The organism is Exiguobacterium sp. s194 (genome assembly GCF_018618275.1).
GTDB classification, from domain to species: domain Bacteria; phylum Bacillota; class Bacilli; order Exiguobacteriales; family Exiguobacteriaceae; genus Exiguobacterium; species Exiguobacterium chiriqhucha.
In genome coordinates this window covers 1-53,695 of the sequence record NZ_JACSLT010000013.1, presented here as the reverse complement: position 1 = coordinate 53,695, position 53,695 = coordinate 1, and the positions used below count along the sequence as shown (strand labels likewise).

Annotated in this window: 68 protein-coding genes, 2 rRNA genes and 2 other annotated features; all 70 genes read right to left on the bottom strand. The window is 49.3% G+C overall.

Annotation, left to right across the window (positions count from 1 at the left end; all coding sequences use genetic code 11):
- A 16S ribosomal RNA gene (locus KNP85_RS14665) occupies positions 1-76 on the bottom strand; the annotation flags it as partial.
- A gap of 350 nt (positions 77-426) precedes the next feature.
- Positions 427-1,047 (bottom strand): KinB-signaling pathway activation protein, encoded by a 621-nt coding sequence (locus KNP85_RS14660; protein ID WP_021066633.1) that lies wholly within the window; start codon positions 1,045-1,047, stop codon positions 427-429.
- 34 nt (positions 1,048-1,081) lie between these two features.
- A complete protein-coding gene (locus KNP85_RS14655; RefSeq protein WP_021066632.1) occupies positions 1,082-2,113 on the bottom strand; it encodes an Mrp/NBP35 family ATP-binding protein in 1,032 nt (343 codons plus the stop codon).
- Between the two features lie 143 nt (positions 2,114-2,256).
- Positions 2,257-2,649, bottom strand: coding sequence for a 30S ribosomal protein S9 (gene rpsI, locus KNP85_RS14650; protein WP_021066631.1), 393 nt, complete (start codon positions 2,647-2,649; stop codon positions 2,257-2,259).
- A 25-nt stretch (positions 2,650-2,674) separates the two neighbouring features.
- Positions 2,675-3,112: a 50S ribosomal protein L13 gene (rplM, locus tag KNP85_RS14645; RefSeq protein ID WP_021066630.1), complete on the bottom strand. Its 438-nt coding sequence runs from the start codon at positions 3,110-3,112 to the stop codon at positions 2,675-2,677.
- Positions 3,113-3,266: 154 nt separating this feature from the next.
- Positions 3,267-4,007 (bottom strand): tRNA pseudouridine(38-40) synthase TruA, encoded by a 741-nt coding sequence (gene truA / locus KNP85_RS14640; protein ID WP_214803777.1) that lies wholly within the window; start codon positions 4,005-4,007, stop codon positions 3,267-3,269.
- Positions 4,004-4,795, bottom strand: a complete 792-nt coding sequence (locus tag KNP85_RS14635) for an energy-coupling factor transporter transmembrane component T family protein (RefSeq protein WP_214803775.1) — start codon at positions 4,793-4,795, stop codon at positions 4,004-4,006. The genes truA and KNP85_RS14635 overlap by 4 nt, the downstream gene beginning before the upstream one ends.
- Entirely contained in the window at positions 4,792-5,670 is an 879-nt protein-coding gene (locus KNP85_RS14630; RefSeq protein WP_214716274.1) for an energy-coupling factor transporter ATPase, read from the bottom strand. The genes KNP85_RS14635 and KNP85_RS14630 overlap by 4 nt, the downstream gene beginning before the upstream one ends.
- Positions 5,646-6,482: an energy-coupling factor transporter ATPase gene (locus tag KNP85_RS14625; RefSeq protein WP_021066626.1), complete on the bottom strand. Its 837-nt coding sequence runs from the start codon at positions 6,480-6,482 to the stop codon at positions 5,646-5,648. The genes KNP85_RS14630 and KNP85_RS14625 overlap by 25 nt, the downstream gene beginning before the upstream one ends.
- A 69-nt stretch (positions 6,483-6,551) precedes the next feature.
- Complete coding sequence (gene rplQ / locus KNP85_RS14620; RefSeq protein WP_012727650.1) at positions 6,552-6,905, bottom strand: 50S ribosomal protein L17; 354 nt, start codon at positions 6,903-6,905, stop codon at positions 6,552-6,554.
- Positions 6,906-6,929: 24 nt separating this feature from the next.
- A complete protein-coding gene (locus tag KNP85_RS14615; RefSeq protein ID WP_021066625.1) occupies positions 6,930-7,874 on the bottom strand; it encodes a DNA-directed RNA polymerase subunit alpha in 945 nt (314 codons plus the stop codon).
- Between the two features lie 92 nt (positions 7,875-7,966).
- Positions 7,967-8,362 carry a 30S ribosomal protein S11 gene (gene rpsK / locus KNP85_RS14610; protein WP_021066624.1) on the bottom strand — a complete coding sequence of 132 codons (396 nt, stop codon included), beginning with the start codon at positions 8,360-8,362 and terminating at the stop codon, positions 7,967-7,969.
- Positions 8,363-8,378: 16 nt separating this feature from the next.
- A complete protein-coding gene (gene rpsM / locus KNP85_RS14605) occupies positions 8,379-8,744 on the bottom strand; it encodes a 30S ribosomal protein S13 (protein WP_021066623.1) in 366 nt (121 codons plus the stop codon).
- Between the two features lie 19 nt (positions 8,745-8,763).
- A complete protein-coding gene (gene rpmJ / locus KNP85_RS14600) occupies positions 8,764-8,877 on the bottom strand; it encodes a 50S ribosomal protein L36 (protein WP_003156543.1) in 114 nt (37 codons plus the stop codon).
- A gap of 30 nt (positions 8,878-8,907) precedes the next feature.
- Entirely contained in the window at positions 8,908-9,126 is a 219-nt protein-coding gene (gene infA, locus KNP85_RS14595) for a translation initiation factor IF-1 (protein WP_021066622.1), read from the bottom strand.
- A gap of 105 nt (positions 9,127-9,231) precedes the next feature.
- Positions 9,232-9,990: a type I methionyl aminopeptidase gene (map, locus tag KNP85_RS14590; RefSeq protein WP_021066621.1), complete on the bottom strand. Its 759-nt coding sequence runs from the start codon at positions 9,988-9,990 to the stop codon at positions 9,232-9,234.
- Positions 9,987-10,637, bottom strand: a complete 651-nt coding sequence (locus KNP85_RS14585) for an adenylate kinase (RefSeq protein WP_029594431.1) — start codon at positions 10,635-10,637, stop codon at positions 9,987-9,989. The genes map and KNP85_RS14585 overlap by 4 nt, the downstream gene beginning before the upstream one ends.
- A gap of 78 nt (positions 10,638-10,715) precedes the next feature.
- Positions 10,716-12,005: a preprotein translocase subunit SecY gene (gene secY, locus KNP85_RS14580; RefSeq protein ID WP_021066619.1), complete on the bottom strand. Its 1,290-nt coding sequence runs from the start codon at positions 12,003-12,005 to the stop codon at positions 10,716-10,718.
- Positions 12,005-12,445, bottom strand: coding sequence for a 50S ribosomal protein L15 (gene rplO / locus KNP85_RS14575; RefSeq protein WP_021066618.1), 441 nt, complete (start codon positions 12,443-12,445; stop codon positions 12,005-12,007). The genes secY and rplO overlap by 1 nt, the downstream gene beginning before the upstream one ends.
- 31 nt (positions 12,446-12,476) lie before the next feature.
- The gene (rpmD, locus tag KNP85_RS14570) at positions 12,477-12,662 is read right to left on the bottom strand and encodes a 50S ribosomal protein L30 (protein ID WP_021066617.1); all 186 of its coding nucleotides are present in this window, start codon (positions 12,660-12,662) and stop codon (positions 12,477-12,479) included.
- 15 nt (positions 12,663-12,677) lie between these two features.
- On the bottom strand, positions 12,678-13,178 hold the full coding sequence (gene rpsE, locus KNP85_RS14565) for a 30S ribosomal protein S5 (RefSeq protein WP_021066616.1): 501 nt from the start codon (positions 13,176-13,178) through the stop codon (positions 12,678-12,680).
- Positions 13,179-13,198: 20 nt separating this feature from the next.
- Entirely contained in the window at positions 13,199-13,561 is a 363-nt protein-coding gene (rplR, locus tag KNP85_RS14560) for a 50S ribosomal protein L18 (RefSeq protein WP_012727661.1), read from the bottom strand.
- Positions 13,562-13,595: 34 nt separating this feature from the next.
- Complete coding sequence (rplF, locus tag KNP85_RS14555; protein WP_021066615.1) at positions 13,596-14,135, bottom strand: 50S ribosomal protein L6; 540 nt, start codon at positions 14,133-14,135, stop codon at positions 13,596-13,598.
- A 33-nt stretch (positions 14,136-14,168) separates the two neighbouring features.
- Positions 14,169-14,567 carry a 30S ribosomal protein S8 gene (gene rpsH, locus KNP85_RS14550; protein ID WP_021066614.1) on the bottom strand — a complete coding sequence of 133 codons (399 nt, stop codon included), beginning with the start codon at positions 14,565-14,567 and terminating at the stop codon, positions 14,169-14,171.
- Positions 14,568-14,598: 31 nt separating this feature from the next.
- Positions 14,599-14,868 carry a 30S ribosomal protein S14 gene (gene rpsN, locus KNP85_RS14545; RefSeq protein WP_021066613.1) on the bottom strand — a complete coding sequence of 90 codons (270 nt, stop codon included), beginning with the start codon at positions 14,866-14,868 and terminating at the stop codon, positions 14,599-14,601.
- A gap of 20 nt (positions 14,869-14,888) precedes the next feature.
- The gene (rplE, locus tag KNP85_RS14540) at positions 14,889-15,428 is read right to left on the bottom strand and encodes a 50S ribosomal protein L5 (protein ID WP_016508927.1); all 540 of its coding nucleotides are present in this window, start codon (positions 15,426-15,428) and stop codon (positions 14,889-14,891) included.
- Positions 15,429-15,460: 32 nt separating this feature from the next.
- Positions 15,461-15,769 carry a 50S ribosomal protein L24 gene (gene rplX, locus KNP85_RS14535; RefSeq protein WP_021066612.1) on the bottom strand — a complete coding sequence of 103 codons (309 nt, stop codon included), beginning with the start codon at positions 15,767-15,769 and terminating at the stop codon, positions 15,461-15,463.
- Positions 15,770-15,806: 37 nt separating this feature from the next.
- A complete protein-coding gene (rplN, locus tag KNP85_RS14530; protein ID WP_012727667.1) occupies positions 15,807-16,175 on the bottom strand; it encodes a 50S ribosomal protein L14 in 369 nt (122 codons plus the stop codon).
- Between the two features lie 43 nt (positions 16,176-16,218).
- Positions 16,219-16,479: a 30S ribosomal protein S17 gene (gene rpsQ, locus KNP85_RS14525; protein ID WP_021066611.1), complete on the bottom strand. Its 261-nt coding sequence runs from the start codon at positions 16,477-16,479 to the stop codon at positions 16,219-16,221.
- Between the two features lie 33 nt (positions 16,480-16,512).
- Entirely contained in the window at positions 16,513-16,716 is a 204-nt protein-coding gene (rpmC, locus tag KNP85_RS14520; protein WP_012727669.1) for a 50S ribosomal protein L29, read from the bottom strand.
- Positions 16,703-17,140, bottom strand: a complete 438-nt coding sequence (rplP, locus tag KNP85_RS14515) for a 50S ribosomal protein L16 (protein WP_016508922.1) — start codon at positions 17,138-17,140, stop codon at positions 16,703-16,705. The genes rpmC and rplP overlap by 14 nt, the downstream gene beginning before the upstream one ends.
- 32 nt (positions 17,141-17,172) lie before the next feature.
- A complete protein-coding gene (gene rpsC / locus KNP85_RS14510; protein WP_021066610.1) occupies positions 17,173-17,832 on the bottom strand; it encodes a 30S ribosomal protein S3 in 660 nt (219 codons plus the stop codon).
- 13 nt (positions 17,833-17,845) lie between these two features.
- Positions 17,846-18,178 carry a 50S ribosomal protein L22 gene (gene rplV / locus KNP85_RS14505; RefSeq protein ID WP_021066609.1) on the bottom strand — a complete coding sequence of 111 codons (333 nt, stop codon included), beginning with the start codon at positions 18,176-18,178 and terminating at the stop codon, positions 17,846-17,848.
- Positions 18,179-18,198: 20 nt separating this feature from the next.
- A complete protein-coding gene (gene rpsS, locus KNP85_RS14500) occupies positions 18,199-18,474 on the bottom strand; it encodes a 30S ribosomal protein S19 (protein WP_012727673.1) in 276 nt (91 codons plus the stop codon).
- A 66-nt stretch (positions 18,475-18,540) separates the two neighbouring features.
- The gene (rplB, locus tag KNP85_RS14495) at positions 18,541-19,371 is read right to left on the bottom strand and encodes a 50S ribosomal protein L2 (protein WP_021066608.1); all 831 of its coding nucleotides are present in this window, start codon (positions 19,369-19,371) and stop codon (positions 18,541-18,543) included.
- Positions 19,372-19,405: 34 nt separating this feature from the next.
- Complete coding sequence (gene rplW / locus KNP85_RS14490; protein WP_021066607.1) at positions 19,406-19,687, bottom strand: 50S ribosomal protein L23; 282 nt, start codon at positions 19,685-19,687, stop codon at positions 19,406-19,408.
- Positions 19,687-20,310: a 50S ribosomal protein L4 gene (gene rplD / locus KNP85_RS14485; RefSeq protein ID WP_021066606.1), complete on the bottom strand. Its 624-nt coding sequence runs from the start codon at positions 20,308-20,310 to the stop codon at positions 19,687-19,689. The genes rplW and rplD overlap by 1 nt, the downstream gene beginning before the upstream one ends.
- A gap of 28 nt (positions 20,311-20,338) precedes the next feature.
- On the bottom strand, positions 20,339-20,965 hold the full coding sequence (gene rplC / locus KNP85_RS14480; RefSeq protein ID WP_021066605.1) for a 50S ribosomal protein L3: 627 nt from the start codon (positions 20,963-20,965) through the stop codon (positions 20,339-20,341).
- A 61-nt stretch (positions 20,966-21,026) separates the two neighbouring features.
- On the bottom strand, positions 21,027-21,335 hold the full coding sequence (gene rpsJ, locus KNP85_RS14475) for a 30S ribosomal protein S10 (protein WP_021066604.1): 309 nt from the start codon (positions 21,333-21,335) through the stop codon (positions 21,027-21,029).
- 378 nt (positions 21,336-21,713) lie between these two features.
- Positions 21,714-22,223 carry a hypothetical protein gene (locus tag KNP85_RS14470; protein ID WP_214716276.1) on the bottom strand — a complete coding sequence of 170 codons (510 nt, stop codon included), beginning with the start codon at positions 22,221-22,223 and terminating at the stop codon, positions 21,714-21,716.
- A 109-nt stretch (positions 22,224-22,332) separates the two neighbouring features.
- On the bottom strand, positions 22,333-23,520 hold the full coding sequence (gene tuf / locus KNP85_RS14465) for an elongation factor Tu (protein ID WP_021066602.1): 1,188 nt from the start codon (positions 23,518-23,520) through the stop codon (positions 22,333-22,335).
- Between the two features lie 115 nt (positions 23,521-23,635).
- Positions 23,636-25,714 (bottom strand): elongation factor G, encoded by a 2,079-nt coding sequence (fusA, locus tag KNP85_RS14460; protein ID WP_029594429.1) that lies wholly within the window; start codon positions 25,712-25,714, stop codon positions 23,636-23,638.
- 116 nt (positions 25,715-25,830) lie between these two features.
- On the bottom strand, positions 25,831-26,298 hold the full coding sequence (gene rpsG / locus KNP85_RS14455) for a 30S ribosomal protein S7 (RefSeq protein ID WP_021066600.1): 468 nt from the start codon (positions 26,296-26,298) through the stop codon (positions 25,831-25,833).
- 48 nt (positions 26,299-26,346) lie between these two features.
- Positions 26,347-26,769: a 30S ribosomal protein S12 gene (gene rpsL / locus KNP85_RS14450; RefSeq protein ID WP_012727683.1), complete on the bottom strand. Its 423-nt coding sequence runs from the start codon at positions 26,767-26,769 to the stop codon at positions 26,347-26,349.
- Between the two features lie 288 nt (positions 26,770-27,057).
- Positions 27,058-30,657 (bottom strand): DNA-directed RNA polymerase subunit beta', encoded by a 3,600-nt coding sequence (gene rpoC, locus KNP85_RS14445; protein WP_021066599.1) that lies wholly within the window; start codon positions 30,655-30,657, stop codon positions 27,058-27,060.
- Between the two features lie 22 nt (positions 30,658-30,679).
- On the bottom strand, positions 30,680-34,228 hold the full coding sequence (rpoB, locus tag KNP85_RS14440; RefSeq protein ID WP_058765118.1) for a DNA-directed RNA polymerase subunit beta: 3,549 nt from the start codon (positions 34,226-34,228) through the stop codon (positions 30,680-30,682).
- 193 nt (positions 34,229-34,421) lie between these two features.
- Positions 34,422-35,018, bottom strand: coding sequence for a class I SAM-dependent methyltransferase (locus KNP85_RS14435; RefSeq protein ID WP_214803773.1), 597 nt, complete (start codon positions 35,016-35,018; stop codon positions 34,422-34,424).
- Positions 35,019-35,104: 86 nt separating this feature from the next.
- Positions 35,105-35,470, bottom strand: a complete 366-nt coding sequence (rplL, locus tag KNP85_RS14430; protein WP_021066596.1) for a 50S ribosomal protein L7/L12 — start codon at positions 35,468-35,470, stop codon at positions 35,105-35,107.
- A gap of 59 nt (positions 35,471-35,529) precedes the next feature.
- The gene (rplJ, locus tag KNP85_RS14425) at positions 35,530-36,036 is read right to left on the bottom strand and encodes a 50S ribosomal protein L10 (RefSeq protein WP_021066595.1); all 507 of its coding nucleotides are present in this window, start codon (positions 36,034-36,036) and stop codon (positions 35,530-35,532) included.
- Positions 36,037-36,081: 45 nt separating this feature from the next.
- Positions 36,082-36,235, bottom strand: a sequence feature (ribosomal protein L10 leader region).
- 59 nt (positions 36,236-36,294) lie between these two features.
- Positions 36,295-36,981 carry a 50S ribosomal protein L1 gene (gene rplA, locus KNP85_RS14420; protein ID WP_021066594.1) on the bottom strand — a complete coding sequence of 229 codons (687 nt, stop codon included), beginning with the start codon at positions 36,979-36,981 and terminating at the stop codon, positions 36,295-36,297.
- Between the two features lie 98 nt (positions 36,982-37,079).
- Positions 37,080-37,505: a 50S ribosomal protein L11 gene (gene rplK, locus KNP85_RS14415; protein WP_021066593.1), complete on the bottom strand. Its 426-nt coding sequence runs from the start codon at positions 37,503-37,505 to the stop codon at positions 37,080-37,082.
- Between the two features lie 147 nt (positions 37,506-37,652).
- Positions 37,653-38,204 (bottom strand): transcription termination/antitermination protein NusG, encoded by a 552-nt coding sequence (gene nusG, locus KNP85_RS14410; RefSeq protein WP_021066592.1) that lies wholly within the window; start codon positions 38,202-38,204, stop codon positions 37,653-37,655.
- Positions 38,205-38,221: 17 nt separating this feature from the next.
- Positions 38,222-38,392 carry a preprotein translocase subunit SecE gene (gene secE / locus KNP85_RS14405; protein ID WP_021066591.1) on the bottom strand — a complete coding sequence of 57 codons (171 nt, stop codon included), beginning with the start codon at positions 38,390-38,392 and terminating at the stop codon, positions 38,222-38,224.
- 34 nt (positions 38,393-38,426) lie between these two features.
- Entirely contained in the window at positions 38,427-38,573 is a 147-nt protein-coding gene (gene rpmG / locus KNP85_RS14400) for a 50S ribosomal protein L33 (RefSeq protein ID WP_214803771.1), read from the bottom strand.
- A gap of 128 nt (positions 38,574-38,701) precedes the next feature.
- The gene (gene sigH / locus KNP85_RS14395) at positions 38,702-39,343 is read right to left on the bottom strand and encodes an RNA polymerase sporulation sigma factor SigH (protein ID WP_021066589.1); all 642 of its coding nucleotides are present in this window, start codon (positions 39,341-39,343) and stop codon (positions 38,702-38,704) included.
- 220 nt (positions 39,344-39,563) lie between these two features.
- Positions 39,564-40,091, bottom strand: a complete 528-nt coding sequence (locus KNP85_RS14390; RefSeq protein ID WP_029594425.1) for an NYN domain-containing protein — start codon at positions 40,089-40,091, stop codon at positions 39,564-39,566.
- Positions 40,088-40,837 carry a 23S rRNA (guanosine(2251)-2'-O)-methyltransferase RlmB gene (rlmB, locus tag KNP85_RS14385; RefSeq protein WP_029594424.1) on the bottom strand — a complete coding sequence of 250 codons (750 nt, stop codon included), beginning with the start codon at positions 40,835-40,837 and terminating at the stop codon, positions 40,088-40,090. The genes KNP85_RS14390 and rlmB overlap by 4 nt, the downstream gene beginning before the upstream one ends.
- 127 nt (positions 40,838-40,964) lie before the next feature.
- Complete coding sequence (locus KNP85_RS14380; protein WP_021066586.1) at positions 40,965-41,372, bottom strand: Mini-ribonuclease 3; 408 nt, start codon at positions 41,370-41,372, stop codon at positions 40,965-40,967.
- Positions 41,369-42,766, bottom strand: coding sequence for a cysteine--tRNA ligase (gene cysS, locus KNP85_RS14375; protein ID WP_021066585.1), 1,398 nt, complete (start codon positions 42,764-42,766; stop codon positions 41,369-41,371). Before cysS ends, KNP85_RS14380 begins: the two co-directional genes overlap by 4 nt.
- Entirely contained in the window at positions 42,735-43,424 is a 690-nt protein-coding gene (gene cysE, locus KNP85_RS14370) for a serine O-acetyltransferase (RefSeq protein ID WP_021066584.1), read from the bottom strand. The genes cysS and cysE overlap by 32 nt, the downstream gene beginning before the upstream one ends.
- Before the next feature lie 49 nt (positions 43,425-43,473).
- Positions 43,474-43,677, bottom strand: a binding site (T-box leader).
- Positions 43,674-45,131 (bottom strand): glutamate--tRNA ligase, encoded by a 1,458-nt coding sequence (gltX, locus tag KNP85_RS14365; RefSeq protein ID WP_214803779.1) that lies wholly within the window; start codon positions 45,129-45,131, stop codon positions 43,674-43,676. Its footprint overlaps the feature before it by 4 nt.
- A gap of 45 nt (positions 45,132-45,176) precedes the next feature.
- A complete protein-coding gene (gene ispF, locus KNP85_RS14360) occupies positions 45,177-45,650 on the bottom strand; it encodes a 2-C-methyl-D-erythritol 2,4-cyclodiphosphate synthase (RefSeq protein WP_214803769.1) in 474 nt (157 codons plus the stop codon).
- The gene (ispD, locus tag KNP85_RS14355) at positions 45,647-46,327 is read right to left on the bottom strand and encodes a 2-C-methyl-D-erythritol 4-phosphate cytidylyltransferase (RefSeq protein ID WP_058765117.1); all 681 of its coding nucleotides are present in this window, start codon (positions 46,325-46,327) and stop codon (positions 45,647-45,649) included. Before ispD ends, ispF begins: the two co-directional genes overlap by 4 nt.
- Before the next feature lie 58 nt (positions 46,328-46,385).
- Positions 46,386-47,450 (bottom strand): PIN/TRAM domain-containing protein, encoded by a 1,065-nt coding sequence (locus KNP85_RS14350; protein ID WP_021066580.1) that lies wholly within the window; start codon positions 47,448-47,450, stop codon positions 46,386-46,388.
- 115 nt (positions 47,451-47,565) lie between these two features.
- The gene (gene radA / locus KNP85_RS14345; protein ID WP_021066579.1) at positions 47,566-48,942 is read right to left on the bottom strand and encodes a DNA repair protein RadA; all 1,377 of its coding nucleotides are present in this window, start codon (positions 48,940-48,942) and stop codon (positions 47,566-47,568) included.
- A gap of 54 nt (positions 48,943-48,996) precedes the next feature.
- A complete protein-coding gene (clpC, locus tag KNP85_RS14340; protein WP_029594418.1) occupies positions 48,997-51,432 on the bottom strand; it encodes an ATP-dependent protease ATP-binding subunit ClpC in 2,436 nt (811 codons plus the stop codon).
- Between the two features lie 24 nt (positions 51,433-51,456).
- The gene (locus KNP85_RS14335) at positions 51,457-52,500 is read right to left on the bottom strand and encodes a protein arginine kinase (protein ID WP_021066577.1); all 1,044 of its coding nucleotides are present in this window, start codon (positions 52,498-52,500) and stop codon (positions 51,457-51,459) included.
- A complete protein-coding gene (locus KNP85_RS14330; protein ID WP_029594416.1) occupies positions 52,500-52,934 on the bottom strand; it encodes a UvrB/UvrC motif-containing protein in 435 nt (144 codons plus the stop codon). The genes KNP85_RS14335 and KNP85_RS14330 overlap by 1 nt, the downstream gene beginning before the upstream one ends.
- 19 nt (positions 52,935-52,953) lie before the next feature.
- Positions 52,954-53,421 (bottom strand): CtsR family transcriptional regulator, encoded by a 468-nt coding sequence (locus tag KNP85_RS14325; protein ID WP_021066575.1) that lies wholly within the window; start codon positions 53,419-53,421, stop codon positions 52,954-52,956.
- A 147-nt stretch (positions 53,422-53,568) separates the two neighbouring features.
- A 5S ribosomal RNA gene (rrf, locus tag KNP85_RS14320) occupies positions 53,569-53,684 on the bottom strand.
- Between the last annotated feature and the right edge of the window lie 11 nt (positions 53,685-53,695).

Below are 53,695 nucleotides of genomic sequence, written 5' to 3'. Positions count from 1 at the left end.
ATTTCCTGCGCTCGACTTGCATGTATTAGGCACGCCGCCAGCGTTCGTCCTGAGCCAGGATCAAACTCTCCAAAGAATTTGATATAGCTCTTTAAAAATGACGAAGCTTGCGCTTCATTCAAACATTCTAAAACTTTTTTTGCCTCATCGTTCAGTTTTCAAAGACCAAATGTTGTCGTGTTAGCGACTTTTTAATAATAGCGATTTGACTTTTTAAAGTCAACCGTTTTTTATTATTTTTTTAATTCGCTTTCTGTTGTTCGTGTGTGAACAGCAGCGACGTTTATTAATATATCAGCGCCCCCCATTTTCGTCAACTGTTTTTCTAAAAAAACTTTATTTTTTGTTTCACAATCTGTAACTGAACGAAAGAACGTTTCAAACAAACAAGCCCAGACGAATGTCTGAGCTTGTACTAGTACGCTGTCACGATGATTTAGATGACACACGTTTCTTCGTTTTGGCCTTTCCAGCTGTCGACGGTTTGACGCTCTCTGCCTGAGCAGGTGCTTGGAAGCGATGCAGCATCAAGACTTGATACGCATTGGCAAACACGAGCGTCGCTAACGCCGGCCACAAGAGGGCGATTTCATCCGTCGCCTGTAGGGCTGGAATCCATTCGATCAACGTGATGACGATCATCAAGAAGAGCGTCGGGATGAACGCACTCGCGTTCGTCTGCTTCGCCTTACTCGTCGCGATAATCCATGATACCATCACCAACACGACCATTTCACCGATATAGCGCCACATATGATCGTTGCCGAACGCGAGCATGCGAAGATATACCGCATCAAATAACGCAAAGGCGATCAATAGCACTTGCACGCGATTCCATAACCTTGGTCCTCGGAACAAGTCCAATCCAACCCGGTGGACAATCAAATAAGCAAAGAATCCCATCATGCTAATTCCCGTCCACGTGCTCGAGTAGCTAAGCGCCGTGACGATTGCTTCCCAAGATTGACTCACTAAATAACCTGGATTGGCCAATAAGTTCATCACAAACCCAAACAACGTCCCGAAGACGAGCGTCGTCCAAAACAACCTTAAAAATCCTTGTACCTTCATTTGTGAACCATTACCCTTCTATCTGTTGAATGACCGCTTGTGCCAATCCATCGTATGTTTTCTCAAACGGATGTCCGTCCCGATAAACCGATGGGGCAAAGTCTTCTTCGTTTTCGTACGGCTGACCGAGCGGAATTTGAGCGAGCAACTTGCTCTTCAATGCCTCGGACAACTTTTCGCCTCCGCCGTAACCGAAGACATACTCTTTCTCTCCAGTCACTTTGCTTTCGAAGTACGCCATGTTCTCGATGATGCCAAGCACTTTGTGGTTCGTCTTAATCGCCATCGCCCCAGCCCGTGCAGCGACGAACGCAGCGGTCGCATGCGGTGTCGTGACAATCAACTCTTGGCATGCCGGGAGCATCGAATGAATATCGAGCGCGACATCACCCGTCCCTGGCGGTAAATCGAGGAGCAAGTAATCTAGGTCGCCCCATTCGACGTCGTTAAAGAAATTATTGAGCATCTTCCCGAGCATCGGTCCACGCCAGATGACCGGCGCGTTATCTTCGACAAAGAAGCCCATTGAAATGACTTTCACACCGAACCGCTCGACCGGGATGATTTTTTCTCCACGCACGACTGGTCGTTCTTCGATTCCGAGCATATCCGGCACACTAAAGCCATAAATGTCCGCATCAATCAATCCGACTTTTTTCCCGGCCCGCGCGAGCGCGACGGCTAAGTTGACGGAGACCGTCGATTTCCCGACGCCGCCTTTCCCTGATGCGATTGCGATGAACGTCGTACCGGCGTTCTCACGAAGAATCGCCGGCTTTGTCGCTTCTTTCAAGCTCTCGTCATTGAGCGCCTCGAAGCGGAGGCCGACCGTCTTGAAACCTTTTCCTTTGAGCAACGTGACAATCTCTTGTTGAAGTTGAAGCTGTTCCCCGCTCCCGGTTTGACCGAGCGCGACTTTAACACTGACATAATCTTCTTTAATGCGAATATCCTTCACGCCAGCTGTATCTCCAAGCGTACGGTTGATTGTTGGATCGATCAACCCCGCCAATTCTTCACGAACTTGTTCTACTGTAAGCATGTGGTTTCCCCCTAATTTCTGTCTCGCTAACAGTATATCAAAAAAAGCGTTTTCTTGAGGGAACGGAATGCAACAATTTCATGAGCAACAAAAAAAACTCTCCGCCCCAATGGACAGAGAGTTTGAACCAAATTGTTCGAAGATTAACGCTTCGAGAATTGTGGTGCGCGACGTGCAGCTTTAAGACCGTATTTTTTACGTTCTTTCATGCGAGCGTCACGAGTCAAGAAGCCTTTTTCTTTGAGGCTTGGACGGAATTCTGGGTCCGCTTGAAGAAGCGCACGTGATACGCCGTGGCGAATCGCTCCAGCTTGTCCTGTGAATCCACCACCGTTAACGTTAACGATTACATCGTATTTACCTTCTGTTTCAGTCAATACGAGTGGTGATTTTGCCATCATGATCAAAGTCTCATGACCGAAGTATTCTGAAATATCACGGCCATTTACAACAACTTTGCCGTCACCTGCAACGAGGTGAACGCGAGCCACCGAGTGTTTGCGGCGGCCTGTTCCGTAGTAACGTACATCTGCCATCGTTTAGTTCCTCCCTGTGTCCCGATTAACCGCGAAGTTCGTAAACTTCTGGTTTTTGTGCTGCGTGGTTGTGCTCAGCTCCAGCGTAAACGTGGAGTTTGTTGAATGATTGACGTCCAAGTGATCCTTTTGGAAGCATCCCTTTGATTGCGAGTTCAAGCATACGCTCTGGACGTTTTGCGAGAAGCTCTTTTGCAGTTTGTGATTTCAAACCGCCTGGATGACCTGAATGACGGTAGTAAATCTTGTCGTTCAATTTGTTACCAGTCAAGTGGATTTTCTCAGCGTTGATGATGATGACGTGGTCTCCGCAATCAACGTGTGGTGTGAAAGTCGGCTTGTGCTTACCGCGAAGAAGTGATGCTACTTCACTAGTCAAACGACCAAGTGTTTTGCCTTCTGCGTCGATAAGGAGCCATTTGCGTTCTACTTCAGATGCTTTTGCCATGAATGTCGTGCGCATGTGGAATACCTCCTAAAATGTCTGTTTACTTAATTTTTTTAGTGCTTGTTTGATGCTTTATCATAATCCTAGTTTACGGGGCTAAGATTGTGGTTCATCTCTCAATGTGAAAATGAAATGCCAATGAATATAATACGATTTTATAGGGGGAATGTCAATCTACTTTTTCATAATTCACATTCCACAAATATAGACCGTGCGGTGGGGCTGTAATCCCAGCGCTACGCCGGTCTTTAGAAGCGAGCATTCGACTCACATCTGCCGGTTCATATTTCCCTCGCCCGACCTCAAGCAACGTACCAACCATAATCCGAACTTGGTTATAGAGAAAGCCCGAGCCGACGAATCGGAAGTACATCTCATCGCCTGCTTCAACGAGCTCCGCTTCATAAATTGTTCTGACGCGGTCCTCCACTTCCGCCTTCGTCACCGAGAAGGACGTGAAGTCGTGGGTCCCGACTAATAGACGAAGCGCCTGGCGCATCCGCTCATGATCGAGCGTATACGTGACCGTCACGGCATGGTGGCGTCGGAACGGATCGGCGTCGGAACGGAAGAAATAGCGATACTCTTTCCGTTTCGCCCCGTAGCGTGCGTGAAACGAAGCATCGACTTCTTCAGCCGCTTGGACGAGGATATCATCCGGTAACATCGCATTCAACGCTTTAACGAACCGGTCGACCGGCATCGAGAGGTGCGTATCGAAGTGCAAGACTTGCCCTCTCGCGTGGACCCGAGCATCCGTACGCCCTGAGGCCACGACTTTCACGGCTCGGCTATGCATCCGCGCCAAGACGGCCTCCACTTCGGCTTGAATGGTGGTTCCATTCGGTTGTACCTGATAGCCTGCATAGTTCGTCCCGTCATACGCTACCGTCAGTTTGATTCGTTTCATCCAATCCCTCGCAATCCGATTAGAATGAGTGTCACGATGACGAAGATGAGGAGTAACGCCGTATCACGGCGATGCCACGTCATCTCACGCAACCGTGTCCGCCCTTCACCCCCACGGTACCCTCGAGCTTCCATCGCCGTAGCGAGGTCCTCAGCACGTTTAAACGCAGATACGAATAAAGGGATCATGAGCGGGACGACCGCCTTGAGGCGATCCATGATTGGACCGCTCTTCAAATCGACCCCTCGCGCCTGTTGGGCCTTCATGATCCGATCCGTCTCGTCGGCCAACGTCGGCAAGAACCGGAGCGAGATGGACAACATGAGGGCGATCTCATGGGCTGGTACCCGGAACCGCTCTAACGGACGGAGCCCGGCCTCAATCGAGTCGGTCAGTTCCATCGGCGTCGTCGTCAGCGTCACGAGCGTCGTCAACATGACGAGATAGAAGAAACGGAGCGAGACGATTAAGCCCATGCGGACACCTTCCGAATAAATGGCGAACGGTCCGAATGAAATCAACTCGGTTCCCTCGCGATTAAAGAACAACTGCAACAACAGCGTAAATAGGATCAGGAATAGAATCATCTTCAGTCCGTTCCATAAATACCGCCACGACAGTTGAGACAATCGCACGGCGAACAACGTGAAACCGAGCAAAAATACGTTCGTCCATAAGTTATCCGCCAAAAAGACGACGGGAATGAAGGCGAGGATAAACAACGTCTTGGCTCGCGCGTCGAGTGTGTGGAGCCAAGAGTGTCCGGGAATGTACTGTCCGATAATCAAGTCGCTCCCCCCCTTCCTAGCTCGAGCGCGATCCAGTCCGCCAATTCGGTCTCTGTTCGGAGAGACGGTGTGGCAACCCCAAACACAGGGGCGAGTTCATTGGCGAAACGGAGCACGTGTGGAATCTCGAGCTGGAGCGTCTCGACAAGCGCCTCGTCTTTGAATAAGTCGAACGGATCTCCGTCAAAGGCGACCTGTCCGCGTTCCATGACGACGACACGTTCCGCATAGGCCAACACGTCATCCATATCGTGCGAGACAAGGATGAGTGTCAAATCGAGTTCTTGTTTTAATCGTTTGAATAACGCCAGCATCTCGCGACGGCCGAGCGGGTCGAGCCCTGCCGTCGGTTCATCCACGACGAGAACGTCCGGACGGCTCGCGAGTACTCCGGCGATGGCGACACGGCGCATCTGTCCGCCGGAGAGATCGAACGGCGAACGGCTCCAAAGCGCTTCATCGAGCCCGACAAGGCGTAAGGCGACATGAGCCCGTTCTTTCGCTTCGTCTTCAGACGCCCCGAAGTTACGTGGACCGAACATGACGTCGCGTTCGACCGTCTCTTCAAATAATTGATGTTCCGGATATTGAAAGACGAGCCCAACGCGGCGCCGAAGCGGGAGTAAGCTTTGCTTTTTATCGCGACGCTTCGTGATCGCACGGACTTCGATATCATCGACGACGACACGACCTTTTGTCGGCCGCAACAGGCCGTTCATATGTTGAACGAGCGTTGATTTTCCAGAGCCGGTGTGGCCAAGAAACGCAACAAGCGCCCCCGACGGAATCATCACATTCACATCGCGCAGCGCGGTTCGTTCAAACGGAGTATTCAATTGATATTGGTAAGTCACTTCTTCAATGCTAATCGGCATAGATGGTTCACCAACTCCGAATGTTGTAGCATCAGACGATCGAGTGGTATGCCCCGTTCCTTCAGTTCGAGTTGCATCCGGACAATAAACGGTACGTCGAGCTGAATGGCTCGTAACGCCTCCGGATTTTGAAACACGTCTTCGGGTGTGCCGGTCATCGCAATCTTGCCTTTCGACAACGCAATGATACGGTCGGCAAACAACACTTCGTCGAGCTCGTGGGTAATGGCGACAACGGTCATCCCTTCTGAGACGAGCTGTTGCACCGTTTCAATCACCTCTTTGCGCCCAATCGGGTCGAGCATCGAGGTAGCTTCATCGAGCACGAGGACATGCGGGCGCATTGCGAGAGCCGAAGCAATCGCAACACGCTGCTTTTGTCCACCGGATAACTGATGCGGTTCACGGTCCGCTAGTTCCGATAATCCAACGCGCGCTAGACTGTCATCAATTCGACGAACCATTTCTTGACGTGGAAGTCCCATGTTTTCGAGAGAGAATGCCACATCATCGCGCACGGTCGCCCCGACAAACTGGTTGTCAGGATTTTGGAAGACGACACCGATCCGTTTCCGAACGTCCCACACGTCTGTGGCGTCCGTTGGATCGAGTGTCTCAACCCGGACTTCTCCTTCTTGAGGAAGCAAAAGCCCATTCCACAACTTCGTCAAAGTCGACTTTCCAGAACCGTTATGGCCAACGATTGCGAGCCATTCCCCTTTGTATACGTCGAGTGACAACCCATTGAGGGCTGGCTCGGTCTGTCCCGGGTAACGAAACACGATATCGCGTACCATAATTTGAGATTCCATCTGCCGACTCCTTTCCGATGTGGAAACAGGGCAATACGTCACCGCATGCCCTGTTGACTGCCTAATGAATTAGACGAGTTCGATGATTACGACTTCCGCACCATCACCGCGGCGTGGGCCGACTTTCATGATGCGTGTGTATCCACCTTGACGTTCAGCGTAGCGTGGTGCCACGTCTTCGAACAATTTTTGGATTGCGTCTTTTTCTCCAGCGTTCTCTTTGCGAACGAATGAAGCTACTTGACGACGGGCATGAAGATCGCCACGTTTCCCAAGAGTGATCAATTTTTCAACGACTGGGCGAAGTTCTTTCGCTTTTTGTTCAGTTGTTTGAATGCGCTCGTTGATAATAAGGTCAGTTGCAAGATCACGTAAAAGTGCCTTACGTTGCGAGCTTGTACGGCCGAGTTTCGAATAAGCCATTACATTTCCCTCCTTCGTTTGAACTTAGTCTTCTTTACGCAAGCCCAAACCGAGTTCGTCCAACTTGAGTTGAACTTCTTCGAGTGATTTACGTCCGAGGTTACGAACTTTCATCATCTCTTCCTCAGATTTGTTTGCGAGTTCTTGAACCGTGTTGATGCCAGCGCGCTTCAAGCAGTTGTACGAACGAACTGAGAGATCGAGTTCTTCAATCGTCATTTCGAGTACTTTTTCTTTTTGGTCTTCTTCTTTCTCGACCATAATTTCTGCATTGAGAGCTTCGTCAGTCAAGCCAACAAAGATGTTCAAGTGTTCTGTCAAAATTTTCGCCCCGAGCGATACCGCTTCTTCCGGACGGATTGAACCATCTGTCCACACGTCTAATAGAAGCTTATCGAAGCTAGCATCTTGACCGACACGTGTTTTATCTACTTCGTAGTTCACGCGTTGAATCGGTGTGTAGATCGAATCGATTGGAATTACGCCAATCGGCATATCATCACGTTTGTTATCTTCTGCCTGGACGTAACCACGACCACGGCGAGCAGTCAAACGCATGCGAAGCGTCGCGTTGTCAGCGAGAGTCGCGATGTGGAGCTCAGGATTCAAGATTTCAACGTCGCTATCATGGGTAATGTCTGCCGCAGTGACAGCACCGGCACTTGAAACGTTAATCTCAAGCGTTTTCTCTTCGTCCGAGTACACTTTGAGTGCTAACTTCTTGAGGTTAAGTACGATTTGCGTGACGTCTTCGACGACTCCGTCAATCGTAGAGAACTCATGAAGTACGCCATCGATTTGAACCGCTGTTACCGCTGCACCAGGGAGCGATGACAAAAGAATTCGACGTAGTGAGTTGCCGAGAGTAGTGCCATATCCACGTTCAAGCGGTTCCACCACGAATTTACCAAACGTAGCATCCTCGCTGATTTCGACCGTTTCGATCTTTGGTTTTTCAATCTCGATCATCTGAACCCCTCCTTGAGTGTATCCTGCCATGCAGCGCGAGCTGCATTGTATATGCTGTTTGTGCTAGGTAAGCCCTTCACACGCACAAGCGATTATACGCGGCGACGTTTTGGAGGGCGGCAACCGTTGTGCGGAACTGGTGTTACGTCACGGATTGCAGTTACTTCAAGACCAGTAGCTTGGAGGGCACGGATAGCCGCTTCACGTCCAGCACCAGGACCTTTAACGTTAACTTCTACTGTACGCATACCGTTGTCCATTGCAACTTTCGCTGCAGTTTCAGCAGCCAATTGTGCTGCGAACGGAGTCGATTTACGTGATCCTTTAAATCCAAGGTTACCAGAAGTAGCCCATGAGATCGCGTTACCTTGCGTGTCAGTGATTGTAATGATTGTGTTGTTGAAAGTAGAACGGATGTGTACCACACCGACTTCAACATGTTTTTTGACTTTACGTTTTGAACGTACATTTTGCTTACGTTTCGCCATTGTTCAATTCCCTCCTTTACTTCTTCTTGTTCGCTACTGTACGGCGTGGGCCTTTACGAGTACGCGAGTTGTTCTTCGTGTTTTGTCCGCGAACAGGGAGACTACGACGGTGACGAACACCGCGATAAGCGCCGATCTCGATCAAACGTTTAATGTTGAGTGAAACTTCACGACGAAGGTCACCTTCAACTTTGATTCCGTCAATTGCTTCACGGATACGGTTGATTTCGTCTTCTGTCAAATCACGTGTGCGTGAATCTTCAGATACGTTTGCAGTCTTCAAAATTTCTTGTGCTCTTGTTTTACCAATACCAAAGATGTATGTGAGCGAAATAACGATACGTTTTTCGCGTGGAATATCTACACCAGCAATACGTGCCATGTGTGCACCTCCTCTTAGATTAACCTTGTTTTTGTTTGTGTTTCGGGTTTTCGCAAATTACCATTACTTTACCCTTACGACGAATAACTTTACATTTTTCGCAGATCGGTTTTACCGACGGTCTTACTTTCATGATTATACCCTCCTCCTGGAAAAATCGGAGTTACTTGTAACGGTACGTAATCCGCCCGCGAGTCAAGTCGTACGGAGACAACTCGACAGTTACGCGGTCACCTGGAAGGATTCGAATATAGTGCATCCGAATTTTCCCTGAGACGTGCGCGAGCACCGTGTGGCCGTTTTCTAACTCCACTTTAAACATTGCGTTTGGAAGTGGTTCGACAACAGTGCCTTCCACTTCAATGACATCTTGTTTCGCCATCATTTATTCCCCTTTCTATATGAAGATATTTAGGAGCACAGACGATCTATCGCATTGTACTGTGAGAGAAGGATCCGTTACGGATCAGCACGAAGCAATAGAGCCTCATTCACCGGAATCGAGTTTCGTTAAAATCTCGTATCCATCGTCTGTGATGGCGATGGTGTGCTCAAAGTGGGCGCACATGCTACCGTCCACTGTCACAACTGTCCAGTTGTCAGCCAGTGTTCGAACATAGCGTTGACCAGCATTGACCATTGGTTCAATGGCTAACGTCATTCCAGTCTTCAGGCGCGGCCCTTTCCCCGGTGGACCATAGTGCGGAATTTGCGGTTCTTCATGCAAATTTTGTCCGACACCATGACCGACGTATTCGCGGACGACAGAGAAATCATGAGATTCCACATACGCTTGAATCGCATGCGAAATGTCTGTCAGACGCTGCCCAGCCTTAGCGTGCTCCAATCCTTTATACAGACTTTCTTCAGTTACGTCAAGTAACTGCTGCGTCTCTGCTGAGATTGTTCCCACTGGATACGTCCAAGCGGAATCTCCATGGTATCCGTTATAGTAGGCACCGATGTCGATTGAGATAATATCTCCATCGTTCAATACCCGCTTTCCGGGAATCCCATGAACAAGCTCTTCGTTCACTGAAGCACAAACGCTACCGGTAAACCCGTTGTAGCCTTTGAACGACGGTGTCGCACCTTGGCTGCGAATGTATTCTTCCGCGATCCGGTCGAGCTCAAGCGTCGTAATACCTGGTTTGATGTGCTCTTTGAGCACCTGGTGTGTTCGAGCAACAATTTGCCCAGCCTCACGCATAATCGCTATTTCACGAGGCGTCTTCGTGATGATCATTCAGTACCACCGAGTAACGCTTTGACATCGGCGTATACGACATCGATTGGACGATCTCCATCCAATGTACGAAGATACCCTTTTTCAGCGTAAAAGTCAATGAGTGGTTTCGATTGCTCGATGTTGACGTCAAGGCGACGGCGGACCGTTTCCTCTTTATCGTCTTCACGTTGCATGAGAGCCGACCCATCCACATCACAGATGCCTTCCACTTTAGGTGGGTTGAAGATCACATGATATGTCGCACCGCACGTCGGGCAGATCCAACGACCTGTCAAACGCGGGACGAGAATTTCCGCATCCACATCGATATTCACGACATGGTCAATCTGTTTTCCCAAATCTTTAAGCAAACTTTCGAGTGCCTCTGCTTGAGCAACAGTACGCGGGAATCCATCGAGTAGGAAGCCGTTTTTCGTATCATCTTGACTCAAGCGCTCACGTACGATTCCGATTGTTACCTCATCCGGTACGAGTTCGCCTTTATCCATGAACGATTTTGCTTCTTTGCCGAGTGGCGTTCCGCCTTTGATTGCCGCACGAAACATGTCGCCTGTCGAAATGTGTGGGATTTGGTACTCTTCGACGATTTTAGCCGCTTGAGTCCCTTTCCCTGCACCCGGTAAGCCCATGAGTACTAGATTCATCTCAGTTAGCCTCCAGTTTTGATTTTCACAACACGTCGTAAACACGACAGGAAGGAAGGGTGTACCCTTCCTTCCGCTTTAACGGATAAAGCCTTTGTAGTGTCGTTTTACGAGTTGACTTTCGATTTGTTTCATCGTTTCGAGGGCTACCCCGATCACGATCAACAAGCTCGTACCTCCGATTTGCACCGAAGTTGGGAGACCGGCAAGCTTAATGAAGATTGTCGGCATGATCGCAACGAGCGATAGGAAAATCGCTCCGAAGAATGTCAAACGATAGAGCAACTTCGTGATGTACTGTTCTGTTTGCGCCCCAGGACGAATCCCAGGAATATAGCCACCTTGCTTCTGCAGGTTTTCTGCCATCTGTTCAGGATTGACCTGAATGAATGTATAGAAGTAAGCGAACGCGATGATGAGCGCTACGTAGATTGACATTCCGATTGGAGCTGTCGTATCGAAGTAGGTCTGCAACTTCTGCGTCGTTTCCGGAGAAGCAATGAAGCTTGCAACAGTTGGTGGTGTCACCATGAAGGAAATCGCGAAGATAACCGGGATGACACCGGCAGCGTTTAGTTTGATTGGCAAGTGCGTCGACTGTCCGCCCACAGGGGTACGGTTCGCCGTGCGTTTTGCGTATTGAATCGGAATTTTGCGAGCGGCCTGTTGAACATAAATGATCCCCATGGTCACCGCAAGGATAACGAGCAATAGCACAACCAAGTAAACGATGTTAATGAATAACGCATCTCCAGCATTTTGGAGCTTCGTCTCATAAATCTGCGTGAAGATTCTTGGGAACCCAGCGACGATACCGGCGAAGATAATGATGGAAATACCATTCCCAACACCTTTCTCCGTCGTCATCTCACCAAGGAACATCAAGAACGCCGTACCGGCAGTCAGTACGATCGCGATCACGAAATAGGTTGCCGTGCCCCACGTCTCATTGACGAGACCTGGATAGAGGCGGTTAAATCCAAACGACAATGAAGTCGCTTGAATAAACCCTAAGATGATCGTCCCATAGCGCGTGACCGTCGCTAGCTTTTTACGTCCAGACTCGCCTTGTTTTGCCCATTCGGCAAACTTCGGAACGACGTCCATTTGTAAGAGCTGCACAACGATCGATGCCGTAATATACGGCATGATCCCCATTGCGAACAGGGAGAAGTTCTGTAAAGCATTTCCTCCAAACAAGTTCAAGAAGTCGAGTAGACCTCCTGAGTCAAAACGCAACACATCCGTATTCACCATCGGCACCGGGATATGGGCCCCGATGCGGAAAATGATGATGATTGCGAGTGTGAAGAGAATACGCTGTCGAATATCTTTCACGCGCCACATATTGGAGATCGTCTGAAACATCAGATCACCTCAACTGAACCGCCAGCTGCTTCGATCGCTTCTTTCGCTGCACCCGAGAATTTGTTGGCTTTTACAGTCAATTTTGTTTCAAGCTTGCCGTTAGCAAGTACTTTGATTCCGTCTTTAGCAGAGCTGACAACACCAGTCTCGATTAAGAGTTCTGGAGTAACTTCAGTACCTGCTTCGAAACGGTTAAGCGTGTCTAGGGAAACAACTGCATACTCTTTACGAGTAGGGTTGTTGAAACCGCGTTTTGGAAGACGACGGTAAAGTGGGTTTTGCCCACCTTCAAATCCTGGACGAACGCCACCGCCCGAACGAGCTTTTTGACCTTTATGTCCACGGCCAGAAGTTTTACCGTTACCAGTCGCCATACCGCGACCGACACGGTTGCGTTCGTGACGCGAACCTGGAGTTGGCTTCAATTCATGGAGTTTCATAGTGGCACCTCCTTATTTAGTAAGATCTTTATTATTCGTTGATTTCGTTTACAGTCACAAGGTGCGACACCTTTTTGATCATACCACGCATCGCTACGTTGTCAGGGACAACGACAGTCTGATGCATTTTACGAAGACCGAGTGTACGTACTGTTACACGCTGATCCTCAGGACGACCAATAGTGCTGCGTGTGAGGGTGATTGCGAGTTTCGCCATGTCTAATTCCCTCCCTTATTTAAGAAGTTCTTCTACGCTTTTACCGCGTAGTTTAGCAACTTCCTCTGCTTTTTTAAGCTCTGTCAAGCCTTTAACCGTCGCACGGACGATGTTGATTGGTGTGTTAGATCCAAGCGATTTCGAAAGGATGTCACCTACACCTGCAAGTTCGAGCACTGCACGAACCGGTCCACCTGCGATAACCCCAGTACCTTCAGAAGCTGGTTTCATGAATACACGACCTGCTCCGAATACTCCTGTGATTTCGTGTGGAATTGTTGTACCAACCATCGGTACTTGAACCATGTTTTTCTTAGCGGCTTCAATAGCCTTGCGGATCGCTTCTGGCACCTCTTGTGCCTTACCTGTACCGAAACCGACGTGACCATTCTTGTCACCTACGACGACGAGAGCGGCGAAACGGAAGCGACGGCCACCTTTCACGACTTTCGCGACGCGGTTTACGGTAACAACGCGTTCTTCAAGTTGTTCCATGTTAACGTCTAACTGGCGCATCGAGTGTCCCCTCCTTTTTGTTAGAATTTAAGACCTGCTTCACGAGCTGCTTCAGCAACAGCTTTGACGCGGCCATGATAGAGGTATCCACCACGGTCGAACACAACAGTGTCGATACCTTTCTCGAGTGCACGTTCAGCTGCAAGTTTACCAACAGCTTTCGCTGCTTCAACGTTGCCGCCGTTTGTAAGATCGAGAGCTTTATCTTTCGAAGATGCTGACACAAGCGTTGTTTGTGCTGCATCATCGATGAGTTGAACGTAGATGTGCTTGCTCGAGCGGAATACGTTCAAACGTGGACGAGCTGCTGTCCCCGTGATCGTACGACGTACACGAGCATGACGTTTCTTACGAACTGCATTTTTGTCTGCTTTTGTGATCATTTATGCCACTCCTTTCCGTTCATTTCGTGACGAATTACTTACCAGTCTTACCTTCTTTACGGCGAATACGTTCATCAGAGTAACGAACACCTTTACCTTTGTAAGGTTCTGGAGCACGGTACGAGCGGATTTGAGCTGCAACGTGACCGACGCGCTCTTTGTTAATCCCTTTAACGATGATTTGCGTGTTTGAAGGAACTTCAATCTCGATACCTTCTTCAGCAACGTACTCGATTGGGTGCGAGTAACCGAGGCTGAGGACGAGTTTGTTACCTTGCTTAGCTGCACGGTAACCAACCCCTGAGATCTCAAGTGTTTTCTGGAATCCGTTAGACACACCTTCCACCATGTTGGCGATAAGGGCACGTGTCGTACCGTGGATCGTACGGTTCTCTTTCGAGTCATCCGGACGAACAACAGTCAATTCGTTTTCTTCAACTTTGATTTCCAAGGCTGGGTTAGCTGAAAGCGAAAGTTCACCTTTAGCACCTTTTACTGTGACCGTGTTGTCTTCTGCAACCGATACAGTAACGCCAGCTGGAATCGTAACTGGTTTTTTACCAATACGTGACATTGATTACACCTCCGTTCTTGTTAGAAAAGTGACTTACCAGATGTAGGCGAGCACTTCGCCGCCGACTTGTTGTTGGCGAGCTTCTTTATCAGTCATAAGACCTTTTGATGTCGAAAGAACTGCGATACCGAGTCCTCCGAGTACTTTTGGTACTTCATCTGCTTTTGCGTATACACGAAGACCTGGTTTCGAAATGCGTTTGAGACCAGTGATAACACGTTCGTTGCTTGCTCCGTACTTAAGGAACAAACGAAGTGTACCTTGCTTAGCGTCCTCGATATATTCAACATCGCGAATGAAACCTTCACGCTTGAGGATCTCTGCAACCTCACGTTTGATATTAGAAGCTGGAAGCTCTAATTTTTCATGGCGAACCATGTTAGCGTTACGGATACGTGTAAGCATATCTGCAATTGGGTCTGTCATTACCATGCGATGTACCTCCTTTCACACTGTTAGTGGATTACCAACTTGCTTTTTTAACACCAGGGATTTGACCTTTGTATGCAAGATCACGGAACTTGATACGGCTGATCCCGAATTTACCCATGTAACCATGTGGACGACCTGTGATGCGGCAACGGTTATGAAGACGCACAGGTGAAGAGTTACGTGGCAATTTGCTGAGTCCGATGTAGTCGCCTTCAGCTTTCAATTGTGCACGTTTCTCAGCGTACTGGGCAACGAGTTTCTCGCGTTTTTGTTCGCGATTCACCATTGACTTTTTAGCCATGTTGTCGACCTCCCTTTAGATTATTTTTGGAATGGCATTCCGAGAAGTGTGAGCAATTCACGAGCTTCTTCGTCTGTGTTCGCTGTTGTAACAACAACGATATCCATACCGCGTACTTTTGTTACTTTATCGTAATCGATCTCAGGGAAAATAAGTTGCTCTTTCACACCAAGCGTGTAGTTACCGCGTCCGTCGAATGCTTTCTTCGATACACCGCGGAAGTCGCGTACACGTGGAAGTGAAACAGTTACCAATTTGTCGAGGAAATCGTACATACGCTCGCCACGAAGAGTAACCTTCGCACCGATTGGCATGCCTTCACGAAGTTTGAAACCAGCGATTGATTTCTTAGCCTTCGTTACGAGTGGTTTTTGACCAGAAAGAATTGATAATTCTTCCACTGCCATGTCAAGAGCCTTCGAGTTCGAAACAGCGTCACCTACACCCATGTTGATGACGATCTTGTCGACCTGTGGGACTTGCATAACTGAGTCATAGTTGAATTTATCCATCATCGCTTTCACGATGTCGCTTTTATACTTCTCTTGCAAACGGTTCATAGTCGAATGGACCTCCTTTCGTCACGTTCTTCTTATTTATCGAGTACTTCGCCCGATTTCGCGACACGAACTTTTTTACCATCGACTACTTTGAAACCAACGCGAGTTGGTTTGCCCGTTTTAGGGTCGAGTGGCATGACGTTCGAGACGTGAATTGGTGCTTCGATTTCAAGGATACCGCCTTGTGGATTCGCTTGTGATGGTTTCGAGTGTTTTTTAATCACGTTGATACCTTCTACGACTACGCGGTTCTTGCTTGGCATAGCTTTGAGGATAACCCCTTGCTTGCCTTTATCTTTACCAGACATTACCTGGACTGTATCGCCTTTTTTAACATGCATCGTTTTGCGCACCTCCTTATAGGATTGAAATTGGAAATTAAAGTACTTCCGGTGCCAACGAAACGATCTTCATGAATTCTTTTTCACGAAGTTCACGTGCAACTGGCCCGAAGATCCGAGTGCCGCGTGGGCTCTTGTCATCTTTGATGATGACTGCTGCGTTCTCATCGAAACGGATGTACGAACCATCTTTACGACGAGCGCCGCGTTTTGTACGAACGACAACTGCTCTGACAACGTCACCTTTTTTAACAACGCCACCTGGTGTTGCTTGTTTTACCGTTGCGACGATAATGTCACCGATGTTGGCAGTCTTACGACCTGAACCACCGAGGACTTTAATTGTCAACAGTTCACGCGCGCCAGAGTTGTCTGCTACTTTCAAGCGAGATTCTTGTTGAATCATGCGAGTGTACCTCCCTCCGGATGTTTATAAATCCGAACTGTTATTAGATGATTACTGACTCTTCTACTACTGTTACGAGACGGAAACGTTTGTCTTTAGAAAGCGGACGTGTTTCCGCGATGCGTACCACATCGCCGATTTTAGCGACATTGTTCTCATCGTGTGCTTTAAATTTCTTCGTGTAGTTTACACGTTTGCCATAAAGCTTATGACGTACTTTTGTTTCAACTGCAACGACGATCGTTTTGTCCATTTTGTCAGACACGACGCGTCCAGTGAGTACTTTACGCTTATTGCGTTCCATGAGTGTTACCTCCTCTTAAAGAATCCGATTAGATTAGCCGTTGTTGATGCCGAGTTCGCGTTCACGAAGAATCGTTTTAGCACGCGCAATCGACTTGCGTACTTCACGGATACGAGCAGGATTCTCAAGCTGACCTGTAGCCAATTGGAAACGAAGGTTAAAGAGTTCTTCTTTCCACTCGCCTACTTTACCGTTGAGCTCTTCAGTTGTTGATTGACGGAGATCAGTTGCTTTCATTCGTATCACCACCATTTTCTTCACGTTTCACGAACTTACATTTAACTGGAAGTTTGTGTGCAGCAAGACGAAGCGCCTCACGTGCTACTTCCTCAGATACACCCGCGATTTCAAACATAACTTTGCCAGGCTTAACTACAGCTACCCAGCCTTCTGGAGCACCTTTACCCGAACCCATTCGGACTTCGAGAGGCTTTTTCGTGTATGGCTTGTGTGGGAAGATCTTGATCCACACTTTACCACCACGTTTCATATAACGTGTCATTGCGATACGTGCTGATTCGATTTGACGGTTTGTGATCCAGCTCGCTTCGAGCGATTGGAGACCGAATTCACCGAAATGAACTGTTGTGCCGCGTTTTGCATTTCCGCGCATTTTACCACGGTGTACACGACGATATTTCACGCGTTTAGGTAACAACATAGTGTGTTGCCTCCTTCCTGAAAGAGTGTTTATTATTCAGCGTTTTTAGCTGTGTTGTTTTTTGTTGGAAGAACTTCACCATGGTACAACCAGACTTTAATTCCGATTTTACCATAAGTTGTGTCAGCTTCAGCTGTTCCGTAGTCGATGTCGGCACGGAGCGTGTGAAGTGGAACTGTTCCTTCCGAGTACTTCTCTGAACGAGCGATATCAGCGCCACCAAGACGACCAGAAACTTCTGTTTTGATCCCTTTGATGCCAGTGCGCATCGAACGTTGGATTGATTGTTTCATTGCACGACGGAATGACACACGGCCTTCCAATTGACGAGCGATGTTTTCAGCAACAAGTTTAGCGACAGCGTCCGCGTTTTTCACTTCAACAACGTTGATGTGAACACGTTTGCCTTCAGCAAGCTTGATGATGTTTTTACGGAGTGATTCGATTTCCGAACCACCTTTACCGATAACCATACCTGGTTTCGCAGTGTGAAGTGAAATGTTTACGCGATTTGCAGCGCGTTCGATTTCTACTTTAGAAACACTAGCATCCTTCATTTTGTTTTCGATGTATTCACGAATAACGAAGTCTTCATGAAGGAGATCTGCGTAGTCTTTCTCAGCGTACCAACGCGAATCCCAGTCTTTGATAATACCAACGCGAAGACCGTGCGGATTTACCTTTTGACCCACTACATATCCCTCCTTATTTCTCAGTTACCACGATGTGGATGTGGCTTGTGCGTTTGTTAATGCGGCTTGCGCGACCCATCGCACGTGGGCGGAAGCGTTTGAGTGTTGGACCTTCGTTGACGAAGATTTCCGACACTACAAGGTTCTCAATATTCATATCGTAGTTGTGCTCTGCGTTTGCAATCGCTGACTTCAATACTTTTTCAACGATTGGCGACGCTGCCTTGTTCGTGTGAGCAAGGACAGAGAGCGCTTCGCCGACTTGTTTCCCGCGAATTAAGTCTACAACGAGACGTGCTTTGCGAGGAGCAAGACGGACCATATTAGCTGATGCTTTAGCTTGCATGGATTTGACCTCCCCTCAAATTACCGTTTCGTTTTCTTGTCTGATCCGTGACCTTTGTACGTACGTGTTGGAGCGAATTCACCAAGTTTGTGACCGACCATGTCTTCTGTCACGAATACTGGTACGTGTTTACGACCATCGTGTACACCGAACGTGTGACCCATGAATTCTGGGAAGATTGTCGAGCGACGTGACCAAGTTTTGATGACTTGCTTCTCACCAGATTCGTTAAGTTTGTCAACTTTAGCGAGCAAATGGTGATCTGCGAATGGACCTTTTTTCAAGCTGCGACCCATGATAGAACCTCCCTTTGGAATGATTCGGGAACGGCCCTTTCGAACCGCCCGAGAATCATGTAGTAATTATTTCTTACGGCGACGAAGGATGTACATGTCGCTCGATTTGTTTTTCTTACGTGTTTTAAGACCAAGAGCTGGTTTACCCCAAGGAGTAAGTGGGCCCGAACGACCGATTGGCGCACGACCTTCACCACCACCGTGTGGGTGATCAACCGGGTTCATTACAGAACCACGTACTGTTGGGCGTTTGCCTAACCAACGTGAACGTCCTGCTTTACCGATGTTTACGAGTTCGTGTTCTTCGTTACCAACTGAACCGACTGTCGCGCGGCAAGTGCCGAGGAACAAACGTGATTCACCTGATTGAAGACGAACGATAACGTACTTGCCGTCACGTCCTTGGATTTGTGCCGATGCACCAGCCGCACGAACAAGCTGACCGCCCTTACCAGGCTTAAGCTCGATGTTGTGGATAGTAGTACCGACAGGGATGTTCATAAGTGGAAGAGCGTTCCCCACTTTGATATCCGCTTCTGGGCCAGCCATGATTTCCATGCCTACTTTGATGCCCTTAGGAGCGAGGATGTAACGTTTCTCACCATCTGCATAGTTGATGAGGGCGATGTTTGCTGAACGGTTTGGATCGTATTCGATCGTAGCAACGCGTCCGACGATGCCATCTTTGTTACGTTTGAAATCGATGATACGGTATTTACGTTTGTGTCCGCCACCTTGGTGACGTACTGTCAAACGACCTTGGTTGTTACGACCGCCTTTTTTCGAAAGCTTTTCAGTTAACGATTTTTCAGGGCGATTCGTTGTGATCTCTGCAAAGTCGAGAGATGTCATGTTACGGCGACCGTTAGTGGTCGGCTTAAACTTTTTAATTGCCATCGAGGATTCCCTCCTTTTCTTCTAAGGTAGTAAATTAACCGAGGAAGTCGATTGTGTTGCCTTCAGCAAGAGTTACGATCGCTTTTTTACGACGCGATGTGTAACCAGAGTGACGACCGACACGTTTCGCTTTCGGTTTCATGTTCATTGTGTTTACCGAAGCAACTTTCACGTTGAAGATTGTTTCGATAGCGTGCTTCACTTGTGATTTAGTCGCTTTAACGTCGATCTCGAAAACGTATTTGTTAGCTTCCATGAGGCTAACAGAACGCTCAGTGATGATAGGACGTTTGATGATATCGTATGCTTGAGCCATTATGCAAGCACCTCCTCTACCTTCGCAACCGCATCTTTAGTGAAGATGACTTTGTCGTTAGCAACGAGGTCAAGAACGTTAACGCCGGCTGCTTCGATCACAGTCACTCCTGGGATGTTACGAGCTGCGAGAGCGATAGTCTCATTGTAGTCCGCTGTGACTACAAGAGCCTTACGTTCTACTGATAGGCCAAGAAGTACAGCGACCATATCTTTTGTTTTTGGTGCATCGAAAGCAAGGCCTTCGAGGACGATCATTTCGTTGTTTTTCACTTTTGACGACAAAGCCGAGAGAAGTGCAAGACGACGAACTTTTTTAGGAAGCTTGTAAGAGTATGAACGTGGTGTTGGACCGAAGACTGTACCACCACCAACCCATTGTGGTGAGCGGATAGAACCTTGGCGCGCACGACCAGTTCCCTTTTGTTTCCATGGTTTACGGCCGCCACCGCGTACTTCCGAGCGACCTTTCGTATCGTGAGTACCTTGACGGCGTGATGCTTGTTGCATAACGATCGCGTCATAAAGTACTGAGTCATTTGGCTCGATACCGAAGATGGCTTCTGCCAATTCGATTTCGCCAACTTGTGAACCTGTTTGGTTAAGCAAAGCTACTTTAGGCATTCGTAATTCCTCCTTTCCGTGCAGTTAATTAGTTACCCTTTACCGCTGTTTTGATGATGACGTTCGACTTGCGAGCGCCTGGGATTGCGCCTTTAACGAGTACAAGGCCGCGTTCCACGTCAACTTTGACAACTTCAAGGTTTTGAATCGTTTTACGCTCGCCACCCATTTGACCAGGAAGAAGCTTCCCTTTAAATACGCGGTTAGGAGCTACAGGACCCATCGAACCAGGACGACGGTGGTAGCGCGAACCGTGAGCCATTGGTCCACGTGATTGTCCGTGACGCTTGATCGCACCTTGGAATCCTTTACCTTTCGATGTACCTGTTACGTCTACTAATTCACCTGCAGCGAAAATGTCCGCCTTGATCTCTTGACCGATTTCGTATCCTTCTACTGAAGTACGAATCTCTTTGATGAAGCGCTTAGGTGTCGCACTTGCTTTCGCAGCGTGACCTTTTGCTGGTTTGTTTTGACGTGATTCTTTGATGTCTCCGAAACCGAGTTGAAGTGCCTCGTAACCGTCTGTTTCAACCGTTTTAAGTTGAAGAACGACGTTTCCTTCGACAGCAACTACTGTTACTGGTACGACTTCGCCTGCTTCGTTGAAGATTTGAGTCATACCGAGTTTTGTTCCTAAGATTCCTTTAGCCATGAGATACACCTCCTGTTTAATAATTATTGTCTCTTCTGGCTAGTATCTACTATATGAAGAATTAAAGTTTGATTTCGATGTCCACACCTGATGGTAATTCGAGACGCATAAGCGCATCAACCGTTTTTGGTGTTGGGTTAACGATGTCGATCAAGCGTTTGTGTGTACGCATTTCGAACTGTTCACGAGCATCTTTGTACTTGTGAACGGCACGAAGGATCGTGTAGATCGATTTGTCAGTTGGAAGCGGGATTGGTCCCGAAACCTTTGCACCTGAACGCTTCGCAGTATCAACGATTTTCTCAGCTGATTGATCGAGTACGCGATGGTCGTATGCTTTTAAACGAATACGGATTTTTTCATTTGCCATGTAAGTTTCCCTCCTTTGTCGCCTATTTTTAAAAATAGACAGTTCTCCGCGGAAATTTCCACACCGGCCATGGCAAAGCTGCCTGGCGTGTCATAACCTCCCGCTTCATCGCAGCGTGCTTGTGTCAGCAGAGGTATCCGATCATTGCAAATCAACGATTGGACCCGATTTCTGCTGTAAAGTCTCTCACCACTCGCACAAACACTTAATCATTATATCGAATCTACATATGAAATGCAAGATTTGATTTTTTAATTGTGCCGGATGTCTGATGAGTTGTTCAACGTTCACTAATGTAACAAGATTCGAACCCATTTGCAAGCTATTTTCCTTCTTTTGTTGAACTATTTCTTTCGAGAACCGCCGTGCCAACTCGACCTAGCGTTTCATATAGGTTCCGAAGCGTTCGGTGACGGCTTCAATGACCGAGGCGGGGGCTCGTTTGAGGCATGCTTGGACGATCCCTTCGTTGAGCTCATGCGTCTCAAAATAATCCGCCAGTCGATTAAGCTGATCTTCCCGACCGATGACCGTATACAGCACGACCCACTCTTCGAGCCGCATCCAGCTGCCGACCGGTTCAATGTAAGGATGCGTATAAATCCCATCGGTACACTTCATCCGGAAACTGGCCATCACATCGATGTCGCCCCCTTCAAACACATATTCACTAAAGTATGTCGTCATGTAGTCGGCATGCGGTTTCGTTTCGACTTTCTCGCCGACTCGGCTCAACACTTGATCCAATCGTTCGAATTGATCCGGCTCCACGAATACATCCAAGTCATTCGCCGTTTCGATGAGTCCATGATGCTTCAATAACGTCGATCCACCGAACCGACACGCAATCCCATTCAAGCGGCATAACGTCTCGACTTGTTTTTCCATCCTCGTCACCCCTTCCTGCAACATATGTCCCATCTTACCACGTCTCGCCATAAAACAAAAAAGCAGCCCGCAAAATGCGGACTGCTTGAAAGGTCAGTGTATCAATCGATTACTCGATGATTTCAGTTACTGAACCAGCGCCTACTGTACGGCCACCCTCACGGATTGAGAAACGTGTTCCGTCTTCGATCGCGATTGTAGAAATCAATTCGATCGTCAACTCGATGTTGTCTCCTGGCATTACCATTTCAGTACCTTCTGGAAGGTGAACGATACCTGTTACGTCAGTTGTACGGAAGTAGAACTGCGGACGGTAGTTCGCGAAGAATGGCGTGTGACGGCCACCCTCTTCTTTAGAAAGAACGTAGATTGAAGCTTTGAACTTTGAGTGCGGCGTGATTGAACCTGGCTTAGCAAGTACTTGTCCACGCTCGATGTCTTCACGTGATACACCACGGAGAAGAGCACCGATGTTGTCGCCAGCTTCAGCGTAGTCGAGAAGCTTACGGAACATCTCTACACCAGTACATACAGTTTTCTTAGTTTCTTCTGTAAGACCAACGATTTCAACTTCGTCGTTGACGCGGAGAACACCACGCTCAACACGACCAGTCGCTACAGTACCGCGACCAGTGATTGAGAATACGTCCTCAACTGGCATCATGAATTCTTTGTCCGTGTCACGAACTGGCTCAGGGATGTACTCATCAACTGCGTTCATGAGTTCCATGATTTTTTCTTCCCACTGTGGTTCGCCGTTAAGCGCGCCAAGTGCAGAACCTTTGATTACAGGGAGGTCGTCGCCTGGGAAGTCGTACTCAGAAAGAAGTTCACGGATTTCCATTTCAACGAGCTCAAGGAGTTCTTCGTCGTCAACCATGTCAACTTTGTTCATGAATACGACGATGAAAGGAACACCTACTTGACGTGAAAGAAGGATGTGCTCACGTGTTTGTGGCATTGGGCCATCAGTTGCCGAAACAACGAGGATCGCGCCGTCCATTTGTGCAGCACCAGTGATCATGTTTTTAACATAGTCAGCGTGACCTGGGCAGTCAACGTGTGCATAGTGGCGTTTGTCAGTTTCGTACTCGATGTGAGCTGTTGCGATTGTGATACCGCGCTCACGCTCTTCAGGAGCACCATCGATTGCGTCAAACTTTGTAGCTGTTTTACCTTGTGCTTTTGAAAGTACAGCTGAGATCGCTGCAGTCAAAGTTGTTTTACCGTGGTCGACGTGGCCGATTGTACCAACGTTAACGTGCGGTTTAGAACGGTCGAATTTTTCTTTACCCATTCTAGATTCCTCCTCTATTAGACAATTAGTTTTTTATTTAACTAGGAAGACGTAGGCTACTTTTAACATACGTCCTCCTTAGCTTACAACAATCAATTAAGCGTTACAACCGTTATTAGCCGTTCGCTTTTTTGATGATTTCTTCTGCGATTGACTTCGGTACTTCTTCGTAGTGATCGAAGTGCATCGAGTACGTTCCGCGTCCTTGCGTACGTGAACGAAGCGATGTCGCATATCCAAACATTTCTGAAAGTGGAACCATTGCTTTAACGACTTGAGCGTTACCGCGTGCTTCCATACCTTCTACGCGTCCACGGCGTGACGTGACGTCACCCATGATGTCTCCCAAGTATTCTTCTGGGATAACAACTTCGACACGCATCATTGGCTCAAGGATTACAGCTTTCGCTTGTTCCTTAAGTTGTTTAACCGCCATCGAAGCAGCAACTTTAAACGCCATCTCGTTCGAGTCGACATCGTGGTACGATCCGAAGACGAGGGCAGCTTTAACGTCAACTACTGGGTAACCAGCGAGGATACCGTTTTCGAGAGCTTCTTCAATCCCGTTCTGAACAGCTGGGACGTATTCACGTGGTACAACACCACCGACGATCTTGTTCTCGAATGCGAATCCAGCGCCTTCTTCGTTCGGCTCGAATTCTACGACAACGTGACCGTACTGACCGCGTCCACCTGATTGACGTACGAATTTCGAATCGATCTTCGCAGCGCCACGGATTGTCTCACGGTAAGCAACTTGTGGTGCACCAACGTTAGCTTCTACTTTGAATTCGCGACGCATACGGTCAACGAGGATATCAAGGTGAAGCTCACCCATACCAGAGATGATCGTTTGACCAGTCTCTTGGTTTGTTTCAGTGCGGAAAGTTGGATCCTCTTCTGCGAGTTTCGCGAGGGCTTGACCCATCTTGTCTTGGTCAGCTTTCGATTTAGGCTCGATAGCGACCGAGATAACCGGTTCTGGGAATGTCATTGACTCGAGAACGACGTTGTCTTTCTCTGAGCAAAGCGTATCACCAGTCGTAGTATCTTTAAGACCAACGGCTGCGGCGATGTCACCAGCGAATACCATTGGGATTTCTTCACGGCTGTTCGCGTGCATTTGAAGGATACGACCGAGGCGCTCACGCTTACCTTTAGTCGAGTTCTTCACATACGAACCAGCTTGTGCTGTACCAGAGTACACGCGGAAGAACGTCAATTTACCGACGTAAGGATCCGTCATGACTTTGAACGCAAGTGCCGAGAACGGAGCTTCGTCAGAAGGCTCACGCGTGATTTCTTCTTCTGTGTCGAGGTTAACACCTTTGATTGACTCAACATCAACTGGTGATGGGAGGTAATCAACAACAGCGTCCAACATCAATTGAACACCTTTGTTTTTGAAGGCAGAACCAACGAGTACAGGGTAGAATTCTACACTGAGTGTTGCTTGACGGATACCAGCTTTGAGTTCTTCGATTGAGATCTCTTCGCCTTCGAGGTATTTCATCATCAACTCTTCGTTGTAGTCAGCAACCGCTTCGATCAATTGACCGCGAAGTTCTTCAGCTTCGTCAGCCATGTCAGCTGGGTAGCCATCCGTTACTTCGATGTCAGTACCGAGGTCGTTCGTGTACATGTATGTCTTCTTCTCAACGAGGTCGATGATTCCTTTGAATTCATCTTCCGCACCGATTGGAAGTTGGATTGGATGTGCGTTTGCGTGTAAACGTTCGTGAAGTGTTTTCACCGAGTACAAGAAGTCCGCACCGATCTTATCCATCTTGTTGACGAATACGACACGTGGAACACCGTAAGTCGTCGCTTGACGCCATACAGTTTCTGTTTGTGGTTCAACACCTGACTGAGCGTCAAGTACCGCAACAGCGCCATCAAGTACACGGAGTGAACGTTCAACTTCAACTGTGAAGTCTACGTGTCCAGGTGTATCGATGATGTTTACACGGTGGCCATTCCACTGTGCAGTTGTCGCTGCAGAAGTGATCGTGATTCCACGCTCTTGCTCCTGCTCCATCCAGTCCATTTGTGAAGCTCCTTCATGAGTTTCACCAATCTTGTGGATACGACCTGTGTAATAAAGAATACGTTCAGTTGTTGTCGTCTTACCGGCATCGATGTGAGCCATGATCCCGATGTTACGAGTATTCTTTAGGGAGAATTCTCTTGCCATACTGGGTATTCTCCTTCCGCATGTGTTTTTCGTGTGCTGGCACACGATATGATTATACCCGAAAGCCACTCCATTAAGCCACCGCTTGGTGACGTGGAGTGGTCTTTACGTTTAACTTACCAACGATAGTGAGCAAACGCTTTGTTCGCTTCTGCCATCTTATGCATGTCTTCGCGTTTCTTAACAGACGCACCAGTGTTATTGGCTGCATCCATGATTTCATTCGCGATACGTTGCTCCATCGTTTTCTCGTTGCGGAGACGAGCGTAGTTCACGAGGTAACGAAGACCAAGTGTCGTACGGCGCTCTGGACGAACTTCAACAGGAACTTGGTAGTTTGCTCCACCAACACGGCGAGCTTTAACTTCAAGTACAGGCATGATGTTGTTCATTGCTTCTTCGAACACTTCCATAGGCTCTTTGCCTGAGCGTTCAGCGATGAGGCCAAATGCGTTGTAAATGATAGTTTGAGCTGTACCTTTTTTACCGTCTAACATGACACGGTTAATGAGGCGAGTTACCAATTTCGAGTTGTAGATCGGATCTGCGATAACGTCACGACGTTCTGCACGGTTTTTACGCATCCGAGTACCCTCCTTTCAAAATTTCAGTAGTTTTTAGTTTTGCGAGAATTACTTCTTCGCAGCTTTCGGACGTTTCGTACCGTATTTAGAACGGCCTTGCATACGTCCGTCAACACCTGCAGTGTCAAGCGCACCACGAACGATGTGGTAACGTACCCCTGGTAAGTCTTTTACACGTCCTCCACGGATAAGAACAACGCTGTGCTCTTGAAGGTTGTGGCCAATACCTGGAATGTACGCAGTCACTTCGATTTGGTTAGTCAAACGAACACGAGCATACTTACGTAATGCCGAGTTCGGTTTCTTCGGAGTCATTGTACCAACACGTGTACAAACACCACGTTTCTGTGGCGAGCTCACGTTAGTTTGTGACTTGATGAAACTGTTGTAACCTTTGTTAAGTGCTGGAGAGTCAGATTTAACGACTTTCGATTTACGTCCTTTACGGACTAACTGGTTGATAGTAGGCATCTTTGAAGATCCTCCCTTCCTGAATTATGCTATTTTCTAGACCCACCGACCCGGGTGGTTCATTTAAGGTCATAACGAAACGCTTTTACGAGGCGTAGGCATTCCATGACCTCGCAAAAACGTGAGTTATACCTTGAAAGTGGCAATAATAGCAGCCAAACCTTTCCGGAGAAAGATCGGGTGACGTCCAAGTAGCTTGCCGACTGCTGGACACCGTTGTCATCGACAACAACCGATTGGCGGCACTAAATCATAGTAGCACCGCCAACCCATGCTGTCAAGACGTTTTTATTCTACCGTCGTGTCTTCGAGAACGGCTTTCGTCTCTTCTTCTTTGAGTTTAACATCACGGTAAACCGGCATCCCAGTACCAGCTGGAACGAGTTTCCCGATGATGACGTTCTCTTTGAGTCCGAGGAGATAGTCGCGCTTGCCTTTGATGGCAGCGTCTGTCAATACACGAGTCGTTTCTTGGAACGAAGCGGCCGAGAGGAACGAATCTGTCTCAAGCGACGCTTTTGTGATTCCGAGAAGGACCGGTTTCGCTGTTGCCGGGCTCTTGCCTTCGCGGAGCGTATCTTTACACGCTTCTTTGAAGACGCTGATATCGACGAGCGAACCAGGGAGAAGTGGCGTGTCACCAGACTCGATGACTTTGACGCGGCGAAGCATTTGGCGAACCATGACTTCGACGTGTTTGTCGCCGATTTCTACCCCTTGCATGCGGTAAACTTTTTGTACTTCTTGGAGCAAGTAGTTTTGAACACCAGATACACCACGGACGGCGAGCAATTCTTTCGGATCGATCGAACCTTCCGTGAAGACTTCTCCAGCTTCTACTGTATCTCCGATTTGAACACGAAGACGTGCTCCGAACGGAATCGTGTACGTACGTGTCTCACTGAGTCCTTCGACGGTGAGTTCACGCTTGTCACGCGATTCTGTGAAGTCGATGACCGTACCAGGGATTTCCGAGATGACCGCTTGCCCTTTCGGGTTACGAGCCTCGAATACCTCTTGGATACGTGGAAGACCTTGTGTGATATCATCTCCGGCTACCCCACCTGTGTGGAAGGTACGCATTGTAAGCTGCGTTCCTGGCTCACCGATTGATTGCGCGGCGATGATTCCGACAGCTTCGCCGACTTCAACGTTCGAGCCAGTCGCCAAGTTGCGGCCGTAACATTTCTTACATACGCCGTGTGACGTGTTACATGTAAAGGCTGTACGGATTTCAACTCGTTCGATTCCAGCGTCGACGATGTCGCGAGCGAGATCTTCGGTAATCAATTGGTTCTTCTCGACCATGACTTCACCCGTTTCCGGATGTGCCACTGTCTCGAACGCTGTACGGCCGACGAGGCGGTCATACAAGTTTTCGATTTCTTCCGTGCCTTCGCGGAGAGCGGCAACGCGGATTCCGCGGTCCGTTCCACAATCTTCTTCACGGATGATGACATCTTGGGCTACGTCAACAAGACGACGCGTCAAGTAACCTGAGTCAGCCGTCTTAAGGGCTGTATCGGCAAGACCTTTACGCGCACCGTGCGTCGAGATGAAGTACTCTTGTACCGTCAGACCTTCACGGAATGAAGATTTGATCGGAAGTTCGATGATGCGGCCAGATGGAGCGGCCATCAAACCACGCATCCCTGCGAGCTGCGTGAAGTTGGACGCGTTACCACGGGCACCTGAGTCAGACATCATGAAGATTGGGTTCAAGCGATTGAGGGATTTCATCAATCGTGATTGAATCTCATCCTTCGCTTCGTTCCAAGAGCGTACAACGCGCTCGTAACGCTCATCTTCAGTGATGAGACCGCGACGGAATGACTTCATGATTTGATCGACTTGAGTTTGCGCTTCATCAAGGATTTCTTGTTTGTCCGGAAGAACGATGATATCAGCGATTCCGACCGTCACACCGGCTTTCGTCGAGTGTTTGAAGCCGAGATCTTTCATCCGGTCAAGCATGCGGCTTGTTTCAGTCGTTTCGAACTTCTGGAACACTTCCGCGATGACTTTTCCAAGGAATCCTTTTTTGAACGGCTCGACCAAAGGACGTGAGGCGATTTCTTCTGCCACGTTGGCACCTTTGTCGATGAAGTACTTGTCAGGCGTTGCTTCCTGTAAGTTTTCCATCGTCGGCTCGTTCAAGTATGGGAACGTGTTCGGCAAGATCTCGTTAAAGATCATCTTACCGACCGTTGTGATCAACATTTTCTCGTTTTGCTCATCTGTGAACGTCGGGTTGTTGAGCGTACGTGCTGGAAGAGCGACACGTGTATGCAAGTGGACATAGCCATTTTGATACGCGATGAGCGCTTCGTTCACGTTCGACAAAATTTTCCCTTGTCCGACGGCATCGTCGCGTTCAAGCGAGATGTAGTAGTTACCGAGGACCATATCCTGCGATGGTGTAACAACTGGTTTTCCGTCTTTCGGGTTCAAGATGTTTTGCGCTGCGAGCATGAGAAGACGAGCTTCAGCTTGTGCTTCAGCAGAAAGTGGTACGTGAACCGCCATTTGGTCACCATCAAAGTCGGCGTTATAAGCCGTACATACGAGCGGGTGAAGGCGAATCGCGCGACCTTCGACGAGAATCGGTTCGAAAGCTTGAATCCCTAGGCGGTGAAGCGTTGGGGCACGGTTCAAGAGAACCGGATGCTCACGAATGACTTCTTCGAGGACGCCCCAGATTTCTGGTTGCATCTTCTCAATCTTACGTTTGGCGTTCTTGATGTTCGACGCGATGCCGCGACCGACAAGTTCTTTCATCACGAACGGTTTGAAGAGTTCAAGGGCCATCTCTTTCGGGAGACCACATTGGTACATCTTCAAGTTTGGACCAACGACGATAACCGAACGTCCTGAATAGTCGACCCGTTTACCAAGAAGGTTTTGACGGAAACGACCTTGTTTCCCTTTCAACATGTGTGAAAGTGATTTAAGGGGACGGTTACCTGGTCCTGTGACCGGACGACCACGACGACCGTTGTCGATGAGGGCGTCAACCGCTTCTTGAAGCATACGCTTCTCGTTTTGCACGATGATGTTCGGCGCGCCGAGATCGAGCAAACGTTTAAGACGGTTGTTTCGGTTGATGACTCGACGATACAAATCGTTCAAGTCAGATGTCGCAAAGCGTCCACCGTCGAGCTGCACCATCGGGCGAAGCTCTGGCGGAATGACAGGAAGTACTTCAAGAATCATCCAATCTGGATCATTACCTGACGTGAAGAACGCATCGAGCACTTCAAGACGTTTAATCGCACGTGTACGACGTTGGCCTTGAACCGTCTTCAATTCTTCGCGGAGTTCTCCGACTTCCTTCTCGAGTTGAACGTCTTGAAGGAGTGTGCGGATTGCTTCTGCACCCATGTCTGCTCTGAAGTCACTGCCGTATTTTTCACGGTAGAGACGGTATTCTTTTTCCGAGAGAAGTTGTTTCTTCTCAAGCGGAGTGTCACCTGGCTCCGTCACAACGTACGACGCGAAGTAGATTACTTCTTCGAGCGCACGTGGTGACATATCGAGAACAAGCCCCATTCGGCTTGGAATCCCTTTGAAGTACCAGATGTGCGAAACTGGTGCCGCGAGCTCGATATGGCCCATACGCTCGCGACGCACTTTCGCTTTCGTCACTTCAACGCCACAACGGTCACAAATGACTCCTTTATAACGGATTCGTTTGTATTTCCCGCAGTAACATTCCCAGTCTTTCGTAGGACCGAAGATTCGTTCACAGAACAATCCGTCCTTCTCTGGTTTAAGTGTACGATAGTTGATCGTTTCCGGCTTTTTGACTTCCCCGTAAGACCACGAACGGATCTTCTCGGGTGAAGCCAAGCCGATTTTCATATATTCAAATCGATTAACATCTACCAAGGGGCCGACCTCCCTTTTCGCCTTATTCCTCTTCCGTAACAGTCGGTTGAACGACTTGTTCTAACGCCGATGTTGCGTTCGGGATGTTGTCGTCATCTTCATCTTTCATTTCAACTTCTTCATCGTCCGCAGACATCATCTTGACTTCCATACCGAGCGCTTGGAGCTCTTTGATCAAGACGCGGAACGACTCAGGAACGCCCGCTTTCGGAACGCTCTCACCTTTCACGATGGCCTCGTATGCTTTCACACGGCCAACCGTGTCATCCGACTTGATTGTAAGGATCTCTTGGAGCGTGTAGGCTGCGCCGTACGCTTCAAGTGCCCATACTTCCATCTCACCGAAACGCTGTCCACCGAACTGTGCTTTACCACCGAGCGGTTGTTGCGTGACGAGCGAGTATGGCCCTGTCGAACGAGCGTGAAGTTTATCATCAACCATGTGCGCGAGTTTGATCATATACATGACACCGACCGAGACGCGGTTATCGAACGGTTCACCAGTACGACCGTCATAGAGACGAGTCTTGGCGTCTTTGTCCATTCCAGCTTCTTCAATCGTTGCCCATACGTCTTCCTCACGTGCACCATCGAATACAGGTGTCGCCACTTTGATGCCGAGCTTTTTAGCCGCCATTCCAAGGTGGAGTTCGAGTACCTGACCGATGTTCATCCGTGATGGTACACCTAGTGGGTTAAGCATGATGTCAATCGGTGTGCCGTCCGGCATGTATGGCATGTCTTCTTCAGGGAGAATGCGCGAGATAACACCTTTGTTACCGTGACGTCCCGCCATCTTATCCCCTTCGTGAATCTTACGTTTTTGAACGATGTAGACACGAACCATTTGGTTCACGCCTGGTGAGAGTTCGTCACCGTTTTCACGATCGAACACTTTGACGTCCAAGATGATGCCGTCGCCGCCGTTTGGTACACGGAGTGACGTATCACGGACTTCACGTGCCTTCTCACCGAAGATTGCGTGCAAGAGACGCTCTTCCGCCGTCAATTCAGTCACACCTTTAGGCGTAACTTTACCGACGAGGATATCGCCATCCTTGACTTCCGCACCGATGCGGATAATCCCACGGTCGTCCAAGTTGCGAAGTGCGTCATCACCGACGTTTGGAATATCACGTGTGATTTCCTCAGGTCCGAGTTTCGTGTCGCGTGACTCTGATTCGTACTCTTCGATATGAATCGACGTGTACACATCATCTTTCACGAGGCGTTCACTCATGATGATCGCATCCTCATAGTTGTAACCGTCCCATGTCATGAAGGCGACGACGACGTTACGACCGAGCGCGAGCTCACCCATATCCATCGACGGTCCGTCAGCAAGGATTTCTCCTTTTTCGACACGGTCACCAGCAGCGATGATCGGCTTCTGGTTGTAGCATGTCCCTTGGTTCGAACGGACATACTTTTGAAGTTTGTAGCGGTCAAGGTCACCTGATACCTCAGAACCGTTCACGTCAGACGTGCGGCGGACTAAGATTTCGCGTGCTGTGACACGCTCGACGACACCTGGGAATTTCGCGATAATCGCGGCCCCAGAGTCTTTCGCTGACACGTACTCCATCCCAGTACCGATAATCGGTGAATCTGGTTGAAGAAGTGGTACAGCTTGACGCTGCATGTTCGCTCCCATGAGGGCACGGTTCGAGTCATCGTTCTCAAGGAACGGGATACATGCTGTTGCGGCAGAAACAACCTGTTTCGGCGAGACGTCCATGTAATCGACTCGGTTCGGCTCAACTGACAAGTTTTGTCCGCGGAAACGGCAAAGGACTTGTTCGTTGGCGAATCCGCCTTCTTCTGTGAGCGGCATGTTCGCCTGAGCGACGACGTAGAGATCTTCTTCATCCGCCGTCATATATTGAATCTCGCTCGTGACGAGACCTGTTTCAGGGTCGACTCGACGGTACGGAGCTTCAATGAAGCCGTACTCGTTTACTTTCGCATAAGACGAAAGCGAGTTGATGAGACCGATGTTTGGTCCCTCCGGCGTTTCGATTGGACACATCCGACCGTAGTGCGAATAGTGAACGTCTCGAACTTCGAAACCGGCACGCTCACGTGTCAAACCACCCGGTCCAAGTGCAGAGAGACGACGCTTGTGCGTGAGCTCTGCGAGCGGGTTTGTTTGGTCCATGAACTGTGACAACTGCGAACTACCGAAGAACTCTTTTAGCGACGCGATAACTGGGCGAATGTTGATTAACGCCTGTGGTGTGATCGCGTTTTGATCTTGAATCGACATCCGTTCTTTAACGACACGTTCCATACGAGAAAGCCCGATCCGGAATTGGTTTTGGAGAAGTTCTCCGACTGAACGAAGACGACGGTTTCCTAAGTGGTCAATGTCATCTGTTGTTCCGACTTCGTGTAATAAGTTAAAGAAGTAGTTGATCGATGCGATGATATCAGCCGGTGTGATGTGTTTCACGCTACGGTCGATATTGCCGTTACCGATAATGTTCAAGATACGCTCTCCATCTGGGTCATCTGGTGAGATTACTTTGATCGATTGAAGACCGAACGGTTCACCTTCAGCGACGCCGCCTGTCGGCTCAGCATCCATATAACCAAGGCCGTTCTCCAAGTGTGGAAGAACGCGGTCAAGGTTGCGACGATCGAGGACAGTTCCAGCTTCGGCGATGACTTCACCTGTTTCTGGGTCAACGAGCGTCTCGGCCAATTTTTGACCGAAGAGACGGTTTTTAAGATGAAGTTTTTTGTTCATCTTATAGCGACCGACGTTTGCAAGGTCGTAACGTTTTGGGTCGAAGAAACGAGAAACGAGAAGTGACTTCGCGTTCTCAACCGTTGGTGGTTCACCAGGGCGGAGACGCTCGTAAATTTCGATTAACGCTTTTTCTGTTGATTCTGTATTATCTTTTTCAAGGGTGTTACGAAGATACTCGTCATCCCCGAGAAGGTCGATAATCTCTTGGTCCGTACCGAAACCGAGGGCACGCAACAACACCGTTACCGGGATTTTGCGGGTACGGTCAATACGAACGTAAACGATATCTTTGGCATCTGTCTCAAGTTCGAGCCATGCACCACGGTTCGGAATAACAGTCGCTCCGAAGCCACGCTTACCGTTTTTATCGAGTTTCGCGTTGTAATAAACGCTTGGTGAACGAACGAGCTGGGAAACGATAACGCGTTCTGCACCGTTAATGATAAACGTTCCCGATTCTGTCATGAGCGGGAAATCCCCCATGAACACTTCTTGTTCTTTGAGCTCACCTGTCTCTTTGTTTTGCAAACGTACTTTTACGCGCAATGGCGCAGAGTAAGTTACGTCTCGCTCCTTCGACTCATCGATCGAATACTTCGGCTCACTGAGCGAATAGTCGATGAACTCGAGCACGAGGTTTCCGGTGAAGTCGGAGATTGGCGAAATGTCCGTAAACATCTCTTTCAATCCTTCACGCAAGAACCACTCGTAAGAAGCAGTTTGAATTTCAATCAAATTCGGAAGCTCTAATACCTCACTGATACGGGCAAAGCTTCTTCTCTGACGGTGACGACCGTACTGAACAAGTTGACCAGTCAACTGATTCACCTCTCAGACCCCCAATTCTCTATCGAATTTTTCGGGCGTAATAATCGAACATTGTCATTGAATGTCGCCTCTTTTCCGCGTCTAAAAAGCGGCAAACGCGGCAGTTCAAAGCGAATTCCATTCCAATGGCATTTTATAATGTTAGCATATACGTTATAGCGAGTCAACAAGACTTCACCGTTTGTCAAGAGCGAATTGCCCGGAAAATGAAATAGCCCTTTTCTTTCGCAACCGTCTCGACTTTACCGAACACATCTTCAAGCAACTTCTTGGCAGAAGGCGCTCCTTGTTTCTTTTGAATAACGACGTAGAGCGCTCCACCTACGACAAGGTGTGTATACGCATCGCGCAAAATCGTGTGGACCACTTGCTTCCCGGCCCGAATCGGCGGATTGGTCACGATTGCGGCGAACTGTTCATCACCGACTCCGTCATAAGCGTGGCTGAGTCGCGTCTCAATCGTCACCCCATTTTGGGCGGCGTTTTGCTCTGACAAGGCAAGCGCTCGCTCGTTCACGTCGACGAGGAGTGCTTCACGCCCAGAGGCGTCGGCAAGCGAGATCCCCATCGGACCGTAGCCGCAGCCCACATCTAAAATGCGTCCTTCAACATCAGGCACTTCAAATGATTCGATTAAGAGACGTGACCCAAAATCGACCGATCCTTTCGAGAACACGCCGCGGTCCGAGGTGAAGCGATATGTCTTCCCTCGCAACTCAAACGTCCATGTCTCAGGGGCACTTTTCGAACTAGGGTCGTTCGTATAGTAATGATCTCCCATGCATTGAACCTCCTAACCCACTCTTCAAGGAAATAAAAGAAGCTCGCCATAGCGAGCTTCTATAGGTTGTAGAAGTAAAAGTTAGATTACTTAACTTCGACAGTTGCGCCAGCTTCTTCAAGCTTAGCTTTGACTGCGTCTGCATCTTCTTTAGAAACGCCTTCTTTGACTGGAGCTGGAGTTCCGTCAACGAGTGCTTTCGCTTCTTTAAGACCGAGGCCTGTAAGTTCACGTACCGCTTTGATGACGTTGATTTTACCAGCGCCAGCGTTTGTGAGGATTACGTCGAATTCAGTTTGCTCTTCAGCTACTGCTGCGCCTGCACCTGCAACTGCTACTGGAGCTGCTGCTGATACGCCGAATTCTTCTTCGATTGTTTTTACGAGTTCGTTAAGTTCGAGAACCGTCATTGATTTGAGGTCTTCGATGAATTGCTCTTTGTTGAAAGCCATTATGGTTTTCCTCCTTTGATGTTGTAAAGATTGGTTTTTGTTACGCTACGAGACAAAAATTAAGCAGTTTGCTCTTCTTTTTGTTCTGCGATTGCGTTTGTTGCGACTGCGAGCCCACGGATTGGAGCTTGAAGTACGCTGAGAAGCATCGAGAGAAGACCTTCGCGTGATGGAAGTTCTGCAAGGGCTTTAACTTCTTCAAGTGAAGAAACTTTGCCTTCGATGATTCCGCCTTTCAATTCGAGCGCTTTGTGCTCTTTCGAGAAGTCGTTCAAGATCTTCGCTGGAGCTACAACGTCTTCGTTCGAGAACGCGATTGCTGTAGGGCCAGTGAAGACTTCGTCAAGACCTTCGAAGTTCGACTGAACTGCTGCGCGGCGAAGAAGACCGTTTTTGTATACTTTGAACTCGATTCCAGCGTCACGGAGTGATTTACGGAGTGTAGTCACTTCTTCAACTGTAAGTCCACGGTAGTCAACAACAATTGTCCCAACGCTTGCTTGCATTTTCTCAGCGATTTCATCGACGAGTGCCGATTTCTGAGATACGATTTTTTCGCTTGCCATGTGTTTGCACCTCCTAGTCAATTCTTATACCGGACGAGAGGCTGCTCTTCAAAAAGAAATCCCTCGTATGAAGACATACGAGGGCGTAATTGTTTGAAAGTAAACCTGTGACAACAGGCTCAAGTTCGAGCAAAGACACCTCGGAAGGGTTTACGGACCGATGTCCACCTTCTGTCTACGGTAATCCAACATATTCGGTTGAACGTGTATTACTTTAACAGCGGTATCACACGTTGTCAACAGTTTATTTCAAGTAGATTACTTGATGAAGTCGGCAGTCGCGACACGGATCCCAGGACCCATTGTCGAAGAAAGCGCGATGTTTTTAAGGTAAGTTCCTTTTGCAGTAGCAGGCTTCACTTTCATGAGCGTCTCGATGATTGTCTCGATGTTCTCAGTAAGTTTAGTTGCTTCAAACGATTTCTTACCAACTGGTACGTGGATGTTACCGGCTTTGTCAACGCGGTACTCTACTTTACCAGCTTTGATGTCCGCGATTGCTTTCGTCACGTCGAACGTAACTGTGCCTGTTTTCGGGTTAGGCATGAGGCCTTTTGGTCCGAGAACGCGACCAAGTTTACCAACTTCGCCCATCATGTCAGGTGTCGCAACGATAACATCGAAGTCGAACCATCCTTGTTGGATTTTAGTGATGAACTCAGAGTCACCGACGTAGTCAGCGCCAGCCGCTTCAGCTTCTTTAACTTTTTCGCCTTTTGCGAAGACGAGAACTTTTTGTGTTTTACCAGTACCGTGTGGAAGTACGACGGCACCGCGAATTTGTTGGTCCGCTTTCTTCGGATCTACGCCGAGACGGACAGCAACTTCGATTGTTTCATCGAATTTAGCAGTAGCTGTTTTTTGAACGAGTTCAACGGCCTCAGTGAGTTCGTATGACTTCATGCGATCAACAAGCTTAGCTGCTTCTTGGTGTTTTTTACCCATGATTCTTTTCCTCCTTGTGGTTAGCGGAATTTCCTCCCACATAATGAAGGGATTGAAGGTGAGCATAATATTCACCGACAATCCCAGAGACTAATAAATTAGTCTTCGATTACAATACCCATACTACGCGCAGTACCTTCAACCATAAGCATCGCTGTTTCAACAGACGACGCGTTAAGGTCAGGCATTTTAAGTTCAGCGATTTCGCGAACTTTATCACGCTTAACCGTTGCTACCTTCTTACGGTTTGGTTCACCAGAACCGCTCTCGATACCAGCAGCTTTCTTCAAAAGAACTGCAGCTGGTGGAGTTTTCGTAATGAATGTAAACGAACGATCTTCGTATACCGTAATGACTACAGGAATAATCAATCCGGCTTGGTCTTGTGTACGAGCGTTGAACTCTTTACAGAATCCCATGATGTTAACACCTGCTTGACCAAGTGCTGGTCCTACTGGTGGTGCTGGGTTAGCTTTACCAGCTGGGATTTGAAGTTTAACGAGTTTAGTAACTTTTTTCGCCACGAGACACACCTCCTTAAGTCTAAAATGTGGTTTCTTGGACGTTGTGCGCCCTCCCACTCAATCTATTAGGTCGAGTTTGTACCGAAATAAAGCACAACATCAAACATTTCCGATTGTACCATCCGTTCCCGAGAATGGCAAGTGGGTTTAGTTAATTTTCTGAACTTGTTCGAAATCAAGTTCAATTTTTGTTTCACGGCCGAACATGTCAACGACAACTTTGAGCTTCTCTTTCTCAGTTTCGATTTCATCAATCGTACCTTCAAAGTTCTCAAATGCGCCTTCTTTGACACGGACGAGGTCGCCGAGTTCGTAGTTGTAACGATCTTTCTTCTCGATGAGACCCATCTGTGACAATACGTTCGTCACTTCGTCCGGTTGAAGCGGGATCGGCTTAGCGCCGCCCCCCGTCGAACCGAGGAAGCCGGTGACGTTCGGTGTGTTCCGAACGACATACCATGAATCATCCGTCATGATCATTTCGACGAAGACGTAACCTGGGAAGCTTTTCACTTCTTTTTCTTTAATCTTCTTCTCGCCACTCTTGAGAGTGACTTCTTCTTGCGTTGTTTCAGTCGGAACGAGGACGCGGAAAATTTTATCTTCCATGTTCATCGAACCGATTCGACGTTCTAGGTTTTCTTTGACGTTGTTTTCAAATCCAGAATACGTCTGGACAACAAACCATTGTTTCTCCACGGCTTTCACCTCTTTCCTTAGTTAATCAATAGGTTGACGAGATAACTGACACCAGTATCTACGCCGAACACGAACAGGCCGACCACGACGACCGTCGCGATGACCGTGATGGTATATTTTGTGAGCTCTTTACGAGTCGGCCAACTCGTTTTCTTTAACTCTTTCCATACATCGCGCAAAAAGTTCATGATAGCTTCCTCCTACGTTGAATGCCAATCTACGTTACTTTGATTCTCGATGTGTCGTATGTGCATTGCAACGACGACAGAACTTTTTCAGTTCGAGCCGCGTCGTCACGTCGTCTTGCTGGACGGTCGAATAACCGTTCGATCCGCAATCCGAACACGCGAGACTTACTTTCTTTGCCATTCATAAGCGCCCCTTTCGACAGCTCTCCCACTAAAAAAGAGCGAAAAAAAAACGCCTCCTGTAAATGGCGTCTACGGACAAGGCGCTGCCTTAAAAGTATCACATAGGAGGCTTGCGGTCAATATCGGTTAGCTCGTCAGCGTTTTGACGTCGACATGCCGCTCAAACTTTTTCTTCACGCGCTGTAGCGCGTTATCAATCGACTTCACGTGACGGTCGAGGTCGTCTGAGATTTCTTGATACGAACGGCCGTCCAAATAAAGACGTAACACTTTTCGTTCCAAGTCACTCAGGAGCTCTTCCATCTTTTCTTCCATGAACAGTTGCTCTTCACGCGTGACGAGCAAATCTTGCGGGTCTGTCGGATGAGGCGGCAAAATCACATCAAGAAGCGTCCGGTCCGACTCGTCGTCAAAAATCGGCTTATCGAGCGAGACGTAAGAGTTGAGCGGAATATGTTTTTGACGCGTCGCCGTTTTAATGGCGGTGATCATTTGACGCGTGATGCACATCTCAGCAAAACTTTTGAACGAAGCGAGCCGTTCGTCCCGATAGTCCCGAACCCCTTTATACAGACCGATCATCCCTTCTTGGACGATATCCTCGTGGTCGGCACCGATTAAAAAATAAGACCGTGCCTTCGCCCGAACGAAATATCGGTAACGTTCAATCAAAAACTCAAGAGCGTCGCTATCCCCTTCGTTACGCGCAAGAAAGACGAGCTCTTCGTCGGACATGTTTTCAAACTGCTCGTATGGCCATCCGTTCATGTTTCCTACCCCCCGGCGATTGATGAACTTATGTAAGTTTGTGCTCTCATTATAGGCGCCGTTTAAAACGACCGTCAAATAAAATTCTAAAAATTCCGTCAATTACAATTCGTGTAACTCATACATGTAATAGTATACAACATTTCTTTCCAAAAAAATGTCAAATTAAAAACAAAGACGAGTCCATTTCATGAACTCGTCCGTGAGTTTCGTCACCGCTTCATTTACGACGACGAATTTCTTCCAATCGGGCCCGCACATCTGGCGTGAGGTCGATTGTTTTTCGGTTGGATCGGTCCTGCTCAAGCGCCGACCGCTCTTGGGCGATTAACTGCTGCGCTTGTTTCCAATCTTTGAGCAGTTCGGCCGCGGGCACGCGAAGGGCGCCTTGACCGAAGATGACCCATTGCTCGGTGAAATCGTTCGTCGCGACGAATAACGTGACGAGACGATCATCGACGAGTTCATGGGCCCGCCGCTCAATCCATTCGTCCGCGGTCTCGTTCTCTTTCGTGTAGATGACCGCGATCCGACTCTGTTTCGCTTTCGACTCTCGTCCATAACGCATATGCGCATCGAAGACAATCGTCACTTCACGACCTGTGACCGCCTGATACTCGGCCATCGCTTCAATCAAGTCGGTACGTGCCTTCTCAAAATCGATGTCGCGCAGTTTGCGAAGGTGTGGCCAAGCGCCAATGATGTTATACCCATCCACGAGGAGCAGTTCCCGTTTCTTGATACTCATGACAATGGGTTACGTGAGCGGTGCACTTCATACAATAGAAGCGCGGCCGCGACCGAGGCGTTCAGCGATGTGACATGACCAACCATCGGCATATGGACGAGGAAGTCACACGACTCCCGCACGAGGCGGCTCATCCCTTTGCCCTCACTACCGATGACAACGACGAGCGGCATGTTCCCATCGAGGCGGCGATAATCTTGGCTCTCGCTCGCGTCCGTCCCGACGACCCATAGTCCTTTCTCTTTCAACTCTTCAAGCGTCCGCGTCAAGTTCGTGACGCGTGCGACCGGGATATACTCAATCGCACCCGTCGAGGCTTTCGCCACCGTCTGCGTCAATCCAACCGAGCGGCGCTTCGGAATGATGATTCCGTGGGCTCCGACCGCATCCGCCGTCCGAAGAATCGAACCGAGGTTGTGCGGGTCTTCGAGCTCATCGAGCAAGATGAAGAGCGGCGTTTCCCCTTTCGACTCAGCGAGTGCGAACATGTCTTCAACCGACTTATATTCGTAAGCGGCGACCGCGGCGACAACGCCTTGGTGATGTTCACTGCCGGCCATCTTCTCGAGTTTCGTCTTCGGGACGAATGAGATTTGGACCGACGCCTCGTTAGCCATCCCGATGATTTGGGCGAGTGGCCCTTTCTGTTGGCCTTCCATGATGAAGACCTTGTTCATGTCACGTCCGCTCCGGAGTGCTTCCATGACCGGGTTGCGCCCGTATAAAAAATCGATTCCTTCTTCCATCACATCGACTTCTTGGTAGTCCGGACGTTCTAGTTTCTGACGTTGCGGACGGTCGTTCCGTTCACCACGTGGGCGGTCATTCCGTTCGCCGCGTGGACGATCGAATGAGCGTTGCTCCCTTGCTCCGTCATGTCGTTTCGAATGACTCGGTTTCGAGCCATGCGAACGCTTGTTCGATGAGTTCTTCAAGACGATCCCTTCTTTCCATTAGATATGTGTAACCAATCAATGCTTCGAATGCGGTCGAGTAGCGATACGTATGAACATCTGTCCGCTTTGGGATTGAACCAGATTTCGCGTTCTTCCCGCGGCGGACAACGGCCGTTTCATCTTCGCTCAAGATGCCTGTCTCGAGCCAGTGGGTCACGACCCCAGCCTGGGCGGCCGCATTTACGTAGCGAATGGCGCCGCGGTGGAGATCGTTCGGCTTCGTCATCCCTTGTCCGAGCAGTCGTTTGCGTACCGCCATCTCATAGACGGCGTCCCCCATATAGGCGAGGGCGAGAGCGTTCAGTTGAGGAGCCTGTTGCTTCATAACCGCTTCCACCGCACCCCTTGGGCCGTATCTTCGAGTTGAATGTTCTGGTCTTTCAGGAGGTCACGAATCTCATCGGCACGCGCGAAGTTTCGCTCCGCCCGGGCCGTGTTCCGCTCTTGAATCAATTGATCGATTTCCGCGTCAAGCAGTTCCACTTCGTTCGCAATCGTTAAACCGAGCACGCCCGTCAACTCTTCGAACAGGGCGATCACGTGTTCCAACGTCGTTTTCGAGACGTGGTCCGCCTTTGCGTAGATATTGGCTTCACGCGCCAAGTCGAATAAGACCGTCACCGCGTTCGCCGTATTGATATCATCATCCATCGCTTCGATGAACGTGGTTTTAATTGTCGCGAGCTTGCGTTCCATCGCTTCACTCGGTTCTTCAAGACCAGCTGTGACCGACAGGCGGTACGCGACGTTTTGGTATGCTTCCTTGATGCGATCCCATCCGTTCGCCGCTTGTTCAATCAACTCACGACTGTAGTTGATCGGATGGCGATAATGGACCGACAACATGAAGAAGCGGAGCACCATCGCATCGACTTCTTTCAACGCCTCATGGACGAGTAGGAAGTTGCCGAGCGATTTGGACATCTTCTCGTTCTCGATATTGATGAATCCGTTATGCAGCCAATAGTTGGCGAACTTCGTATGGTTGCACGCCTCCGATTGGGCAATCTCGTTCTCGTGGTGCGGGAACTTCAAGTCATGGCCCCCGGCGTGAATGTCGATCGTCGTGCCAAGGTGTTTTTTCGCCATCGCTGAACACTCGATGTGCCAGCCTGGACGACCTTGTCCCCATGGACTCTCCCATGCCGGCTCACCTGGTTTCGCGGCTTTCCACAAGACGAAATCGAGCGGGTCTTCTTTCTTTTCCCCGACGTCGACACGTGATCCCGCGCGTAAGTCTTCAATCGACTGCTGGCTCAATTTGCCATACGTCTCAAACTTACGCGTCCGGAAATAGACGTCCCCGCCTGCTTCATACGCAAAGTCCTGCGTCTCGAGTTCGCGGATGAATGTGATAATCTCTTCCATCGTGTCCGTGACACGTGGATGGACGTCCGCCGGCAATACGTTCAAGGCACCCGTATCTGCCAAATACGCGTCGATATACCGATTCGTCAACGTACCGACGTCTTCTCCGAGCTCATTGGCAGTCCGAATGATTTTATCGTCGACATCTGTGAAGTTAAGGACGTATTTGACGTCATAGCCCCGGTACGTCAAGTAGCGGCGGACCGTATCAAAGGCAATCGCTGGACGGGCGTTGCCGACGTGAATGTAATTGTAGACGGTCGGTCCACAAACATACATCGACACTTTCCCGGGTACGATCGGTACGAACGGTTCTTTCTTATTCGTGAGGCTGTTGTAAAACTGAATCATGTGTATTCTCCTCCATCCGTTTCTCTAATGAAGCAAGTTTGTCTTCTAGCTGAGCGACGGCACGTTCCAGCCGCTCTTGGCACTCGCGGTCCGGGTCGGGGAAGCGGTGATCGAGATCATGCTGCTTAACCCGTTCGCCGTTCCGGATGACGACCCGGCCTGGAATCCCGACGACCGTCGAGTCGGATGGGACGTCTTTTAAAACGACAGAACTCGCCCCGATTTTGACGCAATCGCCAATCGTGATATTGCCGAGCACTTTCGCCCCGGCAGAGATGAGGACATCATTCCCGATCGTCGGGTGACGTTTCCCTTTCTCTTTTCCCGTTCCGCCGAGCGTCACGCCCTGATAAATCGTTACATTGTTACCGATAATCGCCGTCTCACCAATGACGATGCCAAACCCGTGATCGATAAAGAGACGTTCACCGATGACCGCACCGGGATGAATCTCAATTCCCGTCAACCAACGGCTCGTCTGCGCGATTAACTTCGCCATTAACTTGACTTTGCGCGTCCATAGACCGTGCGCGATTCGATGTGCCCACAGGGCGTGTAACCCTGGATAGGTCAAGACGACCTCTATTTTTGATCTTGCGGCCGGGTCGAGTTCGAGCACGTTTCGTATATCGGCGCTCACACTTTTCCAAAATCCCATAATTGTTCTCCTTTTCCATATCAAAAACAAAGACGCCCCTGTGCCAAGGCACAGAGACGCCGTAAGCGCGGTTCCACTCTGTTTGGGAAAGTTCCCCTCTCATGTCTCGTTAACGCCGAGTCGCGGTCCCGACTACATATCGCCGGAACGGCTCCGAGGTGCACTTCGACGGGGGACGCTTCTAGAACTTCCAGCCTAGGTTCTAGTCTCTGTTAAGTGTCATACCGCTTACTTTCCTCATCGTTGCCTTTAAGCTAATAATGTTGTGAGACGTGCCAAGACACGCTCTTTGCCAATTAGTGAAATGGCGTTCGGAAGCTCTGGTCCGTGCGTCTGCCCGGTCGTCGCGACCCGGATCGGCATGAACAAGTTCTTTCCTTTTTGGCCAGTCGCCTTTTGTGTCGCTTTCGTCGCTGCTTTGACGGCTTCCGGTGTGAAGTCTTCGATTGCTTCAAGTTGAGCCTTGAATTCGGCGAGGACAGCCGGTACCGTTTCTCCAGCGAGGACCGCATTGGCCTCTTCGTCGTATTCGACCTCGTCTTTAAAGAACAGGTCCGTCAACGTCACGATTTCAGCACCGTGTGTCATTTGTTCTTTATAGAGGGCGATCAACGCTGTCGCCCAATCGGCTTGTTCTATCGACAAGGCGTTCGGTAAACGTCCTGCTTCTTGTAAGAATGGTAAACTGAGTGCCACCACTTCGTCAAGCGAAGCCTGTTTCATATAGACGCTGTTGATCCAAGCAAGCTTCTGTTGGTCAAAGACGGCCGGGCTCTTCGACAAACGACCCGCATCAAACATCTCGATGAACGCTTCTTTCGTGAAGATCTCCTCTTCTCCGACCGGCGACCAACCGAGGAGCGAGATGAAGTTAAAGAGTGCCCCTGGAAGGTATCCGAGATCAGCGTACTGCTCGATAAACTGAATGATCGACTCATCACGCTTCGATAACTTCTTATGGTTCTCGTTATAAATCAATGTCATATGACCAAACGCCGGATAGTCCCAACCGAGTGCGTCATAGACCATCATCTGTTTCGGTGTGTTGGCGATATGATCATCCCCGCGCAAGACGTGGCTGATTTTCATCAAGTGATCGTCGACGACGACAGCGAAGTTGTACGTCGGGATGCCGTCTTGTTTGACGATGACCCAGTCGCCGAAGTCTTTCGACTCGAACGAGACGTCGCCTTTGACGACATCGGTCCACTTGTATGTGACCGACTCTGGTACACGAATCCGAATCGACGGTTTACGTCCTTCGGCTTCGAACGCAGCTTGCTCTTCGTCGCTCAAGTTACGATGTGCACCCGAATACCGCGGTGCCTCGCCGCGTGCGATTTGAGCCTCACGCTCCGCCTCGAGTTCTTCAGACGTCATATAGCATTTATAGGCGAGTCCGTTGTCCATCAACTCGTTCACGTATTTATTGTAAAGGTCGAGTCGTTCCATTTGGAAGTAAGGACCATGATCGCCGCCGCGACCTGGACCTTCATCCCAATCGATTCCGAGCCATTCCAAATACTTCATCTGACTCTCGACACCGTTTTCCACGTTCCGTTTTTGGTCCGTGTCCTCGATTCGGAGAATCATCTTCCCGCCGGCATGGCGAGCATACAAATAGTTAAATAGCGCGGTCCGGGCGTTCCCAATATGAAGGTGACCCGTCGGACTCGGCGCATAGCGTACGCGCACTTCACTCATAATATTTCCACCTTTCTTCTCTTCTGCCCAAATAGTATACCACTTTTGTCAAGTGCGGTTGAGCAGGATGACCGCCTGGGCGGCAATTCCTTCTTCACGTCCGGTGAAGCCTAGCTTTTCAGTCGTCGTCGCTTTGACGTTCACTTGGCTGATGTCCGCTTCGAGCAACTCGGCGATGACCGCTCGCATATCGTCGATGTACGTGCGAAGCTTCGGCCGCTCCGCCATCACTGTCGCATCGACGTTGCCGAGCACATAGCCTTCCGCTTTGACGAGTTGCCAGACGTGCTGCAACAACACTTTCGAGTCCGCGTCCTTAAATTCCGGGTCCGTATCCGGGAAATGCTTGCCGATATCCCCCGCCGCAATCGCTCCGAGCGCTGCATCGGCAATCGTATGCAACAAGACGTCCGCATCCGAGTGGCCAAGCAGGCCGCGGTCGTGTGGAATCTCGATTCCCCCTAAAATGAGCGGACGCCCTTCGGCGAACGCATGTACATCAAATCCTTGTCCGATTCTCATCGATAGTCCTCCTTCGTTAAAATCGCTTCACCAAATAATAAATCTTCCGGGGTCGTCATTTTAATGTTGTGGTAATCCCCCGGGATAATCGTCACCCGTTGCCCGGTCCATTCGAATAGACTGGCATCATCCGTCCCGATAAAACGAGCAGCTTCTGCCCGCTCATGGGCGGCTTGAATGGCGCCTGCCGGAAACGCTTGGGGCGTCTGCGCCAACCATAGTGCCTCACGCGGCACCGTCTGCGTGATGTGTCCGTCCGTCACTTGTTTAACCGTATCTTTGACCGGAACAGCGAGAATCGCCCCTGCCGTCTTGGCCGCTTCGGCGATGGCATGAAGTTGGTCAAGGCGCACAAATGGCCGTGCCCCGTCATGAATCAAGACGACATCTTCGGGATTGACGACTTGCAATCCGGCTCGAACGCTCTGTTGTCGTTCTTCCCCACCCGTCACATATGTAATCGGGGTTTGGACATGACGCAACTGCTGCTCGAACCACGCTTGCTCCTCAGGACGCACCGCGAGCACGATGCGCGCGCACCATGCATCTCTCGCGAACGCTGACACGGTCCAGACGATAATCGGTTTTCCTTGCAGCGTCAGCATCAACTTATTCTCATCGGCTCCCATCCGCTTTCCTTTTCCTGCGGCCGGAATGACAACCGTATAGCGTACCATTCCATTCACCCCTTTTCGCGAAAAAAGAGAGCGCCGATGCGTCTCTTTTTCCACTTATTTATTCAGGACGAGCAAAAATCATGCGGCCAGCCGACGTCTGAAGCACGCTCGTGACGACAACGGGTAACGTCTTCGAGATCAGCTTGCGCCCACCTTCAACGACGACCATCGTGCCATCTTCGAGATAAGCGACACCTTGATTTTGTTCTTTTCCTTCTTTAATGACCGTCACGACCATCTCTTCTCCTGGAATGACGATCTGTTTGACCGAGTTGGCCAAATCGTTAATGTTCAATACTGGGACGTTCCGAACTTCACACACTTTGTTCAAGTTGTAGTCGTTCGTGACGACGATGCCTTTTTTCAATTCGGCCAACTTGATCAATTTGATATCCACTTCGGCGACGTCTTCAAAATCCCCATCATAGATTTCCACTTCGATCCGATCGTTGTCTTGTAACTCTTTTAAAATATCAAGACCGCGACGGCCCCGGTTACGCTTCAGCGTATCCGACGAGTCCGCAATATATTGAAGCTCACCGATGACGAACTGCGGCACGATGAGTGTCCCTTCGATGAAACCGGTCTTCGAGATATCAGCGATTCGACCATCGATGATGACGCTCGTATCCAAAATTTTATCGTTAGAGCGGCGCAATGGTTCCGCGGCCGGCTTCTCTCGTTCACTTTTGACGAACAGTTTAATCCATTCATTCCGCTTCCGGTAACCGACGGCAAAGCCGAAGTAACCGAACAGAGCGGTCACAAAAATCGGCACAATCTTGCTGAGCAAGAAGATATTCGTCACTTCTAACGAGACGCTGATCAAAAAGGCGATCAACAAACCAATAATCAATCCGATCGAGCCAAACAAAATATCGCCGACCGGCAAACGGACAAGCCGTTCTTCGATAAAACGGATAAATTTAACGACCCCATCGGTCAAGAATAAACTAAGAATGAAGAAGATAAGTCCACCAATCAAACTAGCAACGTAAGGAATCGTCAACCAAGCCGGTACACTCACACCAAGGTCGCCTAATAGCAACATCGCTTCGATAATTCCAAACCAACCGACGACGAGTCCGATCAATATAAATCCGATTCGTACAGCAATCTTCACTCATTCCACCTCCTTCATTATGAATTAAAATTTCAAGAAATTAACACTTTCATTGTAACACGGTTCTTTTGAAAGCGTTCGTTACAAAGCGTTAAAAACTGCCGGAAGCGCCCCGTCAGAACGGGATAGCGAGTTGGAGCGCTTCATCGACAGTACTGACACCGACGACATCGATACCAGGCGGGGCCGTCCAGCCCCCGAGGTTGTTTTTCGGAATGATGGCCCGGGTGAAACCAAGCTTGGCCGCTTCAGCGACACGTTGCTCAATCCGTGACACACGCCGTACCTCACCGGTCAAACCGACTTCACCGATACATACATCCGTCGGACGGGTCGGACGGTCCCGGAAGCTTGATGCGATCGAAATACAGATGGCCAAGTCGATGGCTGGTTCGTCCAATTTAACGCCCCCGGCCGCCTTCAAATAAGCGTCTTGCGTTTGGAGCAAGAGACCCGAACGCTTCTCGAGCACAGCCATGAGAAGTGCGACCCGGTTCTGGTCAATCCCGGTCGCCATCCGGCGCGGATTCCCGAACGAGGTCGGCGAGATGAGCGCCTGTAACTCGACGAGCACGGTCCGCGTCCCTTCCATCGATGCGACGACGGTGGAGCCCGAGACGCCAGCAGTTCGTTCTTCCAGGAAGATTTCAGACGGATTGAGCACTTCTTCGAGCCCGCCTTCTTTCATTTCAAAGATGCCAATCTCGTTCGTCGAACCGAACCGATTTTTGACGGCCCGTAAAATTCGGAATGTATGGTGACGCTCCCCTTCGAAGTAAAGGACCGCATCCACCATATGCTCGAGCAGACGAGGACCGGCAATCGAACCTTGTTTCGTCACGTGACCGACGATAAAGACGGCCACTCCTCGCGTTTTAGCGATTTTCATGAGCGCTGCCGTACATTCCCGGACTTGGGCGACACTACCTGGCGCCGATTGGATTTCATCCATATAAACGGTTTGAATCGAGTCGATGATGACGAACCCCGGTTCTTCTTCATCGATGACTCGTTCAATCATCAACATGTCCGTCTCTGCGAGGACATATAAGTCTTCAGTCGGCAGACCGAGCCGTTCGGCTCGGAGTTTCGTCTGTTTGAGCGATTCTTCCCCGGAAATATAGAGCACTTTCCGTCCACTATGAGCCAAATGGGCACTCACTTGGAGGAGAATCGTCGACTTCCCGATTCCCGGGTCCCCACCGACGAGGACGAGCGAGCCTGGGACAATCCCGCCCCCAAGCACCCGGTCAAACTCTTGACTGTTCGTATGGACGCGCGTCTCTTCTTGCGACACGACGTCCGACAGACGTTCTGGCTTCAACTGTCTCGAGGAGCTATGGACGAATGCGGCTCCCCGCTTCGCCTTTTTCTCTTCGACAAATTCTTCGACGAGCGTATTCCACTCGTTACAACCTGGGCAACGTCCCATCCATTTTGCGGATTCGTATCCGCATGACTGACATACGTACTTCGTTTTAATTTTTGCCATGATGTTCCTTTCCGTCTAAAAAAGCCCCCTCACACGAGAGAGGGAGCCTTGTAGTTACTGAACGACACCTTCATTACGGACGACGAATTCGCCATCTTGTACATCGAGCGCCACTTTGCTGCCTTTTGTGATGCTGCCACTGAGCATCGCTTCTGAGAGTCGGTCCTCAACCTCACGCTGGAGCGCACGGCGGAGTGGACGAGCCCCGTATTCCGGATCGTACCCGACTTCGGCGATTTTCTCGAGCGCCGATTCCGTCAAGCTGAAATCAATCCCTTGTTCCCCGAGACGTTTTGTAAGTGTCTCGGCCATAAGTTTGACGATTTCTTGGATGTGTTCTTTTTGGAGCGAGTGGAAGACGGTGATTTCGTCAATCCGGTTCAAGAACTCAGGACGGAACGCCTTCTTCAACTCTTCCATAACTTTATCTTTCATTTCCGTATATTCACGCTTCACGTCATCTTCAACCGTGAACCCGACGTACTTGTTCCGTTTGAGCGCTGCCGCACCGACGTTTGACGTCATGATGATGACCGTGTTCCGGAAGTCGACCGTACGCCCTTTCGAGTCGGTCAAGCGACCGTCATCGAGCACTTGGAGCAAGATGTTGAACACTTCAGGGTGAGCCTTTTCAATCTCATCAAGCAAGATGACCGAATATGGCTTGCGGCGAACTTTCTCTGTCAATTGACCGCCCTCTTCATAACCGACGTAACCTGGAGGCGATCCAACGAGACGACTCGTCGCGTGTTTCTCCATGTACTCCGACATGTCGATTCGGATGATGGCGTCTTCGTCACCGAACAACGCTTCAGCTACAGCGCGAGCCAGCTCGGTTTTCCCGACACCAGTTGGTCCGAGGAAGACGAACGAACCAATCGGACGTTTCGGATCTTTCAATCCAGCACGTGCTCGGCGAATCGCCCGCGAAATCGATTTAACGGCTTCATCTTGACCGATGACTCGGCCGTGGAGAATTGATTCGAGTTTGAGGAGACGGTCTGTCTCTTCTTCAGCAATCTTCGTCACAGGTACTCCTGTCCAGTTGGCGACGACTTGCGCGATGTCTTCTTTCGTTACTTCGAGTTTTTCGTTCCCTTGCTTATTCTGCCATTCCGATTTGAGCTGTTCGAGTTCATCTCGAAGTTTCTGTTCGGTATCGCGTAGTGAGGCAGCCTTCTCGAACTCTTGACTCTGTACAGCCGAATCTTTTTCTTTGCGAATCGACTCAAGACGAGCCTCGAGTTCTTTCAAGTTCGGCGGTGCCGTGAATGAGCGAAGTCTTACTTTCGAAGCAGCCTCATCGACGAGGTCGATCGCTTTATCTGGAAGGAAGCGGTCCGAGATGTAGCGGTCCGAGAGAACAACGGCCTCATGAATCGCTTCATCTGTGATTGTGACGCGATGGTGCGCTTCGTAACGGTCACGTAACCCGAAGAGAATTTGTTCTGCCTCATCCGTCGTCGGTTCATTGACTTGAATTGGTTGGAAGCGACGTTCGAGCGCGGCATCCTTCTCGATATATTTACGATACTCATCGAGTGTCGTCGCACCGATACATTGAAGTTCGCCACGTGCGAGTGACGGTTTCAAAATATTCGATGCATCGATGGCGCCTTCTGCACCCCCAGCACCAATTAACGTATGCAACTCGTCAATGAAAAGAATGACGTTCCCAGCTTGGCGAATCTCATCCATCACTTTTTTCAAACGATCTTCAAATTCACCGCGGTACTTCGTTCCAGCGACGAGTGTACCCATATCGAGCACCATGACGCGTTTATTCCGAAGTGTTTCCGGTACTTCATTGTTGATGATCTGTTGGGCGAGCCCTTCGACGACTGCCGTCTTCCCGACCCCTGGTTCCCCGATGAGGACCGGGTTGTTTTTCGTCCGGCGTGATAACACTTCGATGACACGTTGAATTTCGCCTGAGCGACCGATGACCGGATCAAGACGGGATTCTCGCGCTTGCTGTGTCAAATCACGAGCTAAGCCGTCAAGCGTCGGTGTAGCAGCACTTGTACCTGGTTGTGATGCATTAGCTGACGACTCAGTGTTTCCTAAGAGCTGGAGCACTTGCTGACGCGCCTTCGTCAAGCTAATCCCAAGGTTGTTCAAGACTCGAGCTGCTACCCCTTCTCCTTCGCGAATGACGCCGAGGAGAATGTGTTCAGTCCCGACATAAGAGTGACCAAGTTTCCGTGCTTCATCCATCGATAGCTCAATCACTTTTTTCGCACGTGGCGTATAGTGAATCGTCGATCCGTTTTCTGAACCTCGTCCGATGAGTGCCTCCACTTCTTGCTGAATCTTTTCAGACGTAAGTCCGAGAGCGAACAGTGCCTTAGCGGCAATCCCTTCTCCCTCGCGAACAAGTCCGAGTAAAATGTGCTCCGTACCGATATTATGATGGCCAAGCCGTACTGCTTCCTCTTGTGCTAAAGCTAATACGCGCTGAGCTCGTTCTGTAAATCGACCAAACATCATTGACAAAACCTCCTTAAAGTTGGATCAAACTAACCCATGATCTAACGTTCGACGAACGAGCGTCGCACGTTCGCGATCTCGTTCTTTCGTAGATAATGTTTTCCCGAAATGCTTTTGTAGGAAACCTGATTGAAGCTTTACAATCAATTCGTGAAACTGAGGTGGACTCCAATCCGATAAAATACCCAGGTCACTCGCCAAGTGAAGATCGGATAGGCGTTCGACAGCTTCTGTTGACGATAGCAGTTTTGCATAACGTAAAATCCCATACGAGCGATAAAACTGATCTTCTAACTCGTCCTGGTTGCGAGCCAATAACTCTTCGCGGGCTTGTCGCTCTGCCTGAATGACTTGTTCCGTAATCTCCATGAAGTCGGTTAACAGTTGGGTTTCATGGCTCCCTAACGTGCGTTGGTTCGATAATTGGAACAGTCGCCCCGCCGCATCACTGCCTTCCCCGTAACGTCCCCGAATCGTATATCCGAGCTTCCGAAGTTCTTTTAGAATAGGAGTTATCCGTCCGGTCAACGTCAGTCCTGGTAGATGAAGCATCACCGAGGCTCGTAGACCCGTCCCGATATTACTCGGACATGTTGTCAAATAACCTAGCTGTTCATCAAATGCGTAAGGAAGGGACTCCCCACAGAGAGCATCGACACGTCTTGCCAGTTCGAAAGCCTCTTCTACTTGATAACCTGGGAGTAGAGTTTGAATTCGTAAATGGTCTTCTTCATTGATGAGTACGCTGATCGTCTCATCATCACTTAAAAAGACGGCACTTTGTTCTTTCGCGGCAATCGTAGGGCTAATCAAATGCTTTTCAACGAGCGCTTGTCGGGTCACCTGATCATAAGCACCCATATGCAAATACTCAAAACCTTGCAATCCTCCAAGTGACGCTTCAATCCGTTCACAAAGTTGTTGCTGTCCTTCCTCCGATAATACAGGAGAAAAGACGGTGTCTTTTAAATTGCGCGCTAGACGAATGCGAGTCGAGATGACCAAATCATCTAACTTGGCTCGCTCTCTCATTTTAGGACCAAGTGGATGTTTAAGATAAGACTCCATCACGCCTCACCTCGCCCTTTCAATTGATTGATCTCTTTTTTCAGCCTGGCTGCGCGTTCATAATCTTCTTGTTCGACGGCTCGTTCCAACTCCCCTGCTAACTTTGCAAGTCGCTCTTCGATTCGCTCGTCGGGAGTCCGTAACGCATCTGGCATCGAACCTACATGTTCATCATGGCCTTGTTGATACTGACGTGTGATTTTAATCAATTCTTCGCGAAAGACGGTATAACAAGTGGTACAGCCCGCTTTTCGAAGATGAGCTAATTCAGTTTGTGTCAATTGACAGCCCGGGCACCGTTTCACAGCTGGTACGTAACCTGCCATCAGTTCAACTGTACATTGACGACATAGTCGTCTCGTCACCGGTATCCCGTTCTCGACTACTTGGATCTCATTGATGGCAGGTCGCCGTTTGCATCGTTCGCATAACATCTCTTTATGCCTCCGTCGGTCAATGGTAACTAAGTAACTTCATTAATGCGAGTAACTGTTGTCTTCGAATCAAGTGACGATCGTCAGCGTGTAACCCAAGCGCTTCATCAGACAATAAATGATACAACAAGCGCACTTCCCGCTCACTCAACATCCCTTCTTCAAATAAGCGAATCAAGATGTTCTCGACAAGCTGTTCGGAAAGACGAGGATGGTCTTGTAAAATATCCATCAAGCTGACCAACACGTCTTGCTTTTCATGTAAAATTACGCGGCGAATGCGAATATATCCCCCGCCCCCACGCTTACTTTCGACAAGATAGCCCTTCTCGACCGTAAAGCGCGTATTAATGACGTAGTTGATTTGAGACGGAACACATTCGAAACGCTTGGCAATATCTTGCCGTTTAATCTCGATTGCTTCGGCCTGGCTCTCCTTCAGCACTTGTTTTAAATACTGTTCGATTACATCCGATATGTTTCTCATCTCCACCACCCTCTGACCATCTTTGACTTTTGACTATATTCTATCATTGATTCAAAAAAAGGCAAACGAAAAGCGATGTCGCAACTGCGACACCGCTTTAAACAGAAAAAAGACGACCGAGCGGATGCTCGATCGTCTTTCGCGTTGGCCTGGCAGCGTCCTATCCTCACAGGGGGAGACCCCCAACTACTTTCGGCGCTGAAGCGCTTAACTTCCGTGTTCGGCATGGGAACGGGTGTGGCCGCTTCGCTATCGCCACCAGACATAGAGAGAT

Coding starts and splice junctions, on each gene's coding strand:
- KNP85_RS14655 (WP_021066632.1), bottom strand. CDS start 2,113: ATGCTTACAGTAGAACAAGTTCGTGAAGAATTGGCGGGGTTGATCGAT.
- rpsI (WP_021066631.1), bottom strand. CDS start 2,649: ATGGCAGATGTACGTTACTACGGAACAGGCCGCCGCAAACACTCGGTG.
- rplM (WP_021066630.1), bottom strand. CDS start 3,112: ATGCGCACGACATTCATGGCAAAAGCATCTGAAGTAGAACGCAAATGG.
- truA (WP_214803777.1), bottom strand. CDS start 4,007: ATGAAACGAATCAAACTGACGGTAGCGTATGACGGGACGAACTATGCA.
- KNP85_RS14630 (WP_214716274.1), bottom strand. CDS start 5,670: ATGCCGATTAGCATTGAAGAAGTGACTTACCAATATCAATTGAATACT.
- KNP85_RS14625 (WP_021066626.1), bottom strand. CDS start 6,482: ATGGAATCTCAAATTATGGTACGCGATATCGTGTTTCGTTACCCGGGA.
- rplQ (WP_012727650.1), bottom strand. CDS start 6,905: ATGGCTTATTCGAAACTCGGCCGTACAAGCTCGCAACGTAAGGCACTT.
- KNP85_RS14615 (WP_021066625.1), bottom strand. CDS start 7,874: ATGATCGAGATTGAAAAACCAAAGATCGAAACGGTCGAAATCAGCGAG.
- rpsK (WP_021066624.1), bottom strand. CDS start 8,362: ATGGCGAAACGTAAGCAAAATGTACGTTCAAAACGTAAAGTCAAAAAA.
- rpsM (WP_021066623.1), bottom strand. CDS start 8,744: ATGGCACGTATTGCTGGTGTAGATATTCCACGCGAAAAACGTATCGTT.
- rpmJ (WP_003156543.1), bottom strand. CDS start 8,877: ATGAAAGTAAGACCGTCGGTAAAACCGATCTGCGAAAAATGTAAAGTT.
- infA (WP_021066622.1), bottom strand. CDS start 9,126: ATGGCGAAACAAGATGTCATTGAAGTGGAAGGCACTGTTGTCGAACCA.
- map (WP_021066621.1), bottom strand. CDS start 9,990: ATGATCATCACGAAGACGCCTCGTGAAATAGCGATTATGCGTGAGGCT.
- KNP85_RS14585 (WP_029594431.1), bottom strand. CDS start 10,637: ATGAATCTAGTACTCATGGGCTTACCGGGTGCAGGGAAAGGGACTCAA.
- secY (WP_021066619.1), bottom strand. CDS start 12,005: ATGTTTCAGACGATCTCCAATATGTGGCGCGTGAAAGATATTCGACAG.
- rplO (WP_021066618.1), bottom strand. CDS start 12,445: ATGAAACTCCATGAATTGAAGCCAACTCCAGGTTCGCGTCACGAACGC.
- rpmD (WP_021066617.1), bottom strand. CDS start 12,662: ATGGCGAAACTCGCAATCACCCTCACACGCAGCACTATTGGTCGTCCT.
- rpsE (WP_021066616.1), bottom strand. CDS start 13,178: ATGCGCCAGTTAGACGTTAACATGGAACAACTTGAAGAACGCGTTGTT.
- rplR (WP_012727661.1), bottom strand. CDS start 13,561: ATGATCACAAAAGCAGACAAAAATGCAGTTCGTAAGAAACGTCATGCT.
- rplF (WP_021066615.1), bottom strand. CDS start 14,135: ATGTCACGTATTGGTAAAAAACCAGTTACGATTCCAGCTGGCGTTACT.
- rpsH (WP_021066614.1), bottom strand. CDS start 14,567: ATGGTAATGACAGACCCAATTGCAGATATGCTTACACGTATCCGTAAC.
- rpsN (WP_021066613.1), bottom strand. CDS start 14,868: ATGGCTAAAAAGTCAATGGTGAATCGCGAACAAAAACGCGAGAAACTC.
- rplE (WP_016508927.1), bottom strand. CDS start 15,428: ATGAACCGTTTGCAAGAGAAGTATAAAAGCGACATCGTGAAAGCGATG.
- rplX (WP_021066612.1), bottom strand. CDS start 15,769: ATGCATGTTAAAAAAGGCGATACAGTCCAGGTAATGTCTGGTAAAGAT.
- rplN (WP_012727667.1), bottom strand. CDS start 16,175: ATGATTCAACAAGAATCTCGCTTGAAAGTAGCAGACAACTCTGGCGCG.
- rpsQ (WP_021066611.1), bottom strand. CDS start 16,479: ATGGAACGCAATAAGCGTAAAGTACTCACTGGACGCGTCGTGTCTGAC.
- rpmC (WP_012727669.1), bottom strand. CDS start 16,716: ATGAAAGCAACTGATCTCCGTCAATCAACAACTGAAGAGCTCAACGGT.
- rplP (WP_016508922.1), bottom strand. CDS start 17,140: ATGTTGTTACCTAAACGCGTGAAATATCGTCGTGTACACCGTGGTAAA.
- rplV (WP_021066609.1), bottom strand. CDS start 18,178: ATGCAAGCTAAAGCATCAGCTAATATGGTCCGTCTTGCTCCTCGCAAA.
- rpsS (WP_012727673.1), bottom strand. CDS start 18,474: ATGGGTCGCAGCTTGAAAAAAGGTCCATTCGCAGATCACCATTTGCTC.
- rplB (WP_021066608.1), bottom strand. CDS start 19,371: ATGGCAATTAAAAAGTTTAAGCCGACCACTAACGGTCGCCGTAACATG.
- rplW (WP_021066607.1), bottom strand. CDS start 19,687: ATGGCTCAAGCATACGATATCATCAAACGTCCTATCATCACTGAGCGT.
- rplD (WP_021066606.1), bottom strand. CDS start 20,310: ATGCCTAAAGTAGCTTTGCTTAACCAAACAGGTTCACAAGTTGGCGAA.
- rplC (WP_021066605.1), bottom strand. CDS start 20,965: ATGGCTAAAGGAATCTTAGGAACAAAACTCGGTATGACTCAAATCTTC.
- rpsJ (WP_021066604.1), bottom strand. CDS start 21,335: ATGGCAAATGAAAAAATCCGTATTCGTTTAAAAGCATACGACCATCGC.
- KNP85_RS14470 (WP_214716276.1), bottom strand. CDS start 22,223: ATGGAAAAACAAGTCGAGACGTTATGCCGCTTGAATGGGATTGCGTGT.
- tuf (WP_021066602.1), bottom strand. CDS start 23,520: ATGGGTAAAGAAAAATTCGACCGTTCTAAACCGCACGTTAACGTTGGT.
- fusA (WP_029594429.1), bottom strand. CDS start 25,714: ATGGCAAGAGAATTCTCCCTAAAGAATACTCGTAACATCGGGATCATG.
- rpsG (WP_021066600.1), bottom strand. CDS start 26,298: ATGCGTAAAAACCGTGCAGAACGTCGTGACGTTATCGCAGATCCGATC.
- rpsL (WP_012727683.1), bottom strand. CDS start 26,769: ATGCCTACTATCAACCAGTTAGTCCGTAAAGGACGTAAATCGAAAGTC.
- KNP85_RS14435 (WP_214803773.1), bottom strand. CDS start 35,018: ATGGGAGATCATTACTATACGAACGACCCTAGTTCGAAAAGTGCCCCT.
- rplL (WP_021066596.1), bottom strand. CDS start 35,470: ATGGCTTTCAACAAAGAGCAATTCATCGAAGACCTCAAATCAATGACG.
- rplJ (WP_021066595.1), bottom strand. CDS start 36,036: ATGGCAAGCGAAAAAATCGTATCTCAGAAATCGGCACTCGTCGATGAA.
- rplA (WP_021066594.1), bottom strand. CDS start 36,981: ATGGGTAAAAAACACCAAGAAGCAGCTAAGCTTGTTGATCGCATGAAG.
- secE (WP_021066591.1), bottom strand. CDS start 38,392: ATGAACTTTTTGCGCGATGTATGGAAAGAGTTAAAGAAAACGAGTTGG.
- rpmG (WP_214803771.1), bottom strand. CDS start 38,573: ATGGCAAAGAAAGTAAGTCTCGCGTGTTCGGATTGCGGATCGAACGGT.
- sigH (WP_021066589.1), bottom strand. CDS start 39,343: ATGAACGGATGGCCATACGAGCAGTTTGAAAACATGTCCGACGAAGAG.
- KNP85_RS14390 (WP_029594425.1), bottom strand. CDS start 40,091: ATGAGTATCAAGAAACGGGAACTGCTCCTCGTGGATGGGTATAACATC.
- rlmB (WP_029594424.1), bottom strand. CDS start 40,837: ATGGAAGAAGGAATCGATTTTTTATACGGGCGCAACCCGGTCATGGAA.
- KNP85_RS14380 (WP_021066586.1), bottom strand. CDS start 41,372: ATGAAGCAACAGGCTCCTCAACTGAACGCTCTCGCCCTCGCCTATATG.
- cysS (WP_021066585.1), bottom strand. CDS start 42,766: ATGATTCAGTTTTACAACAGCCTCACGAATAAGAAAGAACCGTTCGTA.
- cysE (WP_021066584.1), bottom strand. CDS start 43,424: ATGGGATTTTGGAAAAGTGTGAGCGCCGATATACGAAACGTGCTCGAA.
- ispF (WP_214803769.1), bottom strand. CDS start 45,650: ATGAGAATCGGACAAGGATTTGATGTACATGCGTTCGCCGAAGGGCGT.
- ispD (WP_058765117.1), bottom strand. CDS start 46,327: ATGGTACGCTATACGGTTGTCATTCCGGCCGCAGGAAAAGGAAAGCGG.
- radA (WP_021066579.1), bottom strand. CDS start 48,942: ATGGCAAAAATTAAAACGAAGTACGTATGTCAGTCATGCGGATACGAA.
- clpC (WP_029594418.1), bottom strand. CDS start 51,432: ATGATGTTTGGTCGATTTACAGAACGAGCTCAGCGCGTATTAGCTTTA.
- KNP85_RS14335 (WP_021066577.1), bottom strand. CDS start 52,500: ATGGAGTCTTATCTTAAACATCCACTTGGTCCTAAAATGAGAGAGCGA.
- KNP85_RS14330 (WP_029594416.1), bottom strand. CDS start 52,934: ATGTTATGCGAACGATGCAAACGGCGACCTGCCATCAATGAGATCCAA.
- KNP85_RS14325 (WP_021066575.1), bottom strand. CDS start 53,421: ATGAGAAACATATCGGATGTAATCGAACAGTATTTAAAACAAGTGCTG.